Source organism: Streptomyces sp. NPDC006326 (assembly GCF_040612915.1).
Lineage (GTDB): Bacteria > Actinomycetota > Actinomycetes > Streptomycetales > Streptomycetaceae > Streptomyces.
In genome coordinates this window covers 1-57,671 of sequence record NZ_JBEXRC010000030.1, presented here as the reverse complement: position 1 = coordinate 57,671, position 57,671 = coordinate 1, and the positions used below count along the sequence as shown (strand labels likewise).

Sequence of the window (57,671 nt, the reverse complement as noted above, 5' to 3'; positions counted from 1 at the left end):
GCCGGTACGCCCAGGTCTTCATCGAGTTGGCGAAGGTGGTCCACGCGTGGGGCCACTTCGAGCCCTCGGCGTACGCCTGGCAGGCGATCGAGGTGTAGGTGGCGAACGACTCGTTCAGCCACAGGTCGTTCCACCACTCCATGGTGACGAGGTCGCCGAACCACATGTGGGCGAGCTCGTGGAGGATCGTCTCGGCCCGCACCTCGTAGGCCGCGTCCGTCACCTTCGAGCGGAACACGTACTGGTCGCGGATGGTGACCGCGCCCGCGTTCTCCATCGCGCCCGCGTTGAACTCCGGCACGAACAGCTGGTCGTACTTGGCGAACGGGTAGTCGTAGGCGAACTTCTCCTGGAACCAGTCGAAGCCCTGCCGGGTGACGTCGAAGATCGCGTCCGCGTCCAAGAACTCGGCCAGCGAGGGACGGCAGTAGATGCCGAGCGGCACGGACTGCCCGTCCTTGCCCTCGTAGGTGCTGTGCACCGCGTGGTACGGGCCGACGATCAGCGCGGTGATGTAGGTGGAGATGCGCGGGGTCGGCTCGAAGCGCCAGACGTTGTCCTTGACGTCCGCGGCCTCCGGGGTCGGGGAGTTCGAGATGACCGTCCAGCCCTCGGGGGCCGTCACGGTGAACTGGAACGTCGCCTTCAGGTCGGGCTGCTCGAAGCTGGCGAAGACCCGCCGAGCGTCCGGCACCTCGAACTGGGTGTAGAGGTACGCCTGCTCGTCCACCGGGTCGACGAAGCGGTGCAGCCCCTCGCCGGTGTTGGTGTACGCGCAGTCCGCGACGACCCGCAGCTCGTTGGCTCCGGCCGCCAGACCCGTCAGTGCGATCCGCGAGTCCCGGAAGACCGCGGCCACATCCAGCGACTTGCCGTTGAGGACGACCTCGTGCACGGCCGGGGCGACCAGGTCGATGAAGGTCTCGGCGCCCGCCTCGGCGGACTGGAAGCGCACGGTGGTGACGGAGGGGTACGTGCCGCCCTCCTGAGCACCGCGGAGGTCGAGCTCGATCTCGTACGAGTCGACGGTGAGCAGCTTCGCCCGCTGCTGAGCCTCTTCACGGGTGAGGTTCGTGCCTGGCACGCGGTCATCTCCTTCGATGGTTACGTTGCCCGCCATCCTTCCACGTGGGGCCCACCAGGTCCTTCCGCCGACCGCGGAATGCCGCCAACCCACGCAAAGGGGGGCGGCACCGTCCGGTGCCGCCCCCTTTTTTTGCCTGCGCGCTCCGTACGACCGGCGTCAGCCGCGGAGCTCCGCCGCGACGAGCTCGGCGATCTGGACCGCGTTCAGCGCGGCGCCCTTGCGGAGGTTGTCGTTCGACACGAACAGGGCGAGGCCGTTGTCGACCGTCTCGTCGACCCGGATGCGGCCGACGTACGAGGCGTCCTTGCCCGCCGCCTGCAGGGGGGTCGGGATCTCCGAGAGCTCGACGCCGGGGGCGTCCCCCAGCAGCTCGTACGCGCGCTCCACGCTGATCGGGCGGGCGAAGCGGGCGTTGACCTGGAGCGAGTGGCCCGAGAAGACCGGGACGCGGACGCAGGTGCCGGAGACCTTCAGCTCCGGGATCTCCAGGATCTTGCGGGACTCGTTGCGGAGCTTCTGCTCCTCGTCGGTCTCGAAGGAGCCGTCGTCCACGATCGAGCCGGCCAGCGGCAGCACGTTGAAGGCGATCGGACGCTTGTACACGCCCGGCTCGGGGTACGCGACGGCCTCGCCGTCGTGGACGAGCGCGGTCGCCTCGCCGGCGACGGCCTTGACCTGGCCGTCGAGCTCGGCGACACCGGCCAGGCCGGATCCGGACACGGCCTGGTAGGTGGTGGCGACCAGAGAGGTCAGGCCGGCCTCGTCGTGCAGGGGGCGGAGCACCGGCATCGCGGCCATGGTCGTGCAGTTCGGGTTCGCGATGATGCCCTTGGGGCGGTTCTTGATCGCGTGCGGGTTGACCTCGGAGACGACGAGCGGCACGTCGGGGTCGCGGCGCCAGGCGGAGGAGTTGTCGATCACGACGGCGCCCTGGGAGGCGACCTTCTCGGCGAGGGCCTTGGAGGTCGCGCCACCTGCGGAGAAGAGCACGATGTCCAGGCCGGTGTAGTCGGCCGTCGAGGCGTCCTCGATGGTGATCTCCTTGCCCTCCCACTCCAGGGTGGAGCCGGCGGAACGGGCGGAGGCGAACAGCCGAAGCTCGTCCACCGGGAACTTGCGCTCGGCGAGGATGCTGCGCATGACTCCGCCGACCTGGCCGGTGGCTCCGACGATTCCAACCCTCACGGTGACTCCTTCTGGTGCGTACGACGCGGGCGCGCGTGAAGCCATCATGCGTTCGACCCCACGAGGCTTGTCCAATCCATTGTCCGAGGAACGGACAGTGTCCGGGATGTGAATCCGGTTACCGTCCGGTAGCCGACGTCGCCGGACCCGGAAAAGCCCGGAGGGGCGGTGCCCGGTGGCACCGCCCCTCCAGTGTGGAACCGGTGGAGCTACGGGAGGACCTTTTCGATCTGGACGCTGCCGGTGCCGGCGGCGGTGCCGCGGGCGTTGAGCAGGCTGACCTGGCCGAAGAACTGGCGGCCCTCGGGCGCCGCACTGTTCACCACGACGTTCGCCGAGACGTTCGCCGAGGCGCCGTTGGCGAGGTTCACCGCGGCGGCCTCGTCGACCTGGACGGAGCCCAGGGCCGAGGAGAAGTACACGTCGCGGTAGTCGTAGGTGGTGGAGCCGGACGGGACCGCGTAGCCGGTGACCACGAAGGTGTAGGTGCCGGCCGCCGGGTTCACCAGGCTCACGGCCTCCTCGGAGTCGCCGTCCGCGGAGGAGCCGACCTTCACGCCGTCCTTGAAGACGTCGAGGTCGAGGTCGGCGCCCGTGTCGGAGACCTTGCCTATGGCGACGTCCAGGCGGGAGACGCCCTCACCGATGGTGACGGTGGTCGTCTGGGTCTCGCCGTTGGCGATGGTCGGCTTGGCGACCTTCGCGGAGCCGAGCGGGCCGCCCTGGAGCTTGCCGCCGGAGATGGCCGCGGCCTCGTTCTTGACGGTCCACTGGACCGGGGCCGGGGTGCCCTGCTTCACCTCGGGCAGGACCTTGACCGCCGGGTCGAAGCCCGCGCCCAGGACGCTGACGTCCAGCTTGAACGGGTTGTCGAGCAGCGGGGAGGTACGGCGCGACTCGACCTCGATCTCCCAGACGCCCGGCTGCGGGTTCTCGTAGGACCGCAGGTCGGGGCGGCACTTGTTGGCCGGGTTGTCGTAGTTCGGGTAGCACTGGGTCGTCGCGCTGTCCTCGACGCCCACACCGTAGGGGTGGATCGAGATGAAGCGCGTCTGGCTGCCCGCCGCGAGACCGCCGAGGGCGACCTCAAGGGACTTCGCGCCCTGCGGCACGGTGACGAAGTACGACTTGTGGCTGTTGCGCTGCACGGAGGAGGTGTCCGACAGCGTGAAGGACGGCTTGGCCAGCGGGGCGGAGGCGACGACCGTGGCGAGGATCTGCTTGTCGATGCCCTCGGTGGTCTCGTCGTCGAGCTGGAGGATGCCGCTGTGGACGCCGGCCGACTTGACGTTGGCCTCGACCTTGATGGTGACGGGCTTGTTCAGCGGCAGGGTGACGTAGTCGTAGCCGCCGACGACCTTGAAGGTGCCGTCGTTGTTGCGCCAGCTCAGGTTGTGCCGGGTGCCGTACTTGACGCCCGTGGTGCGGGTCACGACGACGTCGTAGACCTTCTTCTGGCCGACCTTCAGGCCGCCCTCGCGGTCGTAGAGGCCGGTGCCGAAGCCCGGGGTCTTCAGGAACTGGTCGATCGCGGTGTCGACCGGCGCCTTGACGGTGAACTCGTTGGCCTTGGCACCGCGCTGGATGGACTCCCACGCGGCGTTGATGTTGATCAGGCCCGCGCCCTGGGCGTGCGCCGGGACGTCGTCGATCTTCTTCGCGGTGCTGGTGAGCGCCACGCGCAGGCTCGCCGGGGTCAGCGCGATCTTCTGCTGCTTGGCGGCCGAGATCAGCAGGGCGCTGGCGCCCGCCGCCTGCGGCGAGGACATCGAGGTGCCCTGCAGCATGGAGTAGCCGGCCGGCAGGTCGTAGCCGGCCTCCTTCACCGGCGAACCGGGCAGCCAGGTCTGCGTGGTGTTGATGGCCGCGCCGGGGGCGGTGATGGTCGGCGTGAAGCCGCCGTCCTCACGCGGACCGCGCGAGGAGAACGGGAACATGTTGTACTTCTTGGTCACGCCGGAGCCGTAGTTGGCGGCCCAGGTCTCCTTGGAGACCGCAGCGCCCACGGAGATGACCTTGTCCGCGAGACCGGGGTCGCCGATGGTGTTGACACCGGGGCCCTCGTTGCCCGCCGAGATGACGAGCTGGACACCGTAGGTGTCGATGAGGTTCTTGTAGAGCTCGGAGCGCGCGTTGTTGCCGTCGTTCAGCGCCGGCAGGCCGCCGATGGACATGTTGACGATGTCCACGCCGCGGTTCACGACGAGGTCGATCATGCCCTCGGTCAGCGCGATGTTGGTGCAGCCGCCCGCCCAGGAGCAGGCGCGCGAGGAGACGATCTTCGCGCCGGGCGCCTCGCCGTTCATCTTGCCGCCGAAGAGGCTGTTGGCGGCGGTGATGCCCGCGACGTGCGTGCCGTGCTCGGACTCGATGATGCCGATGTTGACGAAGTCGGCCTTCTTGCCGACCCAGTCCCCGCCCAGCGGGTCCATCGGGACGTCCTTGCGGATCTGGATCACGAACGGGATGCGCTCGGCGACGTCGGTCGCCGGGTTGTCCGTGCCGAAGTAGCCGATCTGGTAGCCGTCCTTGTACGGCTTCATCGGCTCGTTGTTCGTGAAGTCGCCGTCCTGGTCGGTGTCGACGCGGACGGTGCCGGCGGCCGGGTCGTAGAGCATGCCGAACCGGTCGGTGGTGTCGCCGTCCCGGTTGACGTCGCCCTTCATGTCACCGTTGGCGGTGATCGACTCGGTGAAGCGGCTCCACTGGAACGAGCCCTCCGGAGCCTTCCAGCTCTGGCCGCCCGCGGTGAAGGAGCCGCCGGTGGCGGTGACCGGGGTGATCTGGGCGCGCCAGGTGGCGTCGTTGTCCAGGATCGGGTCGGTCGCGGTGACCCAGTCGACGATCTTGCGCTCGCCGGTGGTGGTCTTCTGGAGCGCGGGGTGACCGAGGTCGACGCCGGAGTCCAGGATGCCGATGGTGACCCCGCGGCCGTCGGCCTGCGGGTTCTTGGCGACGAAGTCCACCGCACCGGTCTCGAAGGACGGGTTGTACGGGTTCTTCGCCGGGGTGTTCTTGTCCGGCCCGGGGTAGGCCTCGGAGGCCGTCTTCTGGACCGAGCCCGACTCCTTGCCCGCGTCGGGACGCGGGTCCGGCAGCTGGATCTCGTGCTTCAGGTCGATGCCGTGCACGGAGGACAGCTTGGCCGCGGCCTTGAGGGCGGCGTCCGCCTTGCCGGTGGGCAGGGTGGCGCGCACGTAGCCGAGCTTGTCGTTCGTCTGGCCGACCGAGGCGCCCTGGACCGAGCCGAGCTGGTCGGCGACCTGCTTGGTCTGGCCGGGGGCCGTGGCCATCATGACGGTGACGGTCGCGTCACCCTTGGCCTTGGCCTCCTGCAGCAGCTCGGCGTCGGCCGAACCGAGCTTCTGGTCCGCGGACTTGACCGCCGGGCCGGTGCCCGGGGTGCCCGCGCCGGTGCCGGTCGCCGCGAACACGGGCACGGCGCCCGCGGTCGCGAGTGCGGCGACCAGGCCGGCCGCGGCCGCGACGCGTGCGACGCGTCTGGCCCCGGATATGGAGCTGGGGGATTCGAGGGTCATCAGCATCCCTGGATAAGTGAAAGATACGGTCCGGATTTCGGTGCCGGATGACCGGTCAGCTTTGCGTACGTGACAGCTCTTTGGGGAGCCTTGTCATTGACCGAGACCTGCCATGGCGGACTCTCGCCAGCTCGGAGGAGCCGCCATCGGCGCCGTACCAGGGCATACCCCTACGAATCCCAGGGGTTGAAGAGTGGATTTGTAGACATCCCGACTGTATGGCGAGGGTGGGACCGCGTTCAGCCGAGGGCGGGGTGTGACAACTTTCGGCGTCTCAGCGCTCGCGCGTGCGCGCGTAGTGGCGCGAGGCCTTGGCCCGGTTCCCGCAGACGGCCATCGAGCACCAGCGCCGCGTGCCGTTGCGCGAGGTGTCGTGGAAGTGCAGCACGCAGGTCTCGGAGGCGCACGCGCGGATCCGGTCGGGAGAGGTGCGCAGCAGTTCGAGGTAGTCGCGGGCGGCCGTCCAGGCCGGCCCCCAGGACGGGTCGTCGAACTCGGCCCGCTCGCCCGGTCCTTCGGCGGTCAGTGTGGCCCGGATGCGGCCGTGCTCCAGTACGGCGTCGACCAGCGCCCGCGCGCTCTCGTCGGCCGGGTCGGCGACCGCCCGGGCCAGTGCCTCGCGGGCGGTCATCAGGTGGACCAGGGTCGCGGCGTCGGCCCGGAAGCGGTCGTCCAGCCCGGTGCTCCGCAGCCAGACGGCGAGTCCTTCGACCCGGCTCAGGCCGAACGCGCCGGCGAACAGGTCGGTGAGCTCGCCCTCGCGCATCCAGCGGGTGTTCAGCAGGTCGAGGGAGACCGGTTCCCCGGTCAGGGGTCGTGGGTCCGCCGTCGTCATGTCCGCCTCCCGCGTACTGCTAACCCCTCAAGAGTACGTGAGCGGTTGACGCCCTTCCTCTAACCTCTAATCTCGATTTAGCAGGTTAGAAACTCGGATTCCCGGGGCTCGTCCACCGGGGAAGGGACCGTCATGACGACCGCCATCAGCACGCTCCGCACCAGCCACGTGGGCCTCAACGTCACCGACCTGGACCGCTCGCTCGCCTTCTACCGCGACGCGCTCGGCTTCGCCCTCCTCGGCGAGGGCAAGGAGGACGGCCGCCGCTTCGCCTTCCTCGGGCACGAGGGGGAACTCGTCCTCACGCTGTGGCAGCAGGCCGACGGCGCGTACGTCCCCGCCGCGGCGGGACTGCACCACCTGGCGCTGGCCGCCGACACGATCGAGCAGGTACGGGAGTACGAGGCGCGCCTGCGCGAGCTCGGCACGGACTTCGCCTACGAGGGCGTCGTGGCGCACGGCGAGGGCAGGGCCTCGGGCGGGATCTTCTTCCACGACCCCGACGGCACCCGCCTGGAGATCTCCGTACCGGCCGGCGCCGAGAACGCGCCCGCCCCCACCGCGGGGGCTCCGACCTGCGGATTCTTCTAATGCCCGGCCCGTACCACCAGGGCTCGCTGGACGTGCAGGAGCGGGTCGGCGTACGCGGGGCCGCCGAGCACGCCGGCCGGTCGATCGGAGCCGGCATCCGCGAGGTCGCCGCGGCCTTCCTGGAGCAGCAGCCGCACCTGGTCGTCGGCGCCGCCGACCCCGCGGGGGCCCTGTGGGCCTCCCTGCTCACCGGTGCGCCCGGGTTCGTACGGGCCACCGGTCCGCACCGGATCGCCGTCGCCGGCGGTCTGCCGGCCGGTGATCCGCTCGCCGGGGCGCTGGCGACCGCCGGCACCCGCGTCGGGACGATCGCCCTGGACCCGCGCACCCGGCGCCGGATGCGGCTCAACGGGACCCTGGAGGTGACCGGGAGCGGCTTCGCGGTCGAGGCCGAGCAGGTCTTCTCCAACTGCCCGAAGTACCTCCAGAAGCGGCAGCCGCTGGAGCGGGTCGCCGAAGGCCCCGGCGTCGTGCGGCGCGGGCGCTCCCTCACCCCCGCCCAGGAGCGGGCCGTCCGCCGCGCCGACACCTTCTTCGTGGCGACCACCGCCGAGGACGGGGCCGACGCGAGCCACCGGGGCGGTTTCCCGGGCTTCGTGGAGGTGCTGTCGCCGGTCGAGCTGGCCTGGCCGGACTACCCGGGCAACTCCATGTTCCTGACCCTGGGGAACCTGGCGGCCGATCCGCGGGCCGGGCTGCTCTTCCCCGACTGGGAGGGCGGGTCGGTGCTCCAGCTCAGCGGGCGGGCCCGGACCGAGTTCGCGGCGGACGGGGCGCGCAGGGTCCGCTTCACCGTGGCGTCGGTGGTGGAGGGCCTGCACCCCGGGCGGCTGCGCTGGAGTGCGCCGGAGTACTCCCCGGCCAACCCGGCGCTCCCACCTCACCGGGGGAGCACCACCAGGTAGGCGGCGGGTTCGCGGTCGCCGGACGCCGTCAGGGCGGTCCGGACGACCGCGGCCTGCTGCTCGGGCCAGTCGCGGAGCTTGCGCGGGGTGATGTGGATGACGGTCACCCCGAGCCGCTCCAGGGTCTCCCGCTTGCGCACCGCCTCCGACCACTGCTCGTCCTCGCCCTGCCGGGGGGCGCGGGTGTCGATCTCCACGGCCACCGCCTGCTCCGGCCAGTACGCGTCGACCCCGCCGAGGTGCGGACCGCCGGGAATCCGCAGGTCCACGTTCCAGACCGGCTCGGGCAGTTCGAAGCCCCGTACGAGCTGGTAGAGGCGGTCCTCGGCGATGGCCCGGCCCTCGGCGAGCAGGGACTCGACCGCGTCCACGACGTGCGGCCGGTTCAGCAGCCGGGCCACCGTCAACTCCCGCACGATCGCGGCCGGTTCGCAGTGTCCGCCGCGGACGGCCTCGCTGAGCAGCCGGCGTACGGTCCCGGCGTCGGAGAGCTGCGTGACGGCGTCGGCCACGGCCCGCGCCACCGGGGCCACCGGCAGCCCGGTCACCTGCTGCGGGAGGGGCGGGGTGTGCGACCGGACGATGCGCACGCTGCCGACGGAGCGCAGCCGGCGGGTGTGCGGGACCAGGACGTCGATCTGTGCGAGGCCGAGCAGGGCGGGCGCGGAGCCGAACCGGTACAGGGCCAGGGCCGCCAGCCCGGTGATCATGACCTCGCCGCCGCGGCGGCCCGCGTACAGCAGGGCGGCGTGCAGCCGCTCCTCGCTGGTGGCCGCGCCGGGGTGGAGCAGGAACACCCCCGGCAGGATCTCCTGCCAGGGCCGCCCCGCGGCGTCGGAGGCCGTGACGCCGTGCTCGCGCAGCTGCGCCAGGGTCATCACCCGGGGGCGGTTGGCGGTGAGGTGGGCGAGGGGGAGGGGTGCGTTGTGGTTCATGACGCGGAGATTCCCGCCCGCCCCGGCCCCGCTAACCCCTGTTACGTTCCCGTCGACAAATCCGGACAAGCCAGGGCTAAAGTACGGGCGTTCGACTGCCGATGAACTGCGCCGCCGCCCAGGACCGCCGCCCAGGACCGCCGCCCAGGACCGCCGCTCAGGATTGCTGGGCAGGGCCCTCTCCCCGCCCTGGCCACCCCGGGGGCGGACAGGGCGGGAAGGAGCCGTCGGCCCTACCCCGCGGCCGCGTCGCAGGCCTGGGCGCGCAGGGCCCGGGCCAGGTCGTCGCGGGCCTCCAGCACGAGGCGGCGCAGGGCCGGGGCGGCCGAGGCGTGGGCCGCCAGCCAGGCGTCCGTGGCCTCCAGGGTGGCCCGGTCGTCCTGCAGCGCCGGGTACAGCCCGCGCACCACGTGCATGCCGATCTGGATCGAACGCTCCGCCCAGATCCGCTCGATCACCTCGAAGTAGCGCTGCGTGTAAGGAGCCAGCAGGGCCCGCTGCGAGGACTGCTGCATCCCCGCGATCGTCGCCTCCACCAGCGCGTTCGACAGGGCGTCCGACTCGACCACCGCCGCCCACGCCTGGTCCTTGACCGCCGCCGACGGCCGCGCCGCCAGGCACCGCACCTGGTGGCGCTTGCCCGAGGCCGTGTCGTCCCGCGCCAGTTCCGCCGACAGCACGGACTCGTCGACCGCGCCTTGCGCGGCCAGCGGCAGCAGGAAGTCCCAGCGCAGCTCCTGGTCCACCTCCAGGCCGTCGATCCGCGCCGAACCGTCCAGCAGGCCCAGCAGCAGCTGGAAGTCGCCCTCCGTCGCCGCGCCCGCCGCGAAGAAGCGCGCCCAGGTCAGCTGGTGCTCCGAGCCCGGCTCCGCCCGGCGCAGCTCCTGCAGCGCGCCCGCCGCCAGCGCCTTGCCGCCCTGCTCGCGCCACCCGGGCGCCGCGTAGTGGGTGACTGCGGTCAGCGCCTGGGAGTGCAGCATCTGCAGCACGCCCACGTCGCTCTCCCGGCCCGCGTGGGCGAGCACGAGGGAGACGAAGTCGCGCGCAGGCATCAGCCCGTCCCGCGTCAGGTTCCACAGCGCCGACCAGCACAGCGCCCGCGCCAGCGGGTCCGTGAGCTCGCCCAGGTGCGCCCGCAGCGTCTCCAGGGAGGCCTCGTCGAAGCGGACCTTGCAGTAGGTGAGGTCCTCGTCGTTGACCAGCACCAGGTCGGGCCGCTCCTGCCCGGCCAGTTCCGCCACGACCGTCCGTACGCCGGCCACGTCCGCCTCGGCCCGCGCGTAGCGCACCAGCGCGCCGGACTCCCGCCGGTACAGGCCGACCGCCACCCGGTGGGGGCGCAGCTCTTCGCCGTCCTGGAGCACCGCCAGCTCGGTCACCCGGCCGCCCGCGTCGTAGGTCACCACCGGCGTCAGCACGTTCACCCCGGCTGTCTGCAGCCAGGCCCGCGACCACTCGGCCATGTCCCGGCCGGAGACGTCCCCGAGGACCGACAGCAGGTCGTCCAGCGTCGTGTTCCCGTACGCGTTGGCCTTGAAGTAGCGCCGCGCGCCCTCCAGGAAGGCGTCCCGGCCCACGTACGCGACGAGCTGCTTGAGCACCGCCGCGCCCTTGGCGTAGGTGATCCCGTCGAAGTTCAGCTTGGCGTCCTCCAGGTCACGGATGTCGGCCGTGACCGGGTGCGTGGACGGCAGCTGGTCGGCGCGGTAGGCCCAGGCCTTGCGGCTGTTGGCGAAGGTCACCCACGCCTGGTCGAAGCGGGTCGCCTCCACCTGCGAGAAGGAGCCCATGAAGTCCGCGAAGGACTCCTTCAGCCACAGGTCGTCCCACCACTTCATGGTGACGAGGTCGCCGAACCACATGTGGGCCATCTCGTGGAGGATCGTGTTGCAGCGCCGCTCGTACGCCGCCCGTGTCACCTTCCCCCGGAAGATGTACTCCTCGCGGAAGGTCACCATCCCCGGGTTCTCCATCGCGCCGAGGTTGTACTCGGGCACGAACGCCTGGTCGTACTTGCCGAAGGGGTACGGGTAGTCGAAGTGCTCGTGGAAGAAGTCGAAGCCCTGCTTGGTGACCAGGAAGACGTCGTCCGCGTCGAAGTGCTTGGCCAGCCCCTTGCGGCACATCGCGCCCAGCGGGATCACCAGGTCCCCGCGCGTGTAGGTGTCGGTCACGTAGTGGTACGGGCCGGCCACCACGCAGGTGATGTACGTCGAGATCGGCGCGGTCTCGGCGAACCGCCAGACCCCGCCCTCCCGGGACTCCTCCGCGCCGTTGCTCCACACCTGCCAGCCCTCGGGCGCGGTCACCTCGAAGCGGTACGGGGCCTTCAGGTCGGGCTGCTCGAAGTTCGCGTACACCCGCCGGGCGTCCGCGGGCTCGTACTGCGTGTAGAGGTAGACCTCGCCGTCCTCCGGGTCCACGAAGCGGTGCAGACCTTCACCCGTACGGCTGTACGCGCAGTTCGCGTCCACCACCAGGACGTTCTCGGAGGCCAGCCCCTCCAGGGCGATCCGCGCCCCGTCGAAGACGGCGGCCGGGTCCAGTGCGCGGCCGTTGAGGACGACGGAGTTGACGGCAGGGGCGATCAGGTCCGCGAAGGTGGCGGAGCCGGGGGTGGCGGCCCGGAAGCGGATCGTCGTCACCGAACGGAAGGTCCGCGGGCCCTCGGCCGGTTCGGCCTCGTCCACGGCGGACCTCAGGTCGAGGACCACGTCGTACCCGTCGACGGACAACAGCTCCGCCCGCTCGCGGGCCTCGTCACGGGACAGATTCTCTCCGGGCACGTGCACTCCTTCGTGCGTGTTCGCTATACCTGATCGAATCCTCCCACGGGGGAATGCGCACGCCCCCGGCCTGGTTGGCGAGGGGGAACACGACCTGATGCCTTATGCGATGCGATTCGAGGAGAGACATGTCCGACACCCAGGTGCGAGAGAAGACCCCGGTCGATTTCTGGTTCGACCCGCTCTGCCCCTGGGCCTGGATGACCTCCCGCTGGATGCTGGAGGTCGAGAAGGTCCGTGACGTCGAGGTCCGCTGGCACGTGATGAGCCTCGCCGTGCTGAACGAGAACAAGCTCGACGAGCTGCCCGAGCGCTACCGCGAGCTGCTCGGCCCCAAGGGCTGGGCCCCGGTGCGCGTCGTGATCGCCGCCCAGCAGAAGCACGGTGACGAGGTCACGGGCAAGCTCTACACCGCGCTCGGCACCCGCATCCACAACCAGGACCTCGGCAACACCCGCGAGGTCATCGCCGCCGCGCTGGAGGAGGTCGGCCTCCCGGCGGAGCTGATCGCCTACGCCGACTCCGACGAGTACGACGAGGTGCTGCGCGCCTCCCACAACAACGGCATCGACCGCGTCGGCCAGGAGGTCGGCACCCCGGTGATCTCCGTGCCCGGCGCCGACGGCGCCGACGTGGCCTTCTTCGGGCCGGTCGTCACGCCCACCCCGCGCGGCGAGGCCGCCGCCCGGCTGTGGGACGGCACCCTGCTCGTCGCCTCCACCCCCGGCTTCTACGAGATCAAGCGCAGCCGGACCGCGGGGCCGAGCTTCGAGTAGCAGTCGGCGCAGTCGGCGCAGCACACGGAAGACCCCCGCGATTCATGTCATCGCGGGGGTCTTCCGCTGTGCACGTCCGCCGGTGAAAGGTGAGAAGACGATCACGAGGCGGACGGGTCCGGGGTGGTGATCAGCCCTTGGCGGGGATCAGCAGCGGGGTGTTCGCCTTGGCGTCGGCGTAGCGCTTGGCCACGTCCTGCCAGTTGACGACGTTCCACATCGCCTCGATGAAGTCCACCTTCTGGTTCTTGTACTGGAGGTAGAAGGCGTGCTCCCAGGCGTCGAAGACCAGGATGGGGGTGCTGGCGGCGCCCACGTTGCCCTGGTGATCGTAGATCTGCTCGACGATCAGGCGCCCGCTGACCGGCTCGTAGGCGAGCACGCCCCAGCCCGAGCCCTGGGTGGCGGAGGAGGCGAAGGTCAGCTGCTTCTTGAACTTCGCGAAGGAGCCGAAGGACTCGTCGATGGCGCCGGCCAGCTCGCCGAGGCCGTCCGCCGCCGTCGGCTCGCCGCCGCCCTCGCCGGTCTTCGGGCTGGCCATGTTGTGCCAGTAGATGCTGTGCAGGATGTGACCGGAGAGGTGGAACGCGAGGTTCTTCTCCAGGCCGTTGAGGGCGGCCCAGTTCTCCTTGTCGCGCGCCTCCTCCAGCTGCTCCAGCGTGGAGTTGGCGCCCGCGACGTAGGCCGCGTGGTGCTTGTCGTGGTGCAGCTCGATGATCTGCGGGTTGATCACCGGCTCCAGCGCCGCGTAGTCGTACGGAAGCTCGGGAAGCGTGTAGATGGCCATGCGTGTGTCCGGTCCCCTCGGCGTGCCGACTTCTTATTGCAAGTTATGCGCAACTGCACGCTAGCAGTATGTATTCCCTTGAGGGTGTCCGGGGTGCTCCGCCGCTCCGTACGGGTCGGTGTCGTTCCGTCAGGCCCGGCCCGTCAGGCCCCGGCCGGTAAAGGCCGGCCCGTCAGGCCCGGCGCTCGCGAACCTCCCGCACCCACGCCACCACCAGCACCACGGCCGCCGCTCCCGAGGACCACAGCAGCTGCGGCCGCGCCGAGTCGTCGAACAGCATCAGGACGAACACCGCGCCCATGCCGAGCAGCGCCGCCCACGTCAGGTACGGGAAGCACCACATCCGCAGCGTCAGCCGCTCCGGCATGTCCCGCTCCAGCCGCCCGCGCAGCCTCAGCTGGGAGACCGCGATCAGCGCCCACACGAACAGCAGTACCGCACCGACGGCGTTCAGCATGTAGAGGAAGACCGTGTCCGGCCACAGCAGGTTCAGCACCACCGACACGAACCCGAAGGCCACCGAGGCGAACACGGCCCGGCGCGGCACCCCGCCGCCCGACACCTTCAGCAGCGCCTCGGGGGCCTCCCCCCGCTCGGCCAGCGAGAACACCATGCGCGAGGACCCGTACAGATTGGCGTTCAGTGCCGACAGCAGCGCCACGAAGACCACGATGTTCATGATCTGGCCGGCCGCCGGGATGCCGATGGAGTCGAGCACCGCGACGTACGGGCTCTGACCCGGCTTCAGCGAGTCCCACGGCAGCAGGGTGACGATGACGACCATCGAGCCGACGTAGAAGAAGAGGATCCGCCACACGGCGCTGCGCACCGCGCGGGCCACCGAGCGCGCCGGGTCGTCCGACTCGGCCGCCGCGATCGTGACGACCTCCAGACCGCCGAAGGCGAAGACGACGGCGAGCATGCCCGCGATGACGCCCCCGGCGCCCTTCGGGAAGAAACCGCCGTGGCCGTTCAGGTTGGCGGTGCCGACGGGGTCGGTGGCGGGGAGCAGGCCGAAGACGGCGAGGGTGCCGAGGATCAGGAAGAGCACGATCGCGCCGACCTTGAGGGCGGCGAACCAGAACTCGAACTCGCCGAAGTTCTTCACGGCGGCCAGGTTGGTCACGGTGAAGACCACCATGAAGACCAGCACCCAGACCCACTGGTCCACCGACGGCAGCCAGCCGTTCGCGATCTTCGCGGCGCCGGTCGCCTCCACGGCGAGCACCACGACCAGCAGGAACCAGTACAGCCAGCCCGCCGAGAAACCGGCCCAGCGGCCCAGCGCCCGCTCCGCGTACACGGAGAAGGAACCGGACGCGGGCATCGCCGCGGACATCTCCCCGAGCATCCGCATCACCAGCATGGCGAGGGCTCCCGCCAGCAGGTACGAGCAGATGATCGCGGGCCCGGCGATGCCGATGCCCGCTCCGGAGCCGACGAACAGCCCGGCGCCGATCACGCCGCCGAGGCCCAGCATGGTCAGGTGGCGCTGCTTGAGGCTGTGGCTCAAAGGTTCCGCGGGCAGGTCCTGCCCGGTCGCAGGGGTGTCGGACAAGCGGTCGCGCATGAGTGGATGCTCGTGTCTCTCGTGCTCGATGCGGCGGTGGGGGCTCCGCAGTGCGGGTACCCCCGGCAGCCGGGGCCGGGGGATTGGCGGGAACCTACAGTCTCGCCGGGCGGAGCCCGTCCGCGCAAAACGGACGTGTGGTTGGATCTGGCTCGTGATGCGTATCACTACAACGCGGGTGTGTACCCGGCTCTTTGTGCACTCCCCACCAAACCGGGGAGCAGGGCTTTGTCCCGGGCGGCGGTGGGGCCGCGGCGGACCGCGCACTAGCGTCGGTGATCGTCCCGTCCCCCTCATCCCGCGGAGCCCTTGATGAGCACTGCTTCCGTCTCTTTCCGCCCCGGCGCCGTCCTCGCGGACCTGCTGCCCGCGAGCCGGGTGCGCGACATCGCGCTCGTCGTCGGCGGAGCCGCCCTCACCGGTCTGGCCGCGCAGCTCTCCGTACCCGTTCCCGGCTCGCCGGTCCCGGTCACCGGCCAGACCTTCGCCGCGCTGCTCGTCGGCACCGCGCTCGGCGCCGGACGGGGCTTCCTCTCGCTCGCCCTGTACGCCCTGGCCGGCATGGCCGGCATGCCGTGGTTCGCGAACGGCACCTCCGGTGCGGGCGGCGCCTCCTTCGGCTACGTCCTCGGCATGCTGCTCGCCGCCACCGTCGTGGGCGCCCTGGCCCGGCGCGGCGCCGACCGCTCGGTGCTGCGCACGGCGGGCACGATGGCGCTCGGCTCCGCGATCATCTACGCGGTCGGCGTGCCGTACCTCGCCCTGGCCACCGGGATGTCCTTCGGCGCGGCCGTGGCGGCGGGCCTGACCCCGTTCCTCATCGGCGACGCCCTCAAGGCCGCCCTGGCGATGGGCCTGCTGCCCGCGGCGTGGAAGCTGGCCGGCCGCGGCTGAGGCGCTGCCCCGCACGGCAGCCCCCGACGGCACAGCAGCCCCGGACCGCGAGCGGCGGTCCGGGGCTGCTGCCGTACGTACGGGCGGAACCCTACGCGCGCTCGGCCGCCTTGCGGCGGACGTCGCGCACGACACCGATCACCAGCACGACCGCGGCGACCAGCAGGGACAGCATCACGGTCTCGCGGTTGTCCTTGTCGTAGACCATGTAACCGAGGACGAAGGTGATCATCGCGGCGGTGGCCCAGGTCAGATACGGGAAGAGCCACATCTTCACCGTCAGCTTCTCCGGCGCCTCGCGCACCAGGATCTTGCGCATCCGCAGCTGCGTCAGGCAGATCACCAGCCACACGAAGAGCGCGATCGCACCCGAGGAGTTCAGCAGGAAGCTGAAGACGGTGTCCTTGAAGGCGTAGTTGAAGTAGACGGCGATGAAGCCGAAGACCACGGAGCCCAGGATCGCGGCCGTCGGGACGCCCTTGGCGTTGACCTTGGCGAAGGACTTCGGGGCGTCACCGCGCTCGCCCAGCGAGAACGCCATGCGGGAAGCGGTGTACAGGCCCGAGTTCAGGCAGGACAGCACGGCCGTCAGGACGATCACGTTCATGATCTGACCGGCGTGCGCGATGCCGATGGAGTCCAGGGCGGCGACGTACGAGCCCTTCTTGACGATCGACGCGTCGTTCCACGGCAGCAGCGTGAGCACGATGAAGATCGAGCCCAGGTAGAAGACGCCGATGCGCCAGATCACCGAGTTGGTGGCCTTGGTCACCGCGCGGCGCGGGTCCTCCGACTCGCCGGCCGCCAGGGTGACGATCTCGCTGCCCATGAAGGAGAAGACGACCATCAGCACACCGGTGAGGATCGAGCCCCAGCCGTTCGGCATGAAGCCGCCGGTGTCGGTCAGGTGCGCGAAGCCCGCGCCCGGGTTGTCCGAGCCCGGCAGCACGCCGAAGACGGCGAGCATGCCGATCACCACGAAGGCGCCGATGGCGACGACCTTGATGCCGGCGAACCAGAACTCGAACTCGCCGTACGAGGAGACGGAGCCGAGGTTGGTGACGGTCAGGACCGCCATCACGATCAGCGCCCAGGCCCACTGCGGGACCGCCGGGACCCAGCCCTCCAGGATCACCGCACCGGCGGTGGCCTCCACGGCCAGCACGACGACCCAGAAGAACCAGTACAGCCAGCCGATGGAGAAGCCGGCCCAGCGGCCCAGCGCACGGTCGGCGTAGGCGGAGAACGAGCCCGAGTTGGGGCTGGCGGCCGCCATCTCGCCGAGCATCCGCATCACGAAGACGACCATCGCGCCGACGAGCGCGTAGGAGATCAGAATGGCGGGGCCGGTCTTGGCGATACCGCCGCCGGAGCCGACGAAGAGTCCGGCGCCGATGACACCGCCGATGGCGATCATGGACAGGTGGCGGTTCTTGAGACCGGCCTTGAGACCATCGGAGGGCGTGGCGTCACCGGGGTTACCGGACGGGTCGCCTGCCTTCTGAAGGGTCGTCGTGGTGCTCATGGACGAATCCTTAGGTTTCTCGGGTTACGAGTTGCGGCATTCAAACCCGAGATGAACGCGGGCGGAAGACCTCAATCCGGATCGTTGCCGGGGGGCGAAGGTCCGGGACCTTGGTCCCACGGTGTCTCATCTGCGCTCTTTGGGTTTACTTGAGCTTTAGAAGTGACTTACGCGACACCCACTGAGGGCCGGCGGAGCCGCTCGTGCCACACTCGTCCCATGCGCGTGTACCTCGGATCCGACCATGCCGGCTTTGAGCTCAAGAACCACCTCGTGGACTGGCTCAAGAACAACGGCCACGAGCCCGTCGACTGCGGGCCCCACATCTACGACGCCGTCGACGACTACCCGCCGTTCTGCCTGCGCGCCGCGGAGAAGACCGCCGCGGACGCCGACAGCCTCGGCATCGTGATCGGCGGCTCCGGCAACGGCGAGCAGATCGCCGCGAACAAGGTCAAGGGCGTCCGTGCCGTCCTGGCCTGGAGCGTCGAGACCGCGAAGCTCGGCCGTGAGCACAACAACGCCAACGTGATCTCCGTCGGCGGCCGGATGCACACCCAGGACGAGGCCACCTCCTTCATCGAGGCGTTCCTGGCGACCCCGTACTCCGGCGAGGAGCGCCACACCCGCCGCATCGACATGCTCTCGGCCTACGAGCAGACCGGCGAGCTCCCCCCGATCCCGGCCCACCACCCGCAGGACCAGTAGGACACCCCCGTGCCGCCGGCCCCCCGGGTCCGGCGGCACGCGCATGCCGGCTTCGAGGAGATGCGAGGAGAACAGCCGTGCCCGAGGGGCATACGATCCACCGCCTGGCGCAGGACCACCGCGACCGGTTCGCCGGCCGGCAGGTACGGGTCAGCAGCCCGCAGGGCCGCTTCGCCGAGAGCGCGGCGCTGCTCGACGGCCTCGTCCTCGACGGCGTGGACGCGCACGGCAAGCACCTCTTCCTCGGCTTCGAGGGCAGCGGCTGGATCCACATCCACCTCGGCCTGTTCGGCAAGTACGCCATCGGGACGGCCCCCGCGCCGCCGCCCACCGACACCGTCCGCCTGCGCATCGCCCACGACGGCCACTACTCCGACCTGCGGGGGCCGACCACCTGCGCCCTGATCACGGACGGCGAGAAGCAGGCGATAAGCGACAGGCTCGGCCCCGACCCGCTCAGGAAGGGCGACGACCCCGACCGCGCCTGGAAGCGGATCTCCCGCTCCCGGACCACCGTCGCCGCGCTGCTCATGGACCAGAAGATCGTCGCCGGCATCGGCAACGTCTACCGCGCCGAGGTCCTCTTCCGGCACGGCATCGACCCCTACCGCCTCGGCAAGGACCTCACCCGCGGCGAGTGGGACGCCATGTGGCTCGACCTCGCCGCCCTGATGCGCGAGGGCGTACGAAACAACCGGATCGACACCGTCCGCGACGAACACCTGCCCGAGGCCATGGGCCGCCCGCCCCGCGTCGACGACCACGGCGGCGAGGTGTACGTCTACCGCAGGGCCGACATGCCCTGCCACATCTGCGGGGGAGAGATCCGCACCGCCGGCCTGGCCGCCCGCAACCTCTTCTGGTGCCCCACCTGCCAGACGCGCTAGGACCAGCACCCGGAGCCGTGTTCGACGTGCCCGTGTTCGACGGTGATCTCAGGTGAGTCTCGGCTGAGGGGGTACCGCTGCGCGCTCACGGGCAGGATGGATAGGGTCCCGATGCAATGGCCGGAGCACGCACCGAGACGCTCACGGCCCGGGCGCGCATGCTGTCGGCCCGGGTCCGCACCAGCCTGCGCAAATCCGCCGTCGACTACTTCCGCGGCGACGCCTCGGACTGGCTCGCCTTCGGCGGGCTGCTGCTGACCGTTCCCGCCATCGCCTGCGGCACGCTCATGCTGCCGGTGTGGTTCTCGCCCTCCGCCCTCGTCCTGCCGATCGTCGCCGGCGGCCTGCTGCTGCGGCCCGCCAGCCTGCTCGGCCTGTACGCCGCCTCCGCCGCGGCCCTGATCGTCGAAGCCCTGGTCCTCGGCCCGTACACCCAGGGCCCGGCCCGGGTCACCCCCGGCACCGTCCTGGTCGTCGCCGCCTGCGGTTTCTTCGGGCTGGTGATCGCCCAGTTCCGCAGCCGCGTCGGCGTGCCCTGGCGCCGCGGCGGAACCATGCTCTTCGACCTGCGCGAACGCATCCGGGTCCAGAGCAAGCTGCCCGCCCTGCCCCGCGGCTGGCACCGCGAGATGGCCCTGCGCCCGGCCGGCGGCCAGTCCTTCTCCGGCGACTTCGTCGTCGCCGCCCGCACCCACGGCGGCCGGACACTGGAGGTGGTCCTGACCGACGTCTCCGGCAAGGGCATGGAGGCCGGCTCGCGGGCCCTCCTGCTGTCCGGCGCCTTCGGCGGGCTGCTCGGCGCACTGCCCCCCGAGGGCTTCCTGCCCGCCGCCAACGGCTACCTGCTCCGCCAGGACTGGGACGAGGGCTTCGCCACCTCCATCCACCTGGTCCTCGACCTGGACACCGGCGACTACGAACTGCTCTCCGCCGGACACCTCCCCGCCCTCCAGCTCTCCGCGGGAACCGGCCGCTGGCAGGAGGTGTCCGGCGAGGGACCGCTCCTCGGCGTCTACGACGGCGCCGCCTTCGAACCCGCCCGCGGCAACCTGCGCCGCGGGGACGTCCTCATGCTGTTCACCGACGGACTCGTCGAGACCGCCGACCGCGACATCAGCGAGGGCATCGACCGCCTCACCGGCGAAGCCGACCGCTACGTCGCCGCCGGCTGGGAGGGCGCCGCCTGGCACCTGATCGAAAAGGTGGCCAAGGACGTCAACGACGACCGGGCCCTCCTCCTGATCCGCCGCTCGCCCTGACCGCCGAGGAGGCGGGGCACCGGGCTCAGCGGGCGGTGACGCCGCTCCAGGGGCCGACCCCGAGCTTCCCGGTGCTTCCGAGGTCGATGGAGCGGGTGAGTTCCAGCGCCACCCGGGGCGCGCCGGGCCGCGGGACGACCTCCAGCACCCAGCCCTCGGCGGCAGGCCGCTCCGCATCGGTGACCAGGTTCCGCCACACGAGCCCCACCGACGCCGCCTGCCCCGGCCGGAGCACCACCTTGCCCGGCGGAGCGTCCAGGGCAGGGGCGCCCGTGGTGATGCCGCTCGACCCGTGCCCGACGGTCACCTCGACGGGCGTCCGGCTCCGGTCCAGCACCCGGATCTCCGGATAGCCCTCCAGCTCGTACGGCTGCGCCCCGCAGTTCACCAGCTGGACGTCCGCGACCCGCAGACCCATGGCGGCGTCGCCGGCTCCCTCGCGCAGCCGCACCCCGCCCTCGGGGCACGGCCCGTCCGGGGCCGCCGCGCTCGGCGGGGCGCCGCCGTACGGCAGGTGCGGCGGCACCGGCGCCGCAGTCCGGGCGGAGTCGGCCCCGGCCGTGGGACCGGGCGCCGCCCGGGGCGGTGGCGGGGTGCCGCACCCCGCCACGAGCCCCGCCGCCACTACCCCGCCGAGCACGCCTGCCACCCACCGCTTCCCGTTCATCCCCCGACCCTACGACGGCGCGCCCGCCCAAGGCCCGTGTGCGGGGCGGGACTTCGGACCGTGGGCGTGAGCCCGGGGGCGTGGGCGGGGCGTGGGCGTGGACCGGGGGACTGGCCGCGGGCCGGGGGCGTCCGGTGGCCGGGGCCGTGCGGGTGGCGCCGGGCCACTTGGCGCGGATTGGCCCGCCCGCCGACGGCGGCCTGCTCCCTACCGTGCCCTCATGCACCCTGCCCTCGCCGCCGACCTCGCCCGCCTCCCCGAGCTCCTCGCCGCCACCCACCGCGCCGCCGCCGAGACCCTGGCGACCCTGGACTCCCGTCCGGTCGTACCGCCCGCGGAGCCGGAAGGGCGCCACGAGCCCCTCCCCGCGCACCCCGCGGGCACGGCCTCCGCCCTCGCCGCCTTCCAGCACCGCTGGGCCCCCCGCCTGTCGGCCTCCGCCGGCCCCCGCTACCTCGGCTTCGTCACCGGCGGCGCCACCCCCGCCGCCCTCGCCGGCGACTGGCTGACCGCCGTCCACGACCAGAACTCCAACTCCGCCCTCGACGGCGCCGGCCAGGCCCTCGAACGCGAGACCGTCGGCTGGCTCCGCGAGCTCTTCCACCTCGGCCCCGCCCACAACGGCACCTTCGTCAGCGGCGCCACCATGTCCAACACCACCGGCCTCGCCATCGCCCGCGAATGGCTCGGCGAACGCCTCGGTGTCTCCCCGGCCGAGGACGGCGCGGCAGCGCTCGGCCCGGTCCGCGTCCTCTCCGGCGCCCCGCACTCCTCCATCGCCAAGGCGCTCTCCGTCCTCGGACTCGGCCGCAACTCCCTCGTGGCCGTCCCCACCCTCCCCGGCCGCGAGGCCGTGGACCCCGCCGCCCTCGACCGGGCGCTCGCCGACACCCCCGGCCCCGCCGTGGTCGTGGCCAACGCGGGCACCGTCAACACCGTCGACTTCGACGACCTCCACGCCGTCGCCGCCCTCAAGGACCGCCACGACTTCTGGCTGCACACCGACGCCGCCTTCGGTGCCTTCGCCGCGCTCTCCCCGGCCCGGGCGCACCTCGCCGCCGGACTCGACGCCTCCGACTCCCTCTGCATCGACCTGCACAAGTGGCTGAACGTGCCCTACGACAGCGCCGTCCAGTTCACCCGCCGCCGCGATCTGCAGGCCCGTGTCTTCCAGAACGCCGCCGCCTACCTCGGCCCCCTCGGCGACCACCCCGACCTGGTCCACCTCACCCCCGAGAACTCCCACCGGCTGCGCGCCCTCGCCGCCTGGTTCACGCTCCGCGCGTACGGCCGCGAAGGCCACCGGGAGATCGTCGAACGCGACATCGCCTGCGCCGAGGCCCTCGGCGCCGCCCTCGACAAGGACCCCGCCTTCCGCCTGCTCGCCCCGGTCCGCCTGAACGTCGTCTGCTTCACCCTCGCCGCCCAGCCCACCGAGGCCCGCCTCACGGCCCTGCGCGAGGCGGTCCGGCCGGAGGTCTTCGTCACCCCCACCGTCCACGCGGGAACCCCGGCCCTGCGCGCCGCGTTCTCCAACTGGCGTACCACCGAGTCCGATGTGCGCCGGGCCGCCGAGGCCCTGCGTACGGCAGCGAGGGAGATCGCATGACGAGCCGGCCCCTGACCCTCCTGGAGGTCGAAGCCCTGGCCCGCGCCGCGCACGAGGGCCAGACCGACAAGGCCGGCCGGCCGTACGCGGAGCACCTGGCGGCCGTGGCCGAGGGCGTCCGCGCCCGCGGCGGCAGCCCCGACCAGCAGGCGGCGGCCTGGCTGCACGACGCCGTGGAGGACGACGCCCTGTCCCGCGCGTGGCTGGACTCCGCCGCCCTCCCGCAGCCGGTGAAGGACATGGTCCTCGCGGTCACCAAGCGCCCGGGCGAACCGCTGGAGGAGTACACGGCCCGGATCCTCGCCACCCCCGGCGCCCTCCTGGTCAAGGAGGCCGACCTCGCGCACAACGCGGATCCGGCACGGCTGTCCGTTCTGGACGGGCCCACGCGCGAGCGGCTGTCCGCGAAGTACGCGTATGTCCGCTCCCTCCTCGGCCTCACCACCCCGTGAGCGGCGCCGCACTCCCGAAATGTGCCGCCGGCACGCCCGGTTGGCGCGAAAGAGTCGACGCCGTTTCGCCACGGGGCGGATAGCCGGGCCGTGTTGGTGGGAGGATGGTCCTCAGGGGGGCGCGCGCGGCCGCACGCCCCGGGCCGACCAGGGGACGACCGAAGGTGTGATCAGAAGTGGCCATTTCGCTGTCAGTGGTGGTTCTGTTGTTGGTCATCCTGGTGGTGCTCGTCCGCGGCGGCCACCTCAAGACCGGACCCGCGATCGTCGCCGTGCTCTTCGGCTTCTTCCTGGCGTCGAGTTCCATCGCCCCGGACGTCAACCGCTTCCTCAACTCCCTGGCGGACACCATCGCGGGCATCAAGCTCTAGCGGCGAAGCCGGAGTCAGGCCCACCCCGCACGGGGGTCACGCCCTCAAGGGGCCGTCCGCGAGATGCCATGGGGCAAACCGGACTATAGGCTTGAACCGGCATCAGGATGCAGAACGGACTGAGACCGTCCCTCGGCATCCGGGCGGCCGCTGCCCGGGGACCGGAACCGTCACGCCTCACCGGCCGCCCTGTCAGCGTCCAAGGCAGGTTGAATGATGAACCGGACACGTCGTCTTGCAGCACTCACACTCTTGGTGGCCCCCGCTCTCGCGGTGGGCCCTGTCCTTGCCGCACACGCCTCGACCGCTGCCGCCCCCGGCGCCGTGACCGGCGCGACGTGCAAGGTCGAGAAGGATTCGGTCGGCAAGTACCACCTGTGGGGCCTCGGATTCCCCGTCGGCACGAAGGTGACCTACTCCGGATCCACCTCCGGCTCGGTCCCCGTCGACAAGACGGGAAGGTTCGACCTCGGCGGTCTCAGCGGCGGCAAGTACGTCGTCAAGACGGCCGACGGCAAGACCACGGTCACCTGCACCGCGGTCCAGCACTGAGGGGCGCCGCCGGCAGCGGACCGCCCGCCCGGCTCCCCTTGCTCCGGAACCACGAAGGGCCAGGTCGAGGAAACATCCTCTGGCCTGACCCTTCGGTATTCAGAGCGGGCGACGGGAATCGAACCCGCGTAGCTAGTTTGGAAGACTAGGGCTCTACCATTGAGCTACGCCCGCACGACGTGCGCCGCAGGTCCGGGACCGCGGCACGGACAGCATCCTAGCGGGTCGAGACGGGGGAGTGCACACCGCTTTTCGCCCCGGCCGGGTCGTGGCGCAGGGGCGGGACCGTAAACCCCGCGCATCAGAGGGTCTCCGGGCATGTACCCTACGTGTCGCACCGACGGGGTGTGGCGCAGCTTGGTAGCGCGTCCGCTTTGGGAGCGGAAGGTCGTCGGTTCGAATCCGGCCACCCCGACCACCAGCACCACCGGCACCACTGGTACCGCCGCTCACGGTGATCGCGTTGTTAGCTGATTGCCGCTTGCGGTTACTATGCAAGCTGCGTGCCCGTGTGTCTGATGCCGGGCCGAATCCGCTGAACCGCTGAATCGCAGCGACAGCAGAGACCCCCAGCAGTCAGCCACAAGGAGACCGAACCGTGAAGAGCGCCGTGGAGACCCTGAACCCGACCCGGGTTCGGCTCACTGTTGAGGTGCCCTTCGAGGAGCTCAAGGACAGCCTCGACGCGGCCTACAAGAAGATCAACCAGCAGGTCACGGTGAAGGGCTTCCGCAAGGGCAAGATCCCGGCCCGCGTCATCGACCAGCGCTTCGGCCGCGGTGCGGTGCTGGAGGAGGCCGTCAACGACGCGCTCCCGAAGTTCTACACCGAGGCCGTCAACGAGGCCGACCTGAACCCGCTGGGCCAGCCCGAGGTCGACATCACGGAGCTGAAGGACGGCGAGCTGCTGGCCTTCACCGCCGAGGTGGACGTCCGCCCCGAGATCGAGATCCCGGACTACTCCGGCATCGAGGTCGAGGTCGACGCGGTCGAGGTCTCCGACGAGGACGTCGAGAAGTCGGTCGAGCAGCTGCGCGGCCGCTTCGCGTCCACGAAGGACGTCGAGCGCGCCGCCCAGGACGGCGACGTCGTCACGATCGACCTGGAGGCCAAGGTCGAGGGCGAGGTGCTGCCGGACGGCGTCGCCTCCGACGTCTCGTACACCATCGGCTCCGGCGAGCTCCTCGACGGCATCGACGAGGCCGTCAAGGGCCTGGAGGCCGGTGGCGAGGCCACCTTCACCTCCCAGCTGAAGGGCGGCTCCGCCGAGGGCAAGGACGCCGAGGTCACCGTCAAGGTCACCAAGGTCTCCGCCCGCGAGCTGCCGGAGCTGGACGACGAGTTCGCGCAGATGGCGAGCGAGTTCGACACCCTTGAGGACCTGAAGGCCGACAGCCGCAAGCGCCTTGAGAACATGAAGCAGTACGACCAGGCCACGCAGGCCCAGGAGCGCGTCCTGGAGAAGCTGCTGGAGCTCGTCGAGGTGCCGATCCCCGAGAAGCTGCTTGAGGACGAGGTCAACACCCGCAAGCACAACCTGGAGCACCACCAGCTCGGCCAGATGGGTCTGACCCTGGAGAAGTACCTGGAGTTCCAGGGCAAGACGGTCGAGGAGTTCGAGGCCGAGACCAAGGAGCAGGCGGTCAAGGGCATCAAGACCCAGTTCGTCCTGGACGCCCTGGTCAACAAGGAGAAGCTGGGCGTCAACCAGGAGGAGCTCACCGAGCACCTCATGCGCCGCGCCGCCTCCTCCGGCATGTCCCCCGACCAGTTCGCCCAGGCCGTCGTCGAGGGTGGCCAGGTCCCGATGCTCGTCGGCGAGGTCGCCCGCGGCAAGGCCCTCGCGGTCGTCGTCGAGGCCGCCAAGGTCACCGACACCAACGGTGAGGTCGTCGACCTGTCCGACGAGGACGAGGACGAGGCCGCCGAGCAGGCCGCCGCCGAGGGTGACGCCGGGGACGCGGCCGACGAGGCCAAGTGACACCCCGGGCGCAAGCCCGCTGAGCAGTGCCCCGGAGGGCCCGTACGCAGCCGCGTGCGGGCCCTTCCGCATGCCCTGCGCAGGGGTCCGCCGCACGCCCTGCGCAGGGTCCTCCGCACGCCCCCGCGCAGGGTCCCCGCACGGCCTGCCACCGGCCCCCGGAGCTTGCGCTCCGAGCGAACAGTTCGGGAAGCGGGATGGCGTTGTCCGACCTGCGCGTTAGGGTCCATGAATACGAGGGCACGGGAGTACCCGGACGCCGGCGGCCACCGCCGCCCCGGCCGGTCCGCGCCCCAGAACGAGACGCTGAGACGGCATGTGGCCGTCGGAGACGAGCAGGTGGATACGTGACGAATCTGAAGCCTTACGCCGCGGGTGAGCCGTCCATCGGTGGCGGCCTCGGCGACCATGTCTACAACCGGCTGCTCGGCGAGCGCATCATCTTCCTCGGCCAGCAGGTCGACGACGACATCGCGAACAAGATCACGGCGCAGCTCCTCCTCCTGGCCGCCGAGCCGGAGAAGGACATCTACCTGTACATCAACAGCCCCGGTGGCTCCGTGACGGCGGGCATGGCGGTCTACGACACCATGCAGTACATCCCGAACGACGTCGTCACCATCGGCATGGGCATGGCGGCCTCCATGGGCCAGTTCCTGCTGACCGGCGGCGCCCCGGGCAAGCGCTTCGCGCTCCCGAACACCGACATCCTGATGCACCAGGGTTCCGCCGGCATCGGCGGCACCGCCTCGGACATCAAGATCCAGGCCCAGTACCTGCTGCGTACGAAGCAGCGCATGGCTGAGATCACCGCGCACCACTCCGGCCAGACCGTGGAGGCGATCATCCGGGACGGCGACCGCGACCGCTGGTTCACGGCGGAGGAGGCCAAGGACTACGGCCTCATCGACGAGATCATCTCCGCCGCGTCCCTGGTCCCCGGCGGCGGCGGCACCGGGGCCTGATCCCGGCCCCGGCGGCGCGTGCACTCCCGTACGACCCCGCCAGCCCGTACCAGGCAAGCCTCAGCCCGCAGAACGCCACCAGGACGGTGAACACCCAGATGCACATGAACAACCTCTCCCCCGCGAGCGGCCTCTACACCGGCGCGCCGGTGGACAACCGCTACGTCGTCCCGCGCTTCGTCGAGCGCACCTCGCAGGGCATCCGCGAGTACGACCCGTACGCGAAGCTCTTCGAGGAGCGCGTGATCTTCCTCGGCGTGCAGATCGACGACGCCTCCGCCAACGACGTCATGGCGCAGCTGCTGTGCCTGGAGTCGATGGACCCGGACCGCGACATCTCGATCTACATCAACAGCCCCGGCGGCTCCTTCACCGCGCTGACGGCCATCTACGACACGATGCAGTTCGTGAAGCCCGACATCCAGACGGTCTGCATGGGCCAGGCGGCCTCCGCCGCCGCGGTCCTGCTCGCCGCGGGCACCCCCGGCAAGCGCATGGCCCTGCCGAACGCCCGCGTGCTGATCCACCAGCCGTCCGGCGGCACCGGCCGCGAGCAGCTCTCCGACCTGGAGATCGCGGCCAACGAGATCCTGCGCATGCGCGACCAGCTGGAGACCATGCTGGCCAAGCACTCGACCACGCCGATCGAGAAGATCCGCGAGGACATCGAGCGCGACAAGATCCTCACGGCCGAGGACGCGCTCGCCTACGGCCTGATCGACCAGATCGTCTCGACCCGCAAGAGCAGCGCGGTCTGATCCTTGCCGCCAGTTGGCGTGGGCACGCTGTCGCATTCAGCGATGTGAACCACGTCAAGGGGGCCCCGTACGGGGCCCCCGGCAAGGTACCGTCGGATATGAGGCACCAGGAGCCGCTGAACCAGGCGTCTCCCAGGCGAAGGGGAAGCACCTCGTGGCACGCATCGGTGACGGCGGCGACCTGCTCAAGTGCTCGTTCTGCGGAAAGAGCCAGAAGCAGGTGAAGAAGCTCATCGCAGGACCCGGTGTGTACATCTGCGACGAGTGCATCGACCTCTGCAACGAGATCATCGAGGAGGAGCTCGCCGAGACCTCCGAGGTCCGCTGGGAGGAACTCCCCAAGCCTCGTGAGATCTACGAGTTCCTGGAGAGCTACGTCGTCGGCCAGGAGCCGGCGAAGAAGGCGCTCTCGGTGGCGGTCTACAACCACTACAAGCGGGTCCAGGCCGGCGAGAACGGCGGTGCGCAGGGCCGCGACGACGCGATCGAACTCGCCAAGTCCAACATCCTGTTGCTGGGCCCGACGGGCTCCGGCAAGACGCTCCTCGCCCAGACGCTGGCCCGCATGCTGAACGTCCCGTTCGCCATCGCCGACGCGACGGCGCTGACGGAGGCCGGGTACGTCGGCGAGGACGTCGAGAACATCCTGCTCAAGCTGATCCAGGCGGCCGACTACGACGTCAAGAAGGCCGAGACCGGGATCATCTACATCGACGAGATCGACAAGGTCGCCCGCAAGAGCGAGAACCCGTCGATCACGCGCGACGTCTCGGGCGAGGGCGTCCAGCAGGCCCTCCTCAAGATCCTTGAGGGCACGACGGCCTCGGTTCCGCCGCAGGGCGGCCGCAAGCACCCGCACCAGGAGTTCATCCAGATCGACACGACGAACGTGCTCTTCATCGTGGGCGGCGCCTTCGCCGGCCTTGAGAAGATCATCGAGTCGCGCGCGGGCGCCAAGGGCATCGGCTTCGGGGCGACGATCCGCTCGAAGCGGGAGATCGAGGCGAGCGACCAGTTCCAGGAGGTCATGCCGGAGGACCTGGTGAAGTTCGGGATGATCCCCGAGTTCATCGGCCGCCTGCCCGTCATCACCTCGGTGCACAACCTCGACCGCGAGGCCCTGCTCCAGATCCTGGTGGAGCCGCGCAACGCCCTGGTGAAGCAGTACCAGCGGCTGTTCGAACTCGACGGCGTCGAGCTGGACTTCGAGCGCGAGGCGCTGGAGGCCATCGCGGACCAGGCGATCCTCCGCCAGACGGGCGCGCGCGGCCTGCGCGCCATCATGGAGGAGGTCCTGATGTCGGTGATGTACGAGGTCCCGTCCCGCAAGGACGTGGCCCGCGTGGTCATCACCCCGGACGTGGTCCGCTCGAACGTGAACCCGACGCTGGTCCCCCGCATCGTCCCGAAGGACCAGGGCCCCCAGGAGAAGTCGGCGTAGCCGATACGACGCACACGAAGGGGCGCCCGGCCCAAGGGCGGGCCCCCCGAAGCGTTACAACGGCCGCGGCCATAAAGATGACGCCTGGCGGGTTGTTTAGGTGTGCGGCGAGATCCGCGACCTGCTCCTGGGTGTAGCCCTTCTGACCCGCCAGGATCGCGGCCGCATCGCTCGCACCGACCATGGTCAGGGTGCTGTGGTCACCCCAGATGCAGATCGGGATCGTGAACTCCTTGGGCCCCTTGGCCGTGGAGTCCTTGAGGGTGTACTTGGCTTCCTGGCACTTCATCACGGCGCCCTTGAAACCGGCCGGGGTCATCGCCTGGGGGCTTCCTACGAGCTCGACCGTCGTCTTGCTGCCGTCGCTGGCGTTGGTCTTGGCCAGGGCGAAGTACGCGTCGACCGCCTTCTCGGGGTCGGCGATCTCGCCGTAGACGCCGTCGAAGTTGAGCGCCTTGGCCGTCAGCGGGTTGCTCGGGTCGCCCGCCTGGTACTTCTGCTCCACCTGGGTGGGGTTCTTGACGCCGACGGCCTCGGCCTCCTTGCGCTCCTTGTCGGTGAACGTGCCCGGCTGGGACTTCGGGTTCTTCTTGAACTCGTTGACCGTCTCCGGGGCGACCAGCTTGTAGCCCTTGGTGTCAGCGGCGACCGGGCCCGAGGCCGAGGCGCCGCCGCCCTGCGTGAAGTACCAGCCGGCGCCCGCGATCACCGCCACCGCGACGACCACGCCGATGACGATGCCGGCCTTCGACTTCTTCGGCGGCTGCGGCATGCCGTACGGCGGCTGCGGGGGCATGCCCGGCTGCTGCTGGTAGCCGTAGGCCGGGGGCTGCTGGGGGTAGCCCTGCGGGGGGACGCCCGGCGGCGGGGGCTGCTGCGGGTAGCCGTAGCCGGGCTGCGGGGCGGGCTGCCCGTACGGCCCCGGCTGCGGGCCCCCGTACGGCCCCGGCTGCTGCGGCGGCTGGGCCCCGTACGGCCCCGGCTGGTTGTAGCTCATACCCGCGTCCCCCTTCAGAGATCCTTATGCGTTTCACACATCCTGTCGGAAGCCGAACACCCCAAGGCCCCCCGGGCCCCCGGATTACCGGTTTCATGACTGGACTGTTACGGCCCTAAACTGTGCCCCGTGACCGAGAACACGCAGACACCCAGCAGCCCCAACTCCGAACTGCCGACCCAGTACGCGCCGGCCGAGGTAGAGGGGAAGCTCTACGAGCGCTGGGTAGAGCGTGGGTACTTCACCGCCGATCCCGCGAGTGAGAAGCCCTCGTACACCATCGTCATCCCCCCGCCCAACGTCACCGGCTCCCTGCACCTGGGCCACGCCTTCCAGCACACGCTCATGGACGCCCTCACCCGCCGCAAGCGGATGCAGGGCTACGAGTCGCTGTGGCTGCCCGGTATGGACCACGCCGGTATCGCCACGCAGAACAAGGTCGAGCAGCAGCTCGCCGAGGAGGGCAAGTCCCGTCACGACCTCGGCCGTGAGGCGTTCGTCGAGCGGGTCTGGCAGTGGAAGGAGGAGTACGGCGGCAAGATCCTCGGCCAGATGCGCCGCCTCGGAGACGGCGTCGACTGGTCGCGCGAGCGCTTCACCATGGACGAGGGCCTGTCCAAGGCCGTCCAGACGATCTTCAAGAGGCTCTACGACGACGGCTTGATCTACCGCGCCGAGCGCATCATCAACTGGTGCCCCCGCTGTCTGACGGCCATTTCCGACATCGAGGTGGAGTACCAGGAGGACGCCGGCGAGCTCGTCTCCATCCGCTACGGCGAGGGCGAGGACAGCCTGGTCGTCGCCACCACGCGCGCCGAGACGATGCTCGGTGACACCGCCGTCGCCGTCCACCCCGACGACGAGCGGTACAAGCACCTCGTCGGCAAGCAGATCAAGCTGCCGCTGACCGACCGGACCATCCCGGTCGTCGCCGACACGCACGTCGACCCGGAGTTCGGCACCGGCGCCGTCAAGGTGACCCCGGCGCACGACCCGAACGACTTCGCGATCGGCCAGCGCCACGGCCTGCCCTCCATGACGATCATGGACGAGCACGGTGTCATCACCGTCCACGGCCCCTTCCTCGGCCAGGACCGCTACGAGGCCCGGTCGGCCGTCGTCGGCGCGCTGCGCCAGCAGGGCCGGATCGTCGCCGAGAAGCGCCCCTACCTGCACTCCGTCGGGCACTGCTCCCGCTGCAGCACCACCGTCGAGCCGCGCCTGTCGCTCCAGTGGTGGGTCAAGGTCGAGACGCTGGCCAAGGAGGCCGGCGACGCCGTCCGCGACGGCCGGGTCGCGATCCACCCCGAGGACATGTCGAAGCGCTACTTCGACTGGGTCGACAACCTCAACGACTGGTGCATCTCGCGCCAGCTGTGGTGGGGCCACCGCATCCCGGTCTGGTACGGCCCGGACGGCGAGGTCGTCTGCGTGGGACCGGACGACGAGGCGCCCACCGGCGAGGGCTGGACGCAGGACACCGACGTCCTCGACACCTGGTTCTCCTCCGGCCTGTGGCCGTTCTCCACGCTCGGCTGGCCGCAGCAGACCCCGGACCTGGAGAAGTTCTACTCCACCGACGTCCTGGTCACCGGCCACGACATCATCTTCTTCTGGGTCGCCCGGATGATGATGTTCGGCCTGTACGCGATGGACGGGAAGCCGCCCTTCAAGACGATCGCGCTGACCGGCCTGGTCCGCGACGAGCGCGGCAAGAAGATGTCGAAGTCCTTCGGCAACGTCGTCGACCCGCTGGACTGGATGGACAAGTACGGCTCCGACGCCGTCCGCTTCACCCTGGCCAAGGGCGCCAACCCCGGCACCGACGTCCCGATCGGCGAGGACTGGGTCCAGGCCTCCCGCAACTTCGCCAACAAGATCTGGAACGCCACGCGCTTCGCGCTGATGAACGGCGCCACCATCGAGGGCGAGCTGCCGGCCCCCGAGCAGATGTCGGCGACCGACCGCTGGATCCTTTCCCGCCTCAACAAGACGGTCGCGCAGGTCGACGCGTACTACGAGGACTTCCAGTTCGCCAAGCTCAGCGAGGCGCTCTACCACTTCGCGTGGGACGAGGTCTTCGACTGGTACGTCGAGCTGTCGAAGACGACCTTCTTCGCGGGCGGCGAGCCCGCGAAGGTCTCCGGGCGGGTCCTCGGCGAGGTCCTCGACGTCATGCTGCGCCTGCTGCACCCGGTGGTCCCCTTCGTCACCGAGACCCTGTGGACCACGCTGACCGGCCGCGAGTCCCTCGTCGTCGCCGAATGGCCGAACGACAGCGGCTTCCGCGACGAGGCCGCCGAGGCCGAGATCGAGAACCTCCAGGCCGTCGTCACCGAGGTCCGCCGCTTCCGCGCCGACCAGGGCCTGCAGCCGGGCCAGAAGGTCCCGGCCCGCCTGGACCTCGCCGGTACGGCGCTGGCGGCGCACGAGGCTGCCATCCGCCAGCTGCTGCGCCTCCAGCCGGAGGGCGAGGACTTCAGCGCCACCGCCACCCTCCCGGTGGCCGGCGCCACGGTCGCGCTGGACCTGTCGGGCACCATCGACGTGGCCGCCGAGCGCAAGCGGCTCTCCAAGGACCTCACGGCCGCGGAGAAGGAGAAGCAGCAGGCCGAGGCGAAGCTGGGCAACGAGGCCTTCCTGGCCAAGGCCCCCGACAACGTCGTGGACAAGATCAAGGGCCGGCTGGCCAAGGCCGAGGCGGACATCGCCCGGATCACGGCCCAGCTGGACGCACTGCCCGCCGCCTGACGTAACGCGGAGCGTTTCCCCGCCTAACAAGCGGTGAAACCATCGGCCCCCGAGCACACTGCCCGGGGGCCGACGCGTAGGGTGACACCGGCCCCAGGGGTAGCCCGCGACGGGCAGGGGCCGTTGTGGGGAGAGGGGGTCTCGAAGTGTTACGTCGCGAACTGAAGCGGCGCGATGTCCTCTGGGGAGCGGCGGCCACCGCGGCAACGGGCGGAGCCCTCGCCGGTGTGGCGGCCTACAGCACCTCGCGCGCGCCCGCCGCAGGACTCCAGAAGGACCTGCTGACGCGGGACCCCAAGGCCTCCCCGGCCGCGCAGGCCGTGTACCGATTACTGGCCGGCCTGGAGGCGGACGCCCGCGCCGGACGGCGCCGCGGCACCCTCATAGGCCAGCACGCCGAAGTGCACAACGAGCGGTACAACCCGGAGTACGGCGACCACACCGGTCCCAAGCCGCCCGGCTACTACTACCGCAAGCCCCAGGACATCACCGGGAAGCTGCCGGCCTTCCTCGAACTGGACCTGGGCCCCGGATACCAGCAGGACGGCTGGGGCGTGGGCGAGGCCCGGGACTACTCGCGCGCCGCCTGGCCCGCCCGCCGCGAATTCTGGACCTATACGAACGACGTCGTCGACCTCGCCCTGGGCGTGTGGCACGGACTGCCCCGCAAGGCGGACGGCTCCTACAACCCGACCGGCACCGAACAGCTCTGGAACGGCACGAAGACGACGCTCCCGACGAACGGCGGAGCGCCGGCCGGCCTGGTCGGGATGTCGTTCCACCAGCCCTGGCCGGGCAGCCCGGTCAAGAGCTACGACCAGACCCTACGCCGCAACGCGCCCGCGGCGAAGGACCCCGGATGGATCGACCGGGTGCTCACCCCCGGTTCCCCCGAGCACGCGGCGCTGCTGCTCGACCTGTCCTTCCTCGCCGACCACCTCGGCTACCTGGCCGCGTACGACGTACCCGTACTGCTGCGCCCGTACCACGAGATGAACGCGCTGGGCGGGGAGCAGAGCTTCTGGTGGGCGGGGCTGAAGCCCGCGCAGTACACGGCGTTGTGGAAGCTGCTCTACCACTACCTGGTGGGCTCCCGCGGGCTGCACAACCTCATCTTCGTATGGGCCCCCGCGGCCTGGGACGGCGTCCACGGCACCGACCCCTGGGACTTCTACCCGGGAGCCGAGTACGTGGACGTGGTCGGCGTCGACGACTACAGCGGATCGCCGGAGAACCCCTTCGACGCCGTCGCCTGGACGGCGCGGTGGCACCAGGGCCTGAAGGACTACGGCAAACCGCGGATCCTCGCCGAGTCCTTCCACGTACCGCTGGGCGCGGCGCAGCGCACCACCCTCGACCAGGCGCCCTGGGTGCTGTGGACCGTGTGGGGTGACGGGCTGACGGCGAAGAACGCCCCGGCGGACGTGAAGCAGACCTACGACGACCCCAAGACCATCACCGGGGGCCGGGAGTCCGGCCCCGCGGGGGTGCAATGGCCCGCCTTGCACGCGGGAAACCCCGAATAGGAGTTGAAGTTGAGCATGTCAACGCCACGTCCGCACCGCGTGGCCGCCTTCGTGGCCATGGGCTGGGCGGGCATCCTGCTCCTCTGGGCCCTGTACAACTGCTTCTGGCAGGTCGGCGTCGCCGACTTCCTGCAGGGCATCGTCTACTACGGCACGGCAGACGGCTCCGGAACCGCCGAGACGTTCAACCTCAACTGGGGTGTCGTGTACGTGGCGGGCGGCCTGCTGGTCCTGCGGGGCAACAGCCTCGGCCGGGGCATCGTCATCGGCGGCGCGGCCATCGAGGGCTACAACCGGGTGCGCAGCCTGACCGGCGCGCTGTTCGACGACAAGCAGACCGAGTACTTCACCTCCACCCTCCAGGGCGGGTTCAAGCTGGCGACCTTCGCCGCCGGCGTCCTCGTCACCGGCAGCCTCATCGTGCTGCTGCTGCGGGACTTCGCCGCGTACGAGCCGTGGCAGCCGCCGGTGAACCCCTGGACCCAGCAGGCGAACGAGGCCCGGCAGGCCCAGGAGCAGGCGCAGCGCGCGGCAGGGCAGCAGGCGTACCAGCAGCAGCCACAGCCGTCTTCGCCGCACGGGTACGGGCCGGCGCCCGCCTACCCGGGCCGGCCCGGGCCGCAGCAGCTGCCGCAGACGGGCTACGCCCAGCCCCAGCCGCAACCCCAGCAGCCGCAGACCGGCTACGCCCAGCCCCAGCCGCAGCCGCAGCCCCCGCAGCCGGGTTACGGATCCGGTCCGTACGGCGGCCAGGCCCCCTGGCCGCAGCAGCCCCCGCCGCCCCAGCAGTCCTCTCGACCGTAGGAATCCAGAAGGACCCTGCCCATGACCCTCGCTCCCGTACACGAGCCCGCGACGACCTCCCGTCGCGACGCGAAACTGGTCCAGCGCCATGCGGACTGGAAGCCCGGCGTGCCGGCCTTCCTGCTGCCCTTCCTGCTCCTCGCCGGCTTCGGCCTGTGGGCGTACGAGCCGAACCCGACCCCGCTGGGCTGGACGCTGTCGATCGTGTGGTCGCTGCCCGGCTTCGGCGTCATGGTCGGCCTCCAGGGCGCCCTGCTGATCCGCCGCCGGCTGCGCAAGGCGCACGAGATGGTCCCGCCGGCGCCGGTGGAGGAGGACTTCCTCATCGTGCTGGTGCCGACCATCGGCCGCCACGACACCTACCCGGCCCTGGAGCGCTCGGTCCTCAGCTACGTGGACCACCTCCCCCCGTACTTCCCGCGGATGCGGGTGGACGTCCTCACGGAGGAGGGCTGCGAGGCGGCCGAGCGGATCGACGGCCTGGCCGAGACGAACCCCCTGATCCGCGTGGTCACGGTGCCCAAGGCGTACGAGACGGCGAACGGCACGCGCTTCAAGGCCCGTGCCAACCACTACGCGCACGAGCTGCGGATCGCGGAGGGAGAGGCGCTCGACGACGTGTGGGTGCTGCACATGGACGACGACACCGGGGTCGGCCCCGACACCGCCACCTCCGTGGCCCAGTTCGTCAACCGCCAGCGCCGGGCCGGCGAGGACGGCAAGCACATGGCCCAGGGCATCCTGGCCTACCCGCGCGAGAACGCCGTCAACCGCTTCACCTGGCTCGCCGACGCGGTCCGGCCCGCCGACGACATAGCCCGCTTCCGGGCCCTCACCGGACTCGGCACCCCCGTCGCCGGAGTGCACGGCGAGCTGCTGCTGCTCCGCGCCTCCGTCGAGGCGACCATCGGCTGGGACTTCGGTCCCAAGGCCATCGTCGAGGACGCCCAGCTGGCACTGACGTTCTGTCGTATGTACCCGGGCCGCAGCGACTGGTTCAACGGCCGCTGCTACGGGGCCTCGCCCGCCACCACCAGGGACTTCGTCAAGCAGCGCGAGCGGTGGGCCTGGGGCCTGGTCGCCCTGTGCTTCAACCGCACCGTGCCGTTCCGGTACCGCTGGTTCCTGCTGCTCTGCGTGGCCACCTGGGTCCTCGGGCCGCTCCAGCACGTCACGACCGTGCTCCTGGTGGCCTGGCTCATCGGCGACTTCAACACCTCGCCCGTCGCCCAGACCGTGGTGATCATGTGGGCGCTCAATTTCGCGTACGTCATCTGGACGTACTGGGAGGGGCTGCGGCTCAACGCCATGGTCTCGGCGAACGGCAAGCGGCGCTGGTGGGAGCCGCCCGTCGTGCTCGCCCTCATCCCGCTGTTCTCCGTACTGGAAGGGCTGGGCGGCCTGCGCGGGCTGTTCAAGTTCCTCAAGCGCGAGGAGAACAAGTTCGTCGTCATCGCCAAGCCCGCGTGAGGAACCGAGTCCCCGCCGTGAAGAACGAGAAGAACGCACCGCACACGAAGAGCGCGGAGAACGCGCGGAAGAAGCGCTCCAAGGTCCCGCTGCTCGCCGTCCTCCCCGTCACCGTGACCTCGCTGGTCATCGGCCTGCCGTTCGTGGTCGGCGACCACCCCCTGCGCTGGAGGGCCGGCTCCCTCGCCCCGGCCCTGGTGCTGCACGGCTCCCCGGCCAAGAAGGGGGGCGGCCCGGACGGCACCGTCCTCGCGAACGGAAGCGGGACCGCTCCGCAGGCGAGCGGCACGGCTGCGGACGCGGGCGCGCCGACCGGGCCCGCCCTGAAGGTGGACAAGCCGTGGAAGCCCGGCATGCCGGAGTGGGGCGTCCAGATCTTCTGGGAGGACACCAAGGAGCACGGCGACGCGTACGTCGAGAAGCAGGCGCGCGTGCAGGCCGACTACCTCGTCGGACTGAAGGCCAATGCGGTCTCCGTCTCCTTCCCCTTCTACACCGAGGGCCGCACCTCGACTAAGCTCGCCGCCGGCCGCGGTACGCCGACCCCCGAGCACCTCGACACCGTCCTGCGGGTCTTCCACGAGGCAGGGCTGCGCACCACCGTCCGGCCGACCCTGGACGAGGCGGCGCTCATCCCGCCGGAGGGCTGGCGCGGCAACATCAAGCCGACCGACAAGACGGCCTGGTTCGCCTCCTACGAGGCCCTGCTCGGCCCCTACCTCGACGTGGCCCAGCGCCGGCAGGCGGCGACCTTCGTGATCGGGACCGAGCTGAACTCCATGGAGGGCCACCCCGGCTGGAAGGACCTGATCACGCAGGCCGAGAAGCGGTTCAAGGGCGAGGTGTCCTACGACGCCAACTGGGACAACTACGTCAACGGCCGGATCGCCGTCCCCGTCACCCGGCTCGGCGTGGACGCCTACTTCCCCGTCAAGGCCGCCGACGACGCATCCGTCGACGAGCTCGTCGCCGGCTGGAACACCTGGCTCGACAAGAAGAGCAAGGAGGCCCTCCCGCGGATCGTGCTCTCCGAGGCCGGCATCAGCGCGATGGACGGCGCCTACCAGGCGCCCGGCGACTTCTACACGAAGCGCCGCGTCAACCCCGCCGTCCAGGCGAACTGGTACAAGGCGGTCTGCGAGGTCGTCCGGGAGCGGAAGATGGCCGGGGTCTACTGGTGGTCGGTCTCCTTCGGCGCCGACCCCAAGGCCGCGCCCCAGGAGCACGACTCCCGTCTCAACTTCGCGGGACGCCCGGACAGCGAGCGCGAGATCCGGGCCTGCTTCGGCTCCGACTACCCGGGCCCGGGCACCGCCGGGGCGCACTGACGCCGATCAGGTCCACCGGCGGCGCAGGTGCGCCCCGCGTACCGAAACGGCCGGGTTCGAAGTCACCCCGCCCCTCGTCCGTAGACTGGGCTCGTGAGTGAGCAGCAGCCCGAGAGCCCCGACCGAGACGACCACGACGGCACCGCCGAACTGTTCGACCGGATCGTGGCGGAAGAGTCCGACCGTGATCCCGACCTGGCGGTGATCGAGGCCGGCAGCCGTACCCTGCGCGCCCAGGCCGGGCCGCCCCAGGGCGACCCGGTGCCGGCCGAGCCCGTCGACCCGGAGGTGGCCAAGGCGCTGCAGGAAGTGGAGCAGGAGCTCGCCACCCGGTGGGGCGAGACCAAGCTGGAGCCGTCCGTCAGCCGGATCGCCGCGCTGATGGACGTCCTGGGCGAGCCGCAGCGCGCGTACCCCTCCATCCACGTCACCGGCACCAACGGCAAGACCAGCACCGCCCGCATGATCGAGGCCCTGCTCAATGCCTTCGACCTGCGCACGGGCCGCTACACCAGCCCGCACGTGCAGTCGGTCACCGAGCGGATCAGCCTGGACGGGGCGCCGATCAGCGCCGAGCGGTTCGTCGAGACGTACCACGACATCAAGCCGTACGTGGAGATGGTCGACGCCGCCGAGGAGTACCGGCTGTCCTTCTTCGAGGTGCTCACCGGGATGGCGTACGCGGCCTTCGCGGACGCCCCGGTCGACGCGGCCGTCGTCGAGGTGGGCATGGGCGGCGCCTGGGACGCCACCAACGTGATCGACGGTTCGGTCGCGGTGGTCACCCCCATCAGCCTGGACCACACCGACCGGCTGGGCTCCACCCCCGGCGAGATCGCCCGCGAGAAGGGCGGCATCATCAAGCAGGACGCCACCGTGATCCTGGCGCAGCAGCCGGTGGACGCGGCGCAGGTGCTGCTAAAGAGGGCCGTCGAGGTCGATGCGACCGTGGCCCGCGAGGGCATGGAGTTCGGCGTCGTCTCGCGCGAGGTGGCGGTCGGCGGGCAGATGCTGACGCTGCGCGGCATGGGCGGCGAGTACGAGGGCATCTTCCTGCCGCTGTACGGCGCCCACATGGCGCACAACGCGGCGGTGGCGCTCGCGGCGGTCGAGGCCTTCTTCGGCGTCGGCGCGGAGCAGTCGCGGGAGCTGGACGTGGACACCGTGCGCAGCGCCTTCGCCTCGGTGACCTCGCCGGGCCGGATGGAGGTCGTACGCCGCAGTCCGACGGTGATCCTGGACGCGGCGCACAATCCGGCGGGCGCGCAGGTGACGGCGGAGGCGGTGACCGAGGCGTTCGGCTTCAGCCGGCTGATCGGGGTCGTCGGCGCGAGCGACGACAAGGACGTGCGCGGGGTCTTCGAGGCCTTCGAGCCGATCTTCGCGGAGGTCGTGGTGACGGAGAACTCCAGTCACCGGGCGATGTCCGCCGACGATCTGGCGGCCGTCGCGGTCGAGGTCTTCGGCGCCGAGCGGGTGCAGGTGGAGCCGCGGCTGGACGACGCCCTGGAGGCGGCGATCACGCTGGCGGAGGAAGAGGCCGAGTACGGAGGGGCCGGGGTCCTGGTGACCGGTTCCGTGATCACGGTGGGCGAGGCCCGCCTGCTGCTGAAGAGGGGCTGAGGATGCGCACGCTGTGTGCCTCGACGCTGATCGGCGAGTTCTTCGTGATCGGCTTCGCCGGCCTGGTGGCCATGAAGAACCCGGAGCTGACCCAGGCCGCCGTCTGGACGGTATGCGGGGTCGCCATGCTGCTGTCGGTGCTGCTGTGCGGGATGCTGTCGCGCCCGGGCGCGGTGCAGATCGGCTGGGCGCTGCAGATCGGGCTGATCGCGAGCGGCTTCGTGGTCCCGACGATGTTCTTCCTCGGGGCCGTGTTCGCCGCCCTCTGGTGGTGCTCGGTGCACTACGGCCGGAAGGTCGACACCATCAAGGCCCGTCGGGCCGCGCAGGCCGAGGCGTAGTCGGCGCGGACCGCCCGGGTGGCCCCCGGGCGGTCCGGGCGGCGCACAGGGGCGCCACCGGCCCCCTGTAGCCTCTTGGGACCGCACCCGTATGCCGCAAGGAGCCACACCATGACCCAGCGCACTCTCGTCATCCTCAAGCCGGACGCCGTCCGGCGTGGCCTGATCGGCGAGGTCATCGGCCGCATCGAGCGCAAGGCCGGCTGGAGCATCCCCGCGCTGGAGCTGCGCACCCTGGACCAGGAGACCCTGGAGACCCACTACGGGGAGCACAAGGGCAAGCCCTTCTACGAGCCCCTCATGGGCTTCATGGCGAGCGGCCCCGTCGTCGTCCTCGTCGTCGAAGGGGAACGCGTGATCGAGGGTGTCCGCCAGCTGGCCGGACCCACTGACCCGATTGCCGCGGCGCCCGGGTCCATCCGGGGCGACTTCGGCACCGTCACGCGGGAGAACCTGATCCACGCGTCGGACTCCGAGGAGTCCGCCGAGCGCGAGCTGAAGCTGTTCTTCCCCGCCCTCTGATGAGTCCTTCCTGACGCAACATCAGCCGAATAGCGCTCATGACCTGGGGCGACCGAAGTAATTTCGGTCGCCCTCCGGTATTACCGGACGGTTCGGGGAACGCGTGTGCAGGACACGACGTCACCACTAAGGGGGCGGGTATCCGTTCCGGCGGGATTGCCGGAGTCCCGTCGCGCGATGTCCGCACCTGCGGCACTACGATGGGGCCTCCACCCACACACCCACCTCGCCGACCTGACAGCAGCCGCTTTCAACTGGAAGGCCAGACGCTCCTCATGGGGAACAAGGGGAACAACATGTCGTTCATCGGCCGTGACATGGCGATCGACCTCGGGACCGCCAACACGCTGGTGTACGTGAGGGGCCGGGGGATCGTCCTGAACGAGCCGTCCGTGGTCGCCATCAACACGAACACCGGCGGCATCCTGGCGGTCGGCTCCGAGGCGAAGAAGATGATCGGCCGGACGCCCGGCAACATCGTCGCCGTCAGGCCCCTCAAGGACGGCGTCATCGCCGACTTCGAGATCACCGAGCGTATGCTCCGGTACTTCATCCTCAAGATCCACAAGCGCCGCTACCTCGCCCGCCCGCGCGTGGTCGTCTGCGTTCCCTCCGGCATCACGGGAGTGGAGCGCCGCGCCGTCATCGAGGCGTCCACGCAGGCCGGCGCCCGCCAGGTGCACATCATCGAGGAGCCCATGGCCGCCGCCATCGGCTCGGGCCTGCCCGTCCACGAGGCCACCGGCAACATGGTCGTGGACATCGGCGGCGGCACCACCGAGGTCGCCGTCATCTCCCTCGGCGGAATCGTCACGGCGCAGTCCATCCGGGTGGCCGGCGACGAGCTCGACAACGCGATCATCCAGCACATCAAGAAGGAGTACAGCCTCCTCCTCGGTGAGCGGACCGCCGAGCAGATCAAGATCACCATCGGGTCGGCCTACGACCTCGACAAGGACGAGCACACCGAGATCCGCGGCCGTGACCTCGTCTCCGGACTGCCCAAGACGGTCGTCATCTCGGCCGCCGAGGTCCGCAAGGCCATCGAGGAGCCCGTCAACGCCATCGTCGACGCGGTCAAGACCACGCTCGACAAGTGCCCGCCGGAGCTCTCCGGCGACATCATGGACCGCGGCATCGTCCTGACCGGCGGCGGCGCCCTGCTGCGCGGCCTCGACGAGCGGCTGCGGCGCGAGACCGGCATGCCGATCCACATCGCGGAGGACCCCCTCGACTCCGTCGCGCTCGGCTCCGGCAAGTGCGTGGAGGAGTTCGAGGCACTCCAGCAGGTCCTGGACGCCCAGCCCCGGCGCTGACACAGACCCCCCTCCCGGGGGGCCATGCGGAACACAATGATCCGCCGTACGGGTGCTGCCGCGCCCGTGCGGCGGATCGTTGATATACAGACAAAGAAAATTCCGACGAGGAAGGCACGGCCGCCGCACGTGAGGGACACACGAGAAAGCCGGCTGCTCCTGGTGCTCATGATCGCCATCGCGTTCGCGTTGATCACGGTGGACATCAGGGCGGGCGAGGAGTCTCCGGTCGACGGTGCCCGGCAGGCCGCCGCCGCGGTCTTCGGTCCGGTCGAGAAGGGCGTCGCGACCGCCGTGGATCCGGTCGCCAACGCCATAGGGGCCGTACGGGACTCCGGTGAGCGCCACAACCGCATCGCGGTGCTGGAGCGCGAGAACGCCGCCCTGAAGGCCAAACTGGGCAGCGAGGACCAGACCCGCAGCCGGATCCGCGAGCTCGACGAGATGCTCAAGCGGGCCGGCGCCGGACAGTACGGCATCAAGGGCGCCGAGGTCATCGCCATAGGAGCGGCCCAGGGCTTCTCCTGGACCGTCACCATCGACGCGGGCAGCAAGGACGGCATCGAGCGCGACATGACCGTCCTCAACGGGGACGGACTCGTCGGCCGCGTCGCCACGGTGGGCCCCGACACCGCCACCGTCGTCCTCGCCAACGACCCCGACTTCACCGTCGGGACCCGGCTGGAGAAGACCGGCGAGCTCGGTTTCGCGACCGGCCAGGGCGACCGGGCGCTGTCCGTCCAGATGCTCAACGGCAAGGCCAAGGTCAGCCCCGGCGACCGGCTCGTCACCTTCGGCTCCCGCGGCAACAAGCCTTTCGTGCCCGGCGTCCCGATCGGAGAGGTGGTCAAGGTCGACCCCTCGCGCGGCGACCTGACCCGTACGATCTGGGTCCGTCCGTTCGTCGGCTTCTCCCGCCTGGACATCGTCGGCGTCGTGGTGATGCCGCCGCGCGAGGATCCGCGCGACGCCGTCCTGCCGCCCAAGCCCCAGGTCCAGCCGACCCCGACGGTCACCGTCACGGTCACGCCGTCCCCGTCCGCCAGTGCGCCCGGCAACCCGGCCGACGAGTAGGAGCCGTCCCCCATGCGCTTCAACCGGATCCTCCTCGCGTCCACCCTCGTGGTGGTCGCCCTCGTCATCCAGGTCACCGTGCTCGGCCGGCTGCAACTGCCCGGCGCGGTACCCGACCTGGTGCTGCTGACCGTCGTCGCCCTCGCACTCGTGTACGGGCACCTCAGCGGCGCCCTCATCGGCTTCGCCGCAGGCCTCCTCGCCGACCTGGCCCCGCCGGCCGACCACGCCGCCGGGCGGTACGCGCTCGTCCTGTGCGTCATCGGCTACGCGGCCGGCCTGGTCCGCCCCGACTCCGGGCGGTTCCGCTCCGCCTGGGGCCCCCTGCTGACCGTCGTCGGTGCCGCGATCGGCTCCACGCTGCTCTACGCCGGTGTGGGCGCCCTCGTCGGCGACACGGCCGCCCGCCATGTGGGCCTGACCGGCCTGCTGTTCACCGCGACCCTCTACGACCTGCTGCTCGCGCCGTTCACCGTGCCGTTCATCATGGCGCTCGCCCGGCGCGCCGAGAACGACCCGATGGCCGTGGAGGCGAACGGCGGACCGGCCACGGGCACCGACGTGTCCGCGGGCTGGCTCGCCGGCGGCACCGGTCTGCGCATCGGCAGCCAGCGGGGCGGCCTGCGCCTCATGACCTCTCGCAACCGCGCCAACAAGGCCGTCCGGATAAAGGGCGTCAAGGCCGTGAAGAGCGTGAAGAGCATCAAGAAGCTGTGAGAGGCGAGCGCCCGTGAGCAACATCCCCGAGACCGGCCGCAGCTCCCGGGTGCAGATCCGGCTGGTGATCATCCAGGTGCTCGTCGTCTCCTTCCTGTGCACCCTGGGCGGGCGCCTGTGGTACCTCCAGATCCGCAACGGCGCCGAGTACTACCACGAGGCCAAGAGCAACCACGTGCAGCAGGTGGTCCAGCCCGCCGTGCGCGGCTCGATCCTGGACGCCCGCGGGGTCCCGCTCGCCGACAACGAGACCCGACTCGTCGTCTCGGCCAGCCGTACGGCGCTGATGAAGATGAAGGACAAGGGCAAGGACGTCCTGACCCGGCTCTCCGCCGTACTGGACATGAAGCCCCAGGAGGTCATGGAGAAGGTCCGCATCTGCGACTCCAAGACCCCCAAGCCGTGCTGGAACGGCTCCCCGTACCAGCCGATCCCGGTCACCGCCGAGGCCACGACCCAGCAGGCCCTGCAGATCCGCGAGCGCCCGGAGGAGTTCCCCGGCATCACCGCCGAGCCCACCGCCGTACGCCGCTACCCGGCCCCCGGCGGCGCCAACACCGGCCAGGTGCTCGGCTACCTCTCCCCGGTCACCGACGAGGAGATCCAGGAGGCCAAGAACACCAACTCCCCGCTGCTGCGCTCCGACCAGGTGGGCCGCTTCGGACTGGAACGGACCTACGACCGGGTGCTGCGCGGCAAGTCGGGCGTCACCCGTTACGAGGTGGACAACCTCGGCCGGGTCATGGGCGAGGCCAAGAACGACCCGGGCATCCCCGGCGCCCACCTCGTCACCAGCATCGACGCCCGCGTCCAGGGCGTCGCCGAGTACGAGCTGAACGCGGCGATGGTGGAGGCCCGCAAGCAGATCGACCGCAACACGGGCGTCCCGTACAAGGCCGACGCAGGAGCGGTGGTCGTGCTGGAGTCCAAGACCGGCCGCGTCGTCGCCATGGCCTCCAACCCCACCTACGACCCGAACGTCTGGGTCGGCGGCATCTCCGGCAAGGACTACGCCAAGCTCACCGCCAAGGAGTCCAACGTCCCGCTGATGAACCGGGCGATCCAGGGGCAGGCGGCCCCCGGCTCCATCTTCAAGGTCATCCCGACCACCGCCGCGGTCAACGCCGGGTACAAGTTCGACGGCGACTACCCCTGCCCCAGCTCGTACTCCATCGGCGGCCAGGTCTTCAAGAACTTCGAGTCCCAGGGCCACGGCAGCATCACCCTCGGCAAGGCCCTCGAAGTCTCCTGCGACACCGTCTTCTACGCCCTCGCCCACCAGCAGTGGATCAAGGACGGCGGGCTGAAGCCGGTGAAGAACCCGGGCGACATCTTCTTCAAGACCGCCCACAAGTTCGGCCTCGGCGCCGAGACGGGCGTCGACCTGCCCGGCGAGGAGAAGGGCCGCGTCCCCGACCGCCAGTGGAAGCAGCGCTTCTGGAAGGCCAACAAGGACAGCTGGTGCAAGACCGGCAAGAAGGGCGGCACCTACCTGGAGCTGCTCGCCTACGAGAACTGCCTGGAGGGCAACCTCCTGCGCGCCGGCGACGCCGTCAACTACTCCATCGGGCAGGGCGACACCCTGGTCACCCCGATCCAGATGGCCACCATCTACGCCGCCATCTGCAACGGCGGCACCATGTGGAACCCGACCATCGGCAAGGCCGTCATCAGTGCCGACGGCAAGCACATCGATCCGATCATGCCCAAGGCCCACGGCAAGCTGCCGCTGGACGAGCAGACCCGCAAGCAGATCGTCGGCGCCCTGGAGGGCGTCGCCACCCGCGGTACCGCCGCCTGGCGCTTCGGCGGCTGGCCGCAGGAGCAGATCCCCATGCACGCCAAGACCGGTACCGCCGAGGTCTACGGCAAGCAGACCACGTCCTGGTTCGCCACCTTCACCGACGACTACACGATCGTGATGACGATCTCCCAGGGCGGTACCGGCTCCGGAGCCTCGGGACCCGCCGTACGCAACATCTACAACGCCCTCTACGGTCTGGACATGGCCGGAAAACAGGACGTCACCAAGGCCTTGCTGCTCAAGCCGGAGGCGAAGCTGCCCACCATCCAGCCCGACGGCTCCATCGCCTCCCCCGAAATCAAGCCGTACGTGCCCCCGTCCCCCGAGGAAGCGGCCCCGCCGCTGGCCGGACCTCCCGCCCCGCCCGTCGCGCGGCAGGACTGAGCAGGACTCACGATGCAGACCGCGAACAAGTTCTCCGTATCCCGGTACGCGCCCCAGCGCGGCGCCATGGCCAGGCTCACCTCGCGCGACTCGGTGCTGCGCCGGCTCGACTGGCCGATACTGCTGTCGGCGCTGGCGCTGTCCTTCATCGGCTCCCTGCTGGTGTGGTCGGCGACCCGCAACCGAACCCAGCTCAACCAGGGGGACCCGTACTACTTCCTGGTCCGCCACGCCCTCAACACCGGCATCGGCCTGGTGCTGATGATCGGCACGGTCTGGCTCGGCCACCGCACCCTGCGCGGCGCCGTGCCGATCCTGTACGGGATCTCGCTGGTGCTCATCCTGGCCGTGCTCACCCCGCTGGGCGCCACCATCAACGGCGCCCACGCGTGGATCGTGCTCGGCGGCGGCTTCTCGCTCCAGCCCTCGGAGTTCGTGAAGATCACCATCATCCTGGGCATGGCCATGCTGCTGGCGGCCCGGGTGGACGCCGGCGACCTGGAACACCCCGACCACCGCACGGTGGTCAAGGCGCTGTGCCTGGCGGCCGCCCCCATGGGGATCGTCATGCTGATGCCCGACCTCGGCTCCGTCATGGTCATGGTCATCATCGTGCTCGGCGTCCTGCTGGCCTCCGGCGCGTCCAACCGCTGGGTGCTCGGGCTGCTCGGCTCGGGCGCGGCCGGGGCCATCCTGATCTGGCAGCTGGGCGTGCTCGACGAGTACCAGATCAACCGCTTCGCCGCCTTCGCCAACCCCGAGCTCGACCCCGCCGGCGTCGGCTACAACACCAACCAGGCGCGGATCGCGATCGGCTCCGGCGGGCTGACCGGCTCCGGCCTGTTCAAGGGCTCGCAGACCACCGGCCAGTTCGTGCCCGAGCAGCAGACGGACTTCGTCTTCACCGTGGCGGGGGAGGAGCTGGGCTTCCTCGGCGCCGGGCTGATCCTGGTGCTGCTCGGCATCGTGCTGTGGCGGGCCTGCATGATCGCGCGCGAGACCACCGAGCTCTACGGGACCATCGTGTGCGCCGGGATCATCGCCTGGTTCGCCTTCCAGGCGTTCGAGAACATCGGCATGACCCTCGGGATCATGCCGGTGGCGGGACTCCCGCTTCCCTTCGTCTCCTACGGGGGCTCGTCCATGTTCGCGGTCTGGGTGGCGGTGGGACTACTGGAGTCGATCAAGGTGCAACGGCCGATGTCGGCCTAGCCGGGGTCGAACTTCGGACGGTTCCTCGGCCGATCAGCCGTTCACCCTGCCTTCGTGATCCGTTCAGGACTAAGTTCGATCCATGGCGGACGCGAAGCGCGAGATCGAGCGCAAATTCGAGTTCACGACGACCGAGGCCGAAGGGCGCGGAGTCCCCGACCTGACCGGCACCGCCGCCATCGCGGCGGTCACCGACCAGGGCACCGTCGAGCTGGACGCCGTGTACTGGGACACCCCCGACCAGCGGCTCGCCGCCGACGGCCTCACCCTGCGGCGCCGCACCGGCGGCGCCGACGCCGGCTGGCACCTCAAACTGCCCGTCTCCCCGGGCGTCCGCGACGAGATCGCCGCCCCCCTCGGCGACACCGTCCCGCGCTCCCTCGCCGCCCTGGTCCGCTCGCGCGTCCGCGACACCGGCCTGGAGCCCCAGGTCCGGCTGCTCTCCTCGCGCCGGGTCAGCCACCTGCTGGACGCCGGGGGAAACGTGCTCGCGGAGCTGTCCACCGACGCGGTCCGGGCCGAACGGGACCGGGCCGGCGCCGCCTGGACCGAGGTCGAGGTGGAACTCGCCGACAACGTGGACCCGGCGCTCCTCGACGCCGTCGAGGAGCGGTTCGCCGCCGCGGGACTCACGGTCTCCCACGCCCCCTCGAAGCTCGCCCGCGCCCTCGCCGAGACCGGCCACGAGCCGCCCGCCCGGACCGAGCCCGGCCCCGCCGGGGACACCGCGGGCGGACACGTCCTCGCGTACCTGCGCGAACAGCGCGACGCCCTGATCGCCCACGACCCGGCCGTGCGCCGCGGCCTGCCCGACTCCGTCCACCAGATGCGGGTCGCCGCCCGCCGCATGCGCAGCGCCTTCAAGACCTACCGCAAGGTCCTCGACCGCGCCGTCACCGACCCGGTCGGCGAGGAGCTGCGCTGGCTGGCCGCCGAACTCGGCGTCGACCGCGACCAGGAAGTCCTGATGGAGCGCATCCAGAGCCGGATCGGCGAGATCCCGCGCACCCTCGCGCTCGGCCCCGTCCGCAGCCGGCTGCGGATCTGGAACACCCGCCGCCGGGCCGACTCCCGGCGGCGCGCCCTCGCCGTACTCGACAGCAAGCGGTACGTCACCCTGCTCGACACCCTCGACGCGCTGCTGGCCGAGCCGCCGCTGCGCCCCGCCGCCGCCGAGCCCGCCCGCCGGGTCCTGCCGAAGGCGGTGCGCCGCGAGCACGAGAGGCTCGCCCGCAAGGTCGCCCACGCCTTGTCCCTGGATCCGGGGCAGCCGCGCGACGTGGCCCTGCACGAGGCCCGCAAGGCCGCCAAACGCGCCCGCTACGCGGCGGAGGCGGCGCGGCCCGCCCTCGGGAAACGCGCGAAACGGCAGGCCAAGGCCATGGAGTCGGTCCAGACCCTGCTCGGGGAGCACCAGGACAGTGTGGTCGCCCGCGAGGCCCTGCGCGGCCTCGCGGGCCAGGCGGCGGGCGCGGCGGAGTCGGCCTTCACCTGGGGCCTGCTCTACGGCCGCGAGGAGGCTGTCGCCGAGCGGCTCGAACGGGAGCTCCCCGAGGTGTGGGCGGCGGCCCACGAAGCGGCCGCGTACTGACGGGGGAGGCTGGACGGCCCGGATCACGGCGGCAGGGGCCCACCGCCCCTCGGGTTACGCTTGAGAGTCGCCCCCTGCCCGCTTCACGAAAGTCGCGTGATGTCCGAGTCGGTCTTCCCACAGCTCGAAGCTCTGCTCCCGCATGTGCAGAAGCCCATCCAGTACGTCGGCGGTGAGCTCAACTCCACCGTCAAGCCGTGGGAGAGCGCGGACGTCCGGTGGGCCCTGATGTACCCCGACGCGTACGAGGTCGGACTGCCCAACCAGGGCGTCATGATCCTCTACGAGGTGCTCAACGAGCGCGAGGGCGTCCTCGCCGAGCGCACCTACAGCGTCTGGCCGGACCTCGAAGCCCTGATGCGCGAGCACAACGTGCCGCAGTTCACCGTGGACAGCCACCGCCCGGTGGGCGCCTTCGACGTCTTCGGGCTGTCCTTCTCCACGGAGCTGGGCTACACGAACATGCTCACGGCGCTGGACCTGGCGGGCATCCCGCTGGAGGCCAGGAACCGTACGGTCGACCACCCGATCGTCCTCGCGGGCGGCCACGCTGCCTTCAACCCCGAGCCGATCGCCGAGTTCATCGACTGCGCCGTCATCGGCGACGGCGAGCAGGCCGTCCTCGACATGACCGAGATCATCCGCGCGTGGAAGGCCGAGGGCCGTCCGGGCGGGCGCGAGGAAGTCCTCTTCCGCCTGGCCAGGACCGGCCAGGTCTACGTGCCCGGCTTCTACGACGTCGACTACCTGCCGGACGGGCGCATCGCCCGCGTCGCCCCGAACAAGTCGGGCGTCCCCTACCGGGTGTCCAAGCACACGGTCATGGACCTCGACGAATGGCCCTACCCCAAGCAGCCGCTGGTCCCGCTCGCCGAGACCGTCCACGAGCGGATGTCCGTCGAGATCTTCCGCGGCTGCACCCGGGGCTGCCGCTTCTGCCAGGCCGGCATGATCACGCGCCCCGTGCGGGAGCGAAGCATCACCGGCATCGGCGAGATGGTCGAGAAGGGCCTCAAGGCGACGGGCTTCGAGGAGGTCGGCCTGCTCTCCCTCTCCTCCGCGGACCACTCGGAGATCGCCGACATCGCCAAGGGCCTGGCCGACCGCTACTCGGACGACAAGGTGGGCCTGTCCCTGCCGTCGACCCGCGTGGACGCCTTCAACGTGGACCTGGCCAACGAGCTGACCCGCAACGGCCGCCGCTCCGGCCTGACCTTCGCCCCCGAGGGCGGCTCCGAGCGCATGCGCAAGGTCATCAACAAGATGGTCTCGGAAGAGGACCTGATCCGCACCGTCGCCACCGCGTACGGAAACGGCTGGCGCCAGGTGAAGCTGTACTTCATGTGCGGCCTGCCGACCGAGACCGACGAGGACGTCCTGCAGATCGGCGACATGGCGGTCAACGTCATCGCCAAGGGCCGCGAGGTCTCCGGCCAGAACGATATCCGCTGCACGGTGTCCATCGGCGGCTTCGTGCCCAAGCCCCACACCCCCTTCCAGTGGGCGCCGCAGCTGTCGGCCGAGGAGACGGACGCCCGCCTGGCCAAGCTCCGCGACAAGATCCGCGGCGACAAGAAGTACGGCCGCTCGATCGGCTTCCGCTACCACGACGGCAAGCCGGGCATCGTCGAGGGCCTCCTCTCCCGCGGCGACCGCCGCGTCGGCGACGTCATCCGCGCTGTGTACGAATCCGGCGGCCGCTTCGACGGCTGGCGCGAGCACTTCTCGTACGACCGCTGGATGGAAGCCGCGGAGAAGACCCTGCCCGCGTACGGCGTGGACGTGGCCTGGTACACGACCCGCGAGCGCACCTACGAGGAGGTCCTGCCCTGGGACCACCTGGACTCCGGGCTCGACAAGGACTGGCTCTGGGAGGACTGGCAGGACGCCCTCGACGAGACCGAGGTCGAGGACTGCCGCTGGACCCCGTGCTTCGACTGCGGCGTCTGTCCCCAGATGGACACCCACATCCAGATCGGCCCCACCGGCAAGAAGCTGCTGCCGCTGACGGTCGTGAAGTAGCGCGGCCGACGACCTGCTCTGATGTGCCCCTCGCCGGGAACGGCGGGGGGCATATTTATTCCTCGGCTGCGGAAACGTTTAAGCCCTCGCCCGTGCTGGATATCCTGGAGGTGCGCTTCGAGGAATACTCGGTGCCCCCTGCCAGGAGGTGGCCCTGATGGCCAAGACCGTGATCGACATCAACGAGGAAGCCCTCGCACTGGCCGCGGAGGCCCTCGGGACCACGACGAAGAAGGACACCGTCAACGCCGCGCTCGAAGAAATAGGAGCCCGGGTCCGGCGGCAGCGGGCGTTGGAGGCCCTGATCAAGCTCGACGACGAGGGCGCCTTCGACAAGGGCCGGGAGCCCGGGTACAAGGAAGAGGTGCGCGGGCCGTGGCAGGGCTGACCGAGGGCGCCTTCCTAATCGACACGTCCGCCGCGCACCGGATCACCCTCCCGGGACCGTTCTCCACGTGGAGGCCGGCCCTCGCTGCCGGGCGTATCGGGATGTGCGCGGTGACCGAGGCGGAGGCGCTGTATTCCGCCCGGTCCCCTGCCCAGTTCCGCCAGATGCGGCAGGCGTTCGCCGACCTCTACGTGTGGCATGACATTCCGGACGACGTGTGGATGCGGGTCCGCACCGCACAGGATGTCCTGGCCGAAGCCGGGTGTGTGCGCTCTGCCGGTGTGGTCGACCTCGTCGTGGCAGTGACCGCCGCACGGCACCGGCTGACCGTGCTGCACTACGACCGGGATTTCGAGACGCTGGCCAAGCACATCGACCTGCGCACGCGGTGGCTGGCCGAGCCGGGGTCCATCGACTGATTCCGCAACGGCGGGGGCGCTTTCGGTGTCCCTGAGGGTATGGAACTCGACAAGCGCCCTGGTGACGCCGGCGGCGAAGGCTGCCTCGTCGGCGTCGTGCGCATTCCCGTGAAGATCGTGGCGGTGCTGGTCGTGCTGCCCGTTCGGGTGGTGTGGGAGCTGCTCGTCGCCGCCGGGCGGTTCGCGCACCGGCACGTGCTCGCGCCGCTGGGCGCGGCGCTGCTGTGGGTGTACGAGCGGACCGTGAGGCCCGTGCTGCGTGCGCTCGGTCTCGTCCTCGCCACGCTGCTGAAGCTGGTCTTCGTCTGGCCCTGGGTGGGTCTGTGGCGCTACGTGCTCGCCCCCGTCGGGCGGGCCGGGTACGCGTACCTCCTCGCCCCGGTGGGTCGGTTCGCGTACGCGTACCTCCTGTGCCCGCTGGGCGCAGCGCTCCGGTGGGCGGGCCGCGGCGCGCTGCGGTGGCTGCTGGCCCCGCTGGCCAAGGGCCTCGTGTGGGTGGTGTCGGTGCTGGCCAAGGCCCTGTTCGTCTGGCCCTGGGTGGGACTGTGGCGCTACGTCCTCACCCCGCTCGGCCACGGCCTGATGTGGCTGGGGCAGGCGGTGTACGCGTACGTGCTCACCCCCGTCGGGCGGTACCTGCTGCGGCCCCTCGGGCTGGCGCTCGCCCGGCTCGCCCGCGGGGTGTACCGGTGGGTGCTGACGCCCCTCGGGCAGGTCCTCGCCTGGGCCTGGCACGTGGCCGGGCGGATCCTGCGGGCCCTGGGGCGCGGTCTGCGGTGGGTCGGGCGGGTGCTGTGGTGGCCGGTGGCGCAGGTGTACCGCCGAGTGCTGACCCCCGCGGGGCACCTGATGCGCGAGGTCTGGCGGACGGCACGCACCACCGTCCGGGAGGTGCGCGCCGACCTCAGGCGCGCCCTGTTCGGGGCCCCGCCCCGGGAACCGGCGAGGTCACGGGCGCGTACTCTGGGTAGTACGACAGCCGCAGGCCACCCGCCCGCCCCCTCCCTGCCCCGTCGGCAGGAATGAGCCGGAGGGCTCGGCGTGACCGGCAGGCTCACCAGACCTCAGGGCGCCGCGCGAGCCGCGGAGCCCCGCACAAGGAGAAGAACCACTGGGCAAGCGACAGCCCGAAGGCCCACCGCCCGCACCGGTGGTGCAGCGCATCCGACTGCGCTACACCAAGCGTGGCCGCCTCCGGTTCACCAGCCACCGAGACTTCCAGCGCGCGTTCGAGCGCGCCCTGCGCCGCGCCGAGGTACCCATGGCGTACTCGGCCGGCTTCACCCCCCACCCCCGGGTCTCGTACGCGAACGCCGCGCCCACCGGCACCGGCAGTGAGGCCGAGTACCTGGAGATCGCGCTCGCCGAGCCCCGCGACCCCGAGAAGCTCCGCGAGCTCCTGGACGAGTCGATGCCCCTCGGACTCGACATCGTCGACGCCGTCGAGGCCCGCACCTCCGGGCTCGCCGACCGGCTGACCGCCTCCGTGTGGGAGCTGCGCCTGGAGGGCGTCGAGCCCGCCGAGGCCGAGCGGGCCGTGCAGGCCTTCCTCGCCGCCGAGGCGGTGGAGGTGCAGCGCCGCACCAAGAACGGCATGCGCACCTTCGACGCCCGCGAGGCCGTGGTCGGCATCGAAGCCCTTCCTGCTCCGGCTGATAGGCCGCTGGACAGTGCCTGTGCGATACTGCGGCTGGTTGTTCGGCATTTGACACCTGCCGTGCGACCCGACGACGTCCTGTCCGGTCTCCGAGCTGTGGCCGACCTGGCGCCGCCGGTCCCCGCAGCGGTGACCAGGCTGGCGCAGGGGCTCTTCGACGAGGAGTCCGGCACGGTGACCGACCCGCTCGCGCCCGACCGCGAGGCTGTCACGGCCGCCCCACCCACGGCCGCCGTGACCGCCGACGCGAAGGCGCCGGAAGGTCCCGCCGCGTAGGGATCGTCGTCGTAGCGCAGCCCTGGCACTCGGGAGCCACCTGGGTCGGGCCGCGCACTGACCTGAAGACTTCCGCCAGGCCGTACGGACAACGCGTACGGAACCGGCGGCCATGGACTACAGCTCCCGTGTGGCGAACGCGCCCCGGAGGCCGGTTCCGCGTTCATCGCGCGGAACCGAGCCGGACCGGACGTCAGCCGCGGCGCCCGGGAGCGTGACGGGAGAACCGCCCGCAATGCTCAACAACGAAAACACCCCCGAAAGCGCTGACACCAACAGCCCGAGCGACAACCTGCCCCCGCGCAGGCGTCGCCGTGCCGCGTCCCGCCCGGCCGGACCGCCCGGCGGCGCCGCCGCTCCGGCCGCCCCCGTGACCGCCGAGGCCGCCGCTCCGGCCGCCTCCGCCGAGGAGCCCGCCGCTCCCGCCCCGCGGACCCGTCGCCGGGCCACCCGGGCCGTGGCTGCTCCGGCTGCCGAGGCTGCCGAGGCCGTGGTGGTGGAGGCGGCGCCTGCCGCTGCCGCCGAGGAGCCTGCTGCTCCGGCTCCGCGGGCCCGTCGTCGTGCGACCCGTGCCGTGGCCGCGCCGGCCGGGGAGAGCGCCGAGGCCGTGACGGCCCCGGCCGAGGAGCTTGCTGCTCCCGCTGAGGAGCCCGCCGCTCCCGCCCCGCGGACCCGTCGCCGGGCCACCCGGGCCGTGGCTGCTCCGGCTGCCGAGGCTGCCGAGGCCGTGGTGGTGGAGGCGGCCGCCCCGGCTGCTGCCGCCGAGGAGCCTGCTGCTCCGGCTCCGCGTACCCGTCGTCGTGCGACCCGTGCCGTGGCCGCGCCGGCCGGGGAGAGCGCCGAGGCCGTGACGGCCCCGGCCGAGGAGCCCGCCGCTGCCGCCGCTCCGGCCGCTGCCGAACCCGCCGCTGCTGCCGCCGAGGAGGCTGCTGCTCCCGCCCCGCGGGCCCGCCGCCGCGCCACCCGCGCCGTGACCGCGCCCGAGGCGCCCGCCGCCGAGGCCGCCGCGGAGGAGGCCCCCAAGGCCACCCCGACGGTCACCGTCGCCGACGCCGTGGACGCGCCGAAGCGCGGCCGCCGCCGTGCCACCCGCTCCGCCGCCCCGGCCGCCGCCGCGCCGCAGCCGGCCGCGGAGGCCGCCGAGAAGACCGCGCCCGCCGAGAAGGCCGAGCCCGCCGCCCCGGCCCGTGGCCGCCGCGTGACCCGGCCCGCCGTCGCCGTCTTCCAGGCCCCGGTCTTCACCGAGCCGATGTTCCAGACCCCGGAGACCGCCGCCATGGCCGCCGCCGCGGCAGCCGCCGCCGCGAGCGAGGCGGAGGAGGCCGAGGAGGCCGAGGAGGAGCTCGAAGCCGAGGCCGAGCCCGTCCAGGCCCCGGCGCAGCCCGCCGGTCGTCGCCGCCGCCGTGGCCGCGGTGCCCCCGAGACCGCCCCCGCCGAGGTGGAAGCCGCCCCCGAGGAGCCCGAGGCCGAGGCCGAGGCCGAGACCGCCGAGTTCGACGAGGAGGAGGCCGACGAGACGGACGAGCGTCCCTCCCGCCGCCGCCGTCGCGGTGGCCGTCGTCGCCGCCGTGGTGAGGCCGCCGACCTGGACGAGTCCGCCGAGGAGGAGTCCGAGACCGCCGAGCAGGAGGCCGAGGAGGAGGAAGAGGACGAGGCCGAGGAGGCCGGCGCCCTCGGTTCCGGCTCCAGCCGCCGTCGCCGCCGGCGTCGCCGTCGCAGCGGTGAGCCCGCCGACGTCACTGCCGAGGCCGCCGGGGACGAGGACGGCGTACGCACCGTCGTCAAGGTCCGCGAGCCGCGCCCGGCGCGCGAGAAGGCCGAGCCTTCCGACGAGGTGCAGTCCATCAAGGGCTCGACCCGTCTGGAGGCGAAGAAGCAGCGCCGCCGCGAGGGCCGCGAGCAGGGCCGCCGCCGTGTGCCGATCATCACCGAGGCCGAGTTCCTGGCCCGCCGCGAGGCCGTCGAGCGCGTGATGGTCGTCCGCCAGAACGGCGACCGCACCCAGATCGGCGTCCTTGAGGACAACGTGCTCGTCGAGCACTACGTCAACAAGGAAGAGGCCACCTCGTACGTCGGCAACGTCTACCTGGGCAAGGTCCAGAACGTGCTGCCGTCGATGGAGGCCGCCTTCATCGACATCGGCAAGGGCCGCAACGCCGTCCTGTACGCCGGCGAGGTCAACTTCGAGGCGCTCGGCATGGCCAACGGGCCGCGCCGCATCGAGTCCGCCCTGAAGTCCGGCCAGTCCGTCCTCGTCCAGGTCACCAAGGACCCGATCGGCCACAAGGGCGCCCGCCTGACCTCGCAGGTCTCGCTGCCCGGCCGCTACCTGGTCTACGTGCCCGAGGGTTCGATGACCGGCATCAGCCGCAAGCTGCCCGACACCGAGCGTGCGCGCCTGAAGACCATCCTCAAGAAGATCGTCCCCGAGGACGCGGGCGTCATCGTGCGCACCGCCGCCGAGGGTGCGAGCGAGGACGAGCTGCGCCGTGACGTCGAGCGCCTGCAGGCTCAGTGGGAGGACATCCAGAAGAAGTCGAAGCAGATCACGACCTCTTCGCCGAGCCTGCTGTACGGCGAGCCGGACATGACCGTCCGGGTCGTGCGCGACATCTTCAACGAGGACTTCACGAAGGTCATCGTCAGCGGTGACAGCGCCTGGGAGACCATCCACGGCTACGTCTCGCACGTGGCCCCCGACCTGGCCGACCGGCTCTCGCGCTGGACCTCCGAGGTCGACGTCTTCGCGACGTACCGGATCGACGAGCAGCTCGCCAAGGCGCTCGACCGCAAGGTGTGGCTGCCCTCGGGCGGCTCCCTGGTGATCGACAAGACCGAGGCGATGATCGTTATCGACGTCAACACCGGCAAGTTCACCGGTCAGGGCGGCAACCTCGAAGAGACCGTCACCCGGAACAACCTGGAGGCGGCCGAGGAGATCGTGCGCCAGCTGCGGCTGCGCGACCTCGGCGGCATCGTCGTCATCGACTTCATCGACATGGTCCTGGAGTCGAACCGCGACCTGGTCCTGCGGCGGATGCTGGAGTGCCTGGGCCGCGACCGTACGAAGCACCAGGTCGCCGAGGTGACCTCGCTGGGCCTGGTCCAGATGACCCGCAAGCGGGTGGGCCAGGGGCTGCTGGAGTCCTTCTCCGAGACCTGCGTCCACTGCAACGGGCGCGGTGTCATCGTGCACATGGAGACGCCGAGCGCGATCGGCGGCGGCAACGGCGGCAAGCGCGCGAAGCGCCGGGGCGGCCGGGGTCACGAGCACGACCACGAGGGCGTCGAGACGGTCCAGACGGCAGAGGCCGGCGCCGAGGCCTTCGAGGTCGAGACCGAGGCCGAGCTGGCCGCCGAGGTCGCCGCTCCGGTGGCGCTGCCCGAGCCGGCGTTCGTCCCGGACGAGGAGCTCTACAGCAGCCCCGCGGAGGCGGAGGCCGCGGCAGGTCTGAGCGGCCGTCGCAACCGCCGCCGGGCCACCCGCAAGGCGACCGCTCCGGCGGGCGCCCCGCGCGGTGCGGCCGCACCGGCCCCGGTGGCCGAGGCCGTGGTCGAGCCCGTGGTCGAGGTCGAGGCCGAGCCGGTCACCGAGCCGGCCGAGACGGTGCTGGAGCCGGTCTCGGAGGTCGTCGCCGAGGCGGTGGAGGCCGCCGAGACGGTCGAGGCCGCGCCCAAGGGCCGTACGCGCCGCCGCGCGACCCGCAAGGCGACCGCTCCGGCGGGCGCCCCGGCGCCCGCGGCCGAGGCCGCCCAGGCCCCGGAGGAGGAGCCGCAGGCGCAGCCCGAGCCGGTCGCGGAGCCCGTCGCCGAGGCGGAGCCCGAGGCCGCCGCCCCGGTCGCGGAGGCGCCCGTGGAGGAGCCCGCTCCGGCCCGCCCGCGTCGGCGTGCCACCCGCAAGGCCACCGCCCCCGCCGGTTCGCCGGCCGGCGCCGCGGAGGCAGCCGTCGTGGTCGTCGAGGCCCCCGCCGCCGAGCCCGAGGCCGCGGCCGCCCCGGCCGAGGCCCCGGCAGCGGAGGCCGAGGAGGCCGAGGAGGCCGCCCCGGCGGCCAAGAAGACGGTCCGCAAGGCGGCCGCCAAGAAGGCCCCGGCGAAGAAGGCCCCGGCCAAGAAGGCGACCACCGCCAAGAAGGCGACGGCCGCCAAGAAGACCGTCGCGAAGAAGGCGACGGCCAAGAAGACCGTGGCGAAGCGGACGACGAAGAAGACCGCGGCGGCGGAGCAGCAGACCCCGCCGTCCGTCTCCGCCCCGACCGAGGCCTGATCCGCCGTACGGCCGTGGGCCCGCCGAGGGGAGACGGAGCCGCCCAGGCAGTCCCGTGCGCGCGGTCTGCACGCCCGCAGCGTCGAGGTGATGGACCAGCGCGGCCTGCTGGAGCGGTTC

46 protein-coding genes and 2 tRNA genes (1 of these 48 running past the window's edge) are annotated in these 57,671 nt (G+C 71.1%); 36 read left to right on the top strand and 12 right to left on the bottom strand.

Going from position 1 to position 57,671, the window contains the following annotated elements:
- The 4 genes from pepN (ABZ128_RS22770) to ABZ128_RS22755 form a co-directional block, all read right to left on the bottom strand.
- Positions 1–1,084, bottom strand: the 5' end (the start) of a protein-coding gene (gene pepN, locus ABZ128_RS22770; RefSeq protein ID WP_356850609.1) for an aminopeptidase N. Its footprint begins 1,499 nt before the window's first position; only the first 1,084 of its 2,583 coding nucleotides appear in the window; it begins with the start codon at positions 1,082–1,084; its stop codon lies beyond the left edge, outside the window.
- Positions 1,085–1,243: 159 nt separating this feature from the next.
- The gene (locus ABZ128_RS22765; RefSeq protein ID WP_356850608.1) at positions 1,244–2,272 is read right to left on the bottom strand and encodes an aspartate-semialdehyde dehydrogenase; all 1,029 of its coding nucleotides are present in this window, start codon (positions 2,270–2,272) and stop codon (positions 1,244–1,246) included.
- Between the two features lie 209 nt (positions 2,273–2,481).
- The gene (locus ABZ128_RS22760) at positions 2,482–5,811 is read right to left on the bottom strand and encodes a S8 family serine peptidase (protein WP_356850607.1); all 3,330 of its coding nucleotides are present in this window, start codon (positions 5,809–5,811) and stop codon (positions 2,482–2,484) included.
- Positions 5,812–6,085: 274 nt separating this feature from the next.
- Positions 6,086–6,646: a CGNR zinc finger domain-containing protein gene (locus ABZ128_RS22755; protein ID WP_356850606.1), complete on the bottom strand. Its 561-nt coding sequence runs from the start codon at positions 6,644–6,646 to the stop codon at positions 6,086–6,088.
- Between the two features lie 132 nt (positions 6,647–6,778).
- Here ABZ128_RS22755 and ABZ128_RS22750 point away from each other — a divergent pair, with 132 nt between their 5' ends.
- Together ABZ128_RS22750 and ABZ128_RS22745 are read left to right on the top strand one after the other, a co-directional pair.
- Positions 6,779–7,237, top strand: a complete 459-nt coding sequence (locus ABZ128_RS22750; RefSeq protein ID WP_356850605.1) for a VOC family protein — start codon at positions 6,779–6,781, stop codon at positions 7,235–7,237.
- On the top strand, positions 7,237–8,142 hold the full coding sequence (locus tag ABZ128_RS22745) for a pyridoxamine 5'-phosphate oxidase family protein (protein ID WP_356850604.1): 906 nt from the start codon (positions 7,237–7,239) through the stop codon (positions 8,140–8,142). Before ABZ128_RS22750 ends, ABZ128_RS22745 begins: the two co-directional genes overlap by 1 nt.
- Here ABZ128_RS22745 and ABZ128_RS22740 read toward each other — a convergent pair.
- Together ABZ128_RS22740 and pepN (ABZ128_RS22735) are read right to left on the bottom strand one after the other, a co-directional pair.
- Entirely contained in the window at positions 8,118–9,077 is a 960-nt protein-coding gene (locus ABZ128_RS22740) for a hypothetical protein (protein ID WP_356850603.1), read from the bottom strand. The two genes, ABZ128_RS22745 and ABZ128_RS22740, sit on opposite strands and share 25 nt — an antisense overlap.
- A 233-nt stretch (positions 9,078–9,310) precedes the next feature.
- Entirely contained in the window at positions 9,311–11,863 is a 2,553-nt protein-coding gene (pepN, locus tag ABZ128_RS22735) for an aminopeptidase N (protein WP_356850602.1), read from the bottom strand.
- Positions 11,864–11,991: 128 nt separating this feature from the next.
- Here pepN (ABZ128_RS22735) and ABZ128_RS22730 point away from each other — a divergent pair, with 128 nt between their 5' ends.
- On the top strand, positions 11,992–12,639 hold the full coding sequence (locus tag ABZ128_RS22730; protein WP_356850601.1) for a DsbA family protein: 648 nt from the start codon (positions 11,992–11,994) through the stop codon (positions 12,637–12,639).
- Positions 12,640–12,769: 130 nt separating this feature from the next.
- Here ABZ128_RS22730 and ABZ128_RS22725 read toward each other — a convergent pair whose 3' ends face one another.
- Together ABZ128_RS22725 and ABZ128_RS22720 are read right to left on the bottom strand one after the other, a co-directional pair.
- Positions 12,770–13,426: a superoxide dismutase gene (locus ABZ128_RS22725; protein WP_356850600.1), complete on the bottom strand. Its 657-nt coding sequence runs from the start codon at positions 13,424–13,426 to the stop codon at positions 12,770–12,772.
- Between the two features lie 172 nt (positions 13,427–13,598).
- Positions 13,599–14,996: an amino acid permease gene (locus tag ABZ128_RS22720; RefSeq protein WP_356850599.1), complete on the bottom strand. Its 1,398-nt coding sequence runs from the start codon at positions 14,994–14,996 to the stop codon at positions 13,599–13,601.
- Between the two features lie 312 nt (positions 14,997–15,308).
- Between ABZ128_RS22720 and ABZ128_RS22715 the strand changes: the two genes are divergently transcribed.
- Positions 15,309–15,890, top strand: coding sequence for a biotin transporter BioY (locus ABZ128_RS22715; protein ID WP_356850598.1), 582 nt, complete (start codon positions 15,309–15,311; stop codon positions 15,888–15,890).
- A 91-nt stretch (positions 15,891–15,981) separates the two neighbouring features.
- Here ABZ128_RS22715 and ABZ128_RS22710 read toward each other — a convergent pair whose 3' ends face one another.
- The gene (locus ABZ128_RS22710) at positions 15,982–17,415 is read right to left on the bottom strand and encodes an amino acid permease (RefSeq protein ID WP_356850597.1); all 1,434 of its coding nucleotides are present in this window, start codon (positions 17,413–17,415) and stop codon (positions 15,982–15,984) included.
- A 219-nt stretch (positions 17,416–17,634) separates the two neighbouring features.
- Here ABZ128_RS22710 and ABZ128_RS22705 point away from each other — a divergent pair, with 219 nt between their 5' ends.
- The 3 genes from ABZ128_RS22705 to ABZ128_RS22695 all read left to right on the top strand — a co-directional run bounded on the left by ABZ128_RS22705 (position 17,635) and on the right by ABZ128_RS22695 (position 20,269).
- Positions 17,635–18,123, top strand: coding sequence for a ribose-5-phosphate isomerase (locus ABZ128_RS22705; protein ID WP_356850596.1), 489 nt, complete (start codon positions 17,635–17,637; stop codon positions 18,121–18,123).
- A 77-nt stretch (positions 18,124–18,200) separates the two neighbouring features.
- Entirely contained in the window at positions 18,201–19,010 is an 810-nt protein-coding gene (locus tag ABZ128_RS22700; RefSeq protein ID WP_356850595.1) for a DNA-formamidopyrimidine glycosylase family protein, read from the top strand.
- Positions 19,011–19,126: 116 nt separating this feature from the next.
- Positions 19,127–20,269, top strand: a complete 1,143-nt coding sequence (locus ABZ128_RS22695; protein ID WP_356850594.1) for a PP2C family protein-serine/threonine phosphatase — start codon at positions 19,127–19,129, stop codon at positions 20,267–20,269.
- Between the two features lie 25 nt (positions 20,270–20,294).
- Here the strand turns inward: ABZ128_RS22695 and ABZ128_RS22690 are convergent, their stop codons facing one another.
- Positions 20,295–20,936 carry a DUF4232 domain-containing protein gene (locus ABZ128_RS22690; RefSeq protein ID WP_356850593.1) on the bottom strand — a complete coding sequence of 214 codons (642 nt, stop codon included), beginning with the start codon at positions 20,934–20,936 and terminating at the stop codon, positions 20,295–20,297.
- Between the two features lie 220 nt (positions 20,937–21,156).
- Here ABZ128_RS22690 and ABZ128_RS22685 point away from each other — a divergent pair, with 220 nt between their 5' ends.
- The 4 genes from ABZ128_RS22685 to ABZ128_RS22670 all read left to right on the top strand — a co-directional run bounded on the left by ABZ128_RS22685 (position 21,157) and on the right by ABZ128_RS22670 (position 23,920).
- On the top strand, positions 21,157–22,545 hold the full coding sequence (locus tag ABZ128_RS22685; RefSeq protein ID WP_356850592.1) for a pyridoxal-dependent decarboxylase: 1,389 nt from the start codon (positions 21,157–21,159) through the stop codon (positions 22,543–22,545).
- Positions 22,542–22,997 (top strand): HD domain-containing protein, encoded by a 456-nt coding sequence (locus ABZ128_RS22680; RefSeq protein WP_356850591.1) that lies wholly within the window; start codon positions 22,542–22,544, stop codon positions 22,995–22,997. The genes ABZ128_RS22685 and ABZ128_RS22680 overlap by 4 nt, the downstream gene beginning before the upstream one ends.
- 176 nt (positions 22,998–23,173) lie before the next feature.
- Positions 23,174–23,368 (top strand): hypothetical protein, encoded by a 195-nt coding sequence (locus ABZ128_RS22675; protein WP_356850590.1) that lies wholly within the window; start codon positions 23,174–23,176, stop codon positions 23,366–23,368.
- A gap of 273 nt (positions 23,369–23,641) precedes the next feature.
- Positions 23,642–23,920, top strand: coding sequence for a hypothetical protein (locus ABZ128_RS22670; protein WP_356850589.1), 279 nt, complete (start codon positions 23,642–23,644; stop codon positions 23,918–23,920).
- Positions 23,921–24,023: 103 nt separating this feature from the next.
- On the opposite strand, the gene ABZ128_RS22665 is transcribed toward ABZ128_RS22670, so the two are convergent.
- A tRNA-Gly gene (locus ABZ128_RS22665) sits at positions 24,024–24,094 on the bottom strand.
- A gap of 167 nt (positions 24,095–24,261) precedes the next feature.
- Between ABZ128_RS22665 and ABZ128_RS22660 the strand changes: the two genes are divergently transcribed.
- The 5 genes from ABZ128_RS22660 to clpX all read left to right on the top strand — a co-directional run bounded on the left by ABZ128_RS22660 (position 24,262) and on the right by clpX (position 29,065).
- Positions 24,262–24,338: transfer RNA gene (locus ABZ128_RS22660), tRNA-Pro, on the top strand.
- Between the two features lie 180 nt (positions 24,339–24,518).
- Entirely contained in the window at positions 24,519–25,901 is a 1,383-nt protein-coding gene (gene tig / locus ABZ128_RS22655) for a trigger factor (RefSeq protein ID WP_356850588.1), read from the top strand.
- Positions 25,902–26,248: 347 nt separating this feature from the next.
- Entirely contained in the window at positions 26,249–26,866 is a 618-nt protein-coding gene (locus ABZ128_RS22650; RefSeq protein WP_053786842.1) for an ATP-dependent Clp protease proteolytic subunit, read from the top strand.
- A gap of 104 nt (positions 26,867–26,970) precedes the next feature.
- Positions 26,971–27,624 (top strand): ATP-dependent Clp protease proteolytic subunit, encoded by a 654-nt coding sequence (locus ABZ128_RS22645; RefSeq protein ID WP_356850641.1) that lies wholly within the window; start codon positions 26,971–26,973, stop codon positions 27,622–27,624.
- A 154-nt stretch (positions 27,625–27,778) separates the two neighbouring features.
- Positions 27,779–29,065 carry an ATP-dependent Clp protease ATP-binding subunit ClpX gene (gene clpX / locus ABZ128_RS22640; protein ID WP_356850587.1) on the top strand — a complete coding sequence of 429 codons (1,287 nt, stop codon included), beginning with the start codon at positions 27,779–27,781 and terminating at the stop codon, positions 29,063–29,065.
- On the opposite strand, the gene ABZ128_RS22635 is transcribed toward clpX, so the two are convergent.
- Positions 28,974–30,062: a hypothetical protein gene (locus ABZ128_RS22635; protein ID WP_356850586.1), complete on the bottom strand. Its 1,089-nt coding sequence runs from the start codon at positions 30,060–30,062 to the stop codon at positions 28,974–28,976. The two genes, clpX and ABZ128_RS22635, sit on opposite strands and share 92 nt — an antisense overlap.
- 129 nt (positions 30,063–30,191) lie before the next feature.
- On the opposite strand from ABZ128_RS22635, the gene ABZ128_RS22630 reads away from it, so the two are divergent.
- The 20 genes from ABZ128_RS22630 to ABZ128_RS22535 all read left to right on the top strand — a co-directional run bounded on the left by ABZ128_RS22630 (position 30,192) and on the right by ABZ128_RS22535 (position 57,551).
- Complete coding sequence (locus ABZ128_RS22630) at positions 30,192–32,813, top strand: valine--tRNA ligase (protein ID WP_356850585.1); 2,622 nt, start codon at positions 30,192–30,194, stop codon at positions 32,811–32,813.
- A 146-nt stretch (positions 32,814–32,959) separates the two neighbouring features.
- Positions 32,960–34,339, top strand: a complete 1,380-nt coding sequence (locus ABZ128_RS22625; protein ID WP_356850584.1) for a glycosyl hydrolase — start codon at positions 32,960–32,962, stop codon at positions 34,337–34,339.
- 15 nt (positions 34,340–34,354) lie between these two features.
- Positions 34,355–35,143, top strand: coding sequence for a hypothetical protein (locus ABZ128_RS22620; protein WP_356850583.1), 789 nt, complete (start codon positions 34,355–34,357; stop codon positions 35,141–35,143).
- 21 nt (positions 35,144–35,164) lie between these two features.
- Complete coding sequence (locus ABZ128_RS22615) at positions 35,165–36,613, top strand: glycosyltransferase family 2 protein (protein WP_356850582.1); 1,449 nt, start codon at positions 35,165–35,167, stop codon at positions 36,611–36,613.
- Between the two features lie 17 nt (positions 36,614–36,630).
- Positions 36,631–37,941, top strand: a complete 1,311-nt coding sequence (locus ABZ128_RS22610; RefSeq protein WP_356850581.1) for a hypothetical protein — start codon at positions 36,631–36,633, stop codon at positions 37,939–37,941.
- 93 nt (positions 37,942–38,034) lie between these two features.
- Positions 38,035–39,564, top strand: a complete 1,530-nt coding sequence (locus tag ABZ128_RS22605; RefSeq protein WP_356850580.1) for a folylpolyglutamate synthase/dihydrofolate synthase family protein — start codon at positions 38,035–38,037, stop codon at positions 39,562–39,564.
- Between the two features lie 2 nt (positions 39,565–39,566).
- Positions 39,567–39,905, top strand: a complete 339-nt coding sequence (locus ABZ128_RS22600; protein ID WP_356850579.1) for a DUF4233 domain-containing protein — start codon at positions 39,567–39,569, stop codon at positions 39,903–39,905.
- A 111-nt stretch (positions 39,906–40,016) separates the two neighbouring features.
- Entirely contained in the window at positions 40,017–40,427 is a 411-nt protein-coding gene (gene ndk, locus ABZ128_RS22595) for a nucleoside-diphosphate kinase (protein WP_356850578.1), read from the top strand.
- Between the two features lie 296 nt (positions 40,428–40,723).
- A complete protein-coding gene (locus ABZ128_RS22590) occupies positions 40,724–41,743 on the top strand; it encodes a rod shape-determining protein (RefSeq protein WP_008738981.1) in 1,020 nt (339 codons plus the stop codon).
- Positions 41,744–41,872: 129 nt separating this feature from the next.
- Positions 41,873–42,817, top strand: coding sequence for a rod shape-determining protein MreC (gene mreC / locus ABZ128_RS22585; RefSeq protein WP_356850577.1), 945 nt, complete (start codon positions 41,873–41,875; stop codon positions 42,815–42,817).
- 12 nt (positions 42,818–42,829) lie between these two features.
- Positions 42,830–43,534 carry a rod shape-determining protein MreD gene (gene mreD / locus ABZ128_RS22580; protein WP_356850576.1) on the top strand — a complete coding sequence of 235 codons (705 nt, stop codon included), beginning with the start codon at positions 42,830–42,832 and terminating at the stop codon, positions 43,532–43,534.
- 13 nt (positions 43,535–43,547) lie between these two features.
- Positions 43,548–45,722: a penicillin-binding protein 2 gene (gene mrdA, locus ABZ128_RS22575; protein ID WP_356850575.1), complete on the top strand. Its 2,175-nt coding sequence runs from the start codon at positions 43,548–43,550 to the stop codon at positions 45,720–45,722.
- 12 nt (positions 45,723–45,734) lie between these two features.
- Complete coding sequence (gene rodA, locus ABZ128_RS22570; protein ID WP_356850574.1) at positions 45,735–46,934, top strand: rod shape-determining protein RodA; 1,200 nt, start codon at positions 45,735–45,737, stop codon at positions 46,932–46,934.
- 82 nt (positions 46,935–47,016) lie between these two features.
- Complete coding sequence (locus ABZ128_RS22565) at positions 47,017–48,525, top strand: CYTH and CHAD domain-containing protein (RefSeq protein WP_356850573.1); 1,509 nt, start codon at positions 47,017–47,019, stop codon at positions 48,523–48,525.
- 96 nt (positions 48,526–48,621) lie between these two features.
- A complete protein-coding gene (locus ABZ128_RS22560; RefSeq protein ID WP_356850572.1) occupies positions 48,622–50,547 on the top strand; it encodes a TIGR03960 family B12-binding radical SAM protein in 1,926 nt (641 codons plus the stop codon).
- A 157-nt stretch (positions 50,548–50,704) separates the two neighbouring features.
- Positions 50,705–50,935, top strand: coding sequence for a type II toxin-antitoxin system VapB family antitoxin (locus ABZ128_RS22555; protein WP_356850571.1), 231 nt, complete (start codon positions 50,705–50,707; stop codon positions 50,933–50,935).
- Entirely contained in the window at positions 50,923–51,354 is a 432-nt protein-coding gene (locus tag ABZ128_RS22550; protein WP_356850570.1) for a PIN domain nuclease, read from the top strand. Before ABZ128_RS22555 ends, ABZ128_RS22550 begins: the two co-directional genes overlap by 13 nt.
- Positions 51,355–51,393: 39 nt before the next feature.
- Positions 51,394–52,380 (top strand): hypothetical protein, encoded by a 987-nt coding sequence (locus ABZ128_RS22545; RefSeq protein ID WP_356850569.1) that lies wholly within the window; start codon positions 51,394–51,396, stop codon positions 52,378–52,380.
- A 127-nt stretch (positions 52,381–52,507) separates the two neighbouring features.
- A complete protein-coding gene (locus ABZ128_RS22540) occupies positions 52,508–53,287 on the top strand; it encodes a TIGR03936 family radical SAM-associated protein (protein ID WP_356850640.1) in 780 nt (259 codons plus the stop codon).
- A 235-nt stretch (positions 53,288–53,522) separates the two neighbouring features.
- Positions 53,523–57,551: an Rne/Rng family ribonuclease gene (locus ABZ128_RS22535; RefSeq protein ID WP_356850568.1), complete on the top strand. Its 4,029-nt coding sequence runs from the start codon at positions 53,523–53,525 to the stop codon at positions 57,549–57,551.
- Positions 57,552–57,671: the final 120 nt, after the last annotated feature.

Bases quoted from the DNA above. Each gene is read 5' to 3' on its own strand.
- ABZ128_RS22760 (WP_356850607.1), bottom strand. From the start codon at position 5,811: ATGACCCTCGAATCCCCCAGCTCCATATCCGGGGCCAGACGCGTCGCA.
- ABZ128_RS22755 (WP_356850606.1), bottom strand. From the start codon at position 6,646: ATGACGACGGCGGACCCACGACCCCTGACCGGGGAACCGGTCTCCCTC.
- ABZ128_RS22750 (WP_356850605.1), top strand. From the start codon at position 6,779: ATGACGACCGCCATCAGCACGCTCCGCACCAGCCACGTGGGCCTCAAC.
- ABZ128_RS22745 (WP_356850604.1), top strand. From the start codon at position 7,237: ATGCCCGGCCCGTACCACCAGGGCTCGCTGGACGTGCAGGAGCGGGTC.
- ABZ128_RS22740 (WP_356850603.1), bottom strand. From the start codon at position 9,077: ATGAACCACAACGCACCCCTCCCCCTCGCCCACCTCACCGCCAACCGC.
- ABZ128_RS22730 (WP_356850601.1), top strand. From the start codon at position 11,992: ATGTCCGACACCCAGGTGCGAGAGAAGACCCCGGTCGATTTCTGGTTC.
- ABZ128_RS22725 (WP_356850600.1), bottom strand. From the start codon at position 13,426: ATGGCCATCTACACGCTTCCCGAGCTTCCGTACGACTACGCGGCGCTG.
- ABZ128_RS22720 (WP_356850599.1), bottom strand. From the start codon at position 14,996: ATGCGCGACCGCTTGTCCGACACCCCTGCGACCGGGCAGGACCTGCCC.
- ABZ128_RS22715 (WP_356850598.1), top strand. From the start codon at position 15,309: ATGAGCACTGCTTCCGTCTCTTTCCGCCCCGGCGCCGTCCTCGCGGAC.
- ABZ128_RS22710 (WP_356850597.1), bottom strand. From the start codon at position 17,415: ATGAGCACCACGACGACCCTTCAGAAGGCAGGCGACCCGTCCGGTAAC.
- ABZ128_RS22705 (WP_356850596.1), top strand. From the start codon at position 17,635: ATGCGCGTGTACCTCGGATCCGACCATGCCGGCTTTGAGCTCAAGAAC.
- ABZ128_RS22695 (WP_356850594.1), top strand. From the start codon at position 19,127: ATGGCCGGAGCACGCACCGAGACGCTCACGGCCCGGGCGCGCATGCTG.
- ABZ128_RS22690 (WP_356850593.1), bottom strand. From the start codon at position 20,936: ATGAACGGGAAGCGGTGGGTGGCAGGCGTGCTCGGCGGGGTAGTGGCG.
- ABZ128_RS22685 (WP_356850592.1), top strand. From the start codon at position 21,157: ATGCACCCTGCCCTCGCCGCCGACCTCGCCCGCCTCCCCGAGCTCCTC.
- ABZ128_RS22680 (WP_356850591.1), top strand. From the start codon at position 22,542: ATGACGAGCCGGCCCCTGACCCTCCTGGAGGTCGAAGCCCTGGCCCGC.
- ABZ128_RS22645 (WP_356850641.1), top strand. From the start codon at position 26,971: ATGAACAACCTCTCCCCCGCGAGCGGCCTCTACACCGGCGCGCCGGTG.
- ABZ128_RS22635 (WP_356850586.1), bottom strand. From the start codon at position 30,062: ATGAGCTACAACCAGCCGGGGCCGTACGGGGCCCAGCCGCCGCAGCAG.
- ABZ128_RS22620 (WP_356850583.1), top strand. From the start codon at position 34,355: ATGTCAACGCCACGTCCGCACCGCGTGGCCGCCTTCGTGGCCATGGGC.
- ABZ128_RS22615 (WP_356850582.1), top strand. From the start codon at position 35,165: ATGACCCTCGCTCCCGTACACGAGCCCGCGACGACCTCCCGTCGCGAC.
- ABZ128_RS22600 (WP_356850579.1), top strand. From the start codon at position 39,567: ATGCGCACGCTGTGTGCCTCGACGCTGATCGGCGAGTTCTTCGTGATC.
- ndk (WP_356850578.1), top strand. From the start codon at position 40,017: ATGACCCAGCGCACTCTCGTCATCCTCAAGCCGGACGCCGTCCGGCGT.
- ABZ128_RS22590 (WP_008738981.1), top strand. From the start codon at position 40,724: ATGTCGTTCATCGGCCGTGACATGGCGATCGACCTCGGGACCGCCAAC.
- mreD (WP_356850576.1), top strand. From the start codon at position 42,830: ATGCGCTTCAACCGGATCCTCCTCGCGTCCACCCTCGTGGTGGTCGCC.
- rodA (WP_356850574.1), top strand. From the start codon at position 45,735: ATGCAGACCGCGAACAAGTTCTCCGTATCCCGGTACGCGCCCCAGCGC.
- ABZ128_RS22565 (WP_356850573.1), top strand. From the start codon at position 47,017: ATGGCGGACGCGAAGCGCGAGATCGAGCGCAAATTCGAGTTCACGACG.
- ABZ128_RS22555 (WP_356850571.1), top strand. From the start codon at position 50,705: ATGGCCAAGACCGTGATCGACATCAACGAGGAAGCCCTCGCACTGGCC.
- ABZ128_RS22545 (WP_356850569.1), top strand. From the start codon at position 51,394: ATGGAACTCGACAAGCGCCCTGGTGACGCCGGCGGCGAAGGCTGCCTC.
- ABZ128_RS22535 (WP_356850568.1), top strand. From the start codon at position 53,523: ATGCTCAACAACGAAAACACCCCCGAAAGCGCTGACACCAACAGCCCG.